This is a genomic window from Variovorax sp. UMC13, from assembly GCF_014170375.1.
GTDB lineage: Bacteria > Pseudomonadota > Gammaproteobacteria > Burkholderiales > Burkholderiaceae_C > Variovorax.
Genome location: NZ_LZZW01000016.1, coordinates 165933 through 220644, shown reverse-complemented (window position 1 = coordinate 220644; position 54712 = coordinate 165933). Strand labels below are relative to the sequence as shown.

The window sequence follows — 54712 nt, the reverse complement described above, 5'->3', positions numbered from 1 at the left end:
GCGCTGGCCGCGCGCGAGATCGGCGAACCTTCGTTCCCGGCCGACGTCTGGCAGCGCGAGCGCGAGCAGATCGTCGCCGCGCTCAAGGAGGCCAACACCAAGCCCGGCACCGTCACCGCGCGCGCCTTCGCCCAGGCGCTGTACGGCACCCATCCCTACGGCCAGGACACGACCGAGGCCACGCTCGCGACCATCGACGTGGACATGATGCGCACGCGCCAGGCGCAGCTGATCCAGCCCTGCCGCGCCAAGCTCAGCATCGTCGGCGCGGTCACGCGCGCGCAGGCCGATGCGATCGCCACGCGGCTGCTGTCGCGGCTGTCGGTGCAGGACGGCGCCTGCGCCGCGCTGCCGACGGTGCCCGAGGTCGCGGCGCTGAGCGCGCCCGCCGAAGAGCGCATTCCCTTCACCTCGGCCCAGGCCCACGTGATGATCGGCCAGCCCGGCTACCCGCGGCGCGACCCCGATCACTTCGCGCTCACCATCGGCAACTACATCCTGGGCGGCGGCGGCTTCGTCTCGCGCCTGATGAACGAGGTGCGCGAGAAGCGCGGGCTGGTCTACGGCATCTACAGCGGCTTCTCGCCCGGCCTGCACGCGGGCGCCTTCCGCGTCGGCTTCCAGACCCGGCCCGACCAGGCCGACGAGGCCGTGAAGGTGTCGCGCGAGGTGATGGCGAAGTTCGTGGCCGACGGCCCGACCGAGGCCGAGCTCAGGGCGGCCAAGGACAACCTGATCGGCGGCTTCCCGCTGCTGCTCGACAGCAACCGCAAGCTGCTGGGCAACGTGGCCAACATCGCCTGGAACGACCTGCCGCTGGACTACCTCGACACCTGGACCGCGCGCATGAACGCCGTGACCGTGGCCGACGTCAAGGCCGCCTTCGCGCGCAAGCTGCAACCGCAGCGCATGGTGACGGTGGTGGTCGGCGCCAAGCCCTGACGGATCAGTCCAGCGCGTGCGGCCCGCTGCGCGCCGCCTGGAACACCGCCTCGGCCAGCCGCTTGAGCAGCGGCGGCGCGCCGCGCGCCTGCTGCCAGTAGAGCGGCACCGACATCGGCGTGTCGGGCACCAGCTCGACCAGCGTGCCCTCGCGCAGCGCCTGCGCGATCAGGCTGCGCGGGTGCATGCCCCAGCCCATCCCCGCGCAGGCCGCCTCGGCGAAGGCCTGGGGCGAGGGCAGCCAATGGCGCGGCGCCTCGACCCCGCGCGGGCAGAGGCGGCGCATCCAGCGCGACTGCAGCCGGTCCTTGCGGTCGAAGACCAGGCTGGGCGCGCGCGCCAGCGAGCGCGCATGCACGCCGTCCGCGAAGTGCGCCTGCACGAAGGCCGGGCTGGCCGCCGCCACATAGCGCATCGATCCCAGCGCGCTGCTGTTGCAGCCGCTCACGGGCTTGGCCATGGCCGTCACGGCGGCCAGCACGTCGCCGCTGCGCAGCCGTTCGGCCGTGTGATCCTGGTCGTCGACGCCCACGTCGAGCAACACCGGCGTCTGCCCCGCGAAGGCCGCCATCGCGGGCACGAACCAGGTGGCCAGGCTGTCGGCATTGACCGCGATGCGCACCGTCATGCGTTCCGCGTCGACCGAGGGCTGGGCGGGCAGCAGCGCGCCCAGTTCGTGCTCGAGCAGCTGCACGCGCTCGGCATGGCGGCAGAGGTGACGGCCCGCCTCGGTCGCGGTGCAGGGCGTGCCGCGCAGCACCAGCGCGATGCCCAGCCGCTCCTCGAGCGCCTTCAGGCGCTGCGAGACCGCGGAGGGCGTGACGTGGAGCGTGCGCGCCGCGCGTTCGAAGCTGCCTTCGCGCACCACCGCGGCGAGCGCATGCAGGGCGGCGTAGTCGAGCATGGTATTAAGTTTCTCTAATCCAGGTGAAGCCATCTTAGTTTGCCTTCATGCGATGCCATCGAGACACTCGCAGCCCATGTCCTCTTTCGCCCTCTCCGCCCTCCCGCACGGCTTCGCCATGAGCCTGGTGCTGATCGTCGCGATCGGCGCCCAGAACGCCTTCGTGCTGCGCCAGGGCCTGCGCCGCGAGCATGTGACGGCGGTCGTGGTGTTCTGCGCGCTCGGCGACGCGCTGCTGGTCGCGCTCGGTGTGCTGGGCATGGCGCAGCTGCTGCAGGGGCGGCCCGGCCTGGCCGCGGCGATGGCCTTCGCGGGCGCGGCCTTCCTCGCGGCCTATGGCCTGCGCAGCCTGTGGCGCGCGCGCCGGGTGCAGGGCGGCCTGGTCGAGGCGGGCCGCGGCGCCGCCTCGCGCCGCGCGGTGCTGGCCCAGGCCGCTGCCTTCACGCTGCTGAACCCGCATGTCTACCTCGACACCGTGCTCTTCGTCGGCGGCACCGGCGCGCAGTACGCGGGCCCGGCGCGCGCCGGCTTCGTGGCCGGCGCGGCGCTCGCGAGCGCGCTGTGGTTCAGCGCGCTGGGCTTCGGCGCGCGGCTGCTTGCGCCCTGGTTCGAGCGGCCGCGGGCCTGGCAGTGGGTCGATGGGGCGATCGGCTGCGCCATGCTGCTGCTCGCCTGGCTGCTGCTGCGGCACGGTCTGTCGGCCGGCTGAGCGCAGGGTGCCCGGCTGCCGTTAAGCTCGCCGCATGAAGAAGAAGGTTTCCCCAGCGACATCCGCGACCCCCAAGGTCCCCAAACACGACAAGCGCCCGCACGAAGTCCGCATCATCGGCGGCCAGTGGAAGCGCACGCGCCTGGCCGTGGCTGACAAGCCCGGCCTGCGGCCCACGCCCGACCGGGTGCGCGAAACGCTGTTCAACTGGCTCGCGAGCCTGGCCGGTGCGGGCGGCGGCGAGCTGCCGGGCTGGCACTGCCTTGATGCCTTCGCGGGCACCGGCGCGCTGGGCTTCGAGGCGGCCTCGCGCGGCGCGGCCTCGGTGCTGCTGTGCGAGCAGGATCCCGAACTCGTCACCCAGCTGCAGAAGGCCAAGGCCAAGCTCTCGGCCGATGCGGTGCGCATCGAGCGCGGCCACGGCGTGACCGCGCTGGAGCGCGTGCCGGCCGGCAGCCTGACCCTGGTGCTGCTCGATCCGCCCTTCGAGAACCCCGCGCTCTACGAACCGGCGCTGCGCGCGGCCGCGCGCGCGCTGCAGCCCGGCGGCGCGGTCTACCTCGAGGCGCCGCGCCAGTGGCCCGACGAGGAGCTCGCGGCCCTGGGCCTGGCGGGCTTCCGCCATCTCAAGGCCGGGGCGGTGCATGCGCACCTGCTCCGGGCGGCCGAAGCGCCGACTGCATAATCCGCCGATTCATGCGGCAATGGCTGCACAAGGAGTTCGCACGATGTCCAGCGTGATCGCGGTCTACCCCGGCACCTTCGACCCCATGACGCTCGGCCACGAAGACGTGGTTCGGCGGGCCACCCAGCTGTTCTCGCACGTCATCGTGGCGGTGGCGGCGGGTCATCACAAGAAGACGCTGTTCTCCCTGCAGGAGCGCATCGAGATGGCGCAGGAGGCGGTGGCGCCCTACAGCGACCAGGTCAAGGTCGAGAGCTTCGCCGGCCTGCTGCGCGACTTCGTCGTGGCGCGCGGCGGCAAGGCCATGGTGCGCGGCCTGCGTGCCGTGACCGACTTCGACTACGAGTTCCAGCTGGCCGGCATGAACCGTTCGCTGATGCCCGACGTCGAGACCGTCTTCCTGACCCCGAGCGACAAGTACCAGTTCATCTCCAGCACCTTCGTGCGCGAGATCGCGATGCTGGGCGGCGAGGTCGACAAGTTCGTCTCGCCCTTCGTGCAGGACAAGCTGGTTGCCAAGGTGCGCAGTCTCGGCGGGGAATGACGCCGCCGCGGCTTCATCCCCTGGGCGATGCCGCGCTGCTGTGCGAGCTGCCGGCGCCGGCCACGCTGGCGCAGCAGCAGAAGATCTGGGCCCTGGCGCGCGAGGCGATGCAGTGGCCGGCGGTGCACGAGGTGCTGCCCGGCATGAACAACCTCACGCTGCTGTTCGACCCGCTGCAGGTCGACGCGGCCGAGCTCGAGATCCAGGTGCTGGCCGCCTGGCCGCAGCTCGATGCCGCGGCCGTCGACGGCCGCACCGTCGAGATCCCCGTGGCCTACGGCGGCGAGCACGGTCCCGACCTGGGCGAGGTCGCGGCCCACACCGGCCTCACGCCGGCCGAGGTGGTGCGCCGCCACAGCGCCGGCGAGTACGTGGTCTACCTGCTGGGTTTCCTGCCCGGCTTCGCCTTCATGGGCGGGCTGGCGCCCGAGCTCGCGACCCCGCGCCGCGCCGAGCCGCGCACGGCGGTGCCGGCGCGCTCGGTGGGCATCGGCGGCGCGCAGACCGGCATCTACCCGCTGGTGTCGCCCGGCGGCTGGCAGCTGATCGGCCGCACCTCGCTGAGCCTGTTCGATCCCGCGGCCGAGGAGCCGACGCTGCTGCGCGCGGGCGACCGCGTGCGCTTCGTGGTCGAGAGCGTGGAGCTGCCATGATCCTCGTCCTCAAGCCCGGCATGCTGGCCTCGGTGCAGGACCTGGGGCGCCATGGCCACCGCGAGCGCGGCATCTGCCCGGGCGGCGCGCTCGATGCGCTGGGGCTCACCTTGGCCAACCGGCTGGTCGGCAATGCCGACGGCGCTGCGGGCCTGGAACTCACGCTGGGCGCCTGCGAATTCCGCTTCGAGGCCGACACGCGCATCGCGCTGGCCGGCGACGATTTCGACGCCCGGCTCAACGGCCTGCCGCTGCGGCCCGGCTGGAGCACGCCGGTGGCGGCGGGCCAGCGCCTGGTGCTGGGTGGCGCCAATGCCGCCGCGGCCGGCAAGAAGGGCGTGCGCAGCTGGCTGGCCGTGGCCGGCGGCATCGACGTCGCGCCGGTGCTGGGTTCGCGCAGCACCGACCTCAAGGCCGGCTTCGGCGGCCACCAGGGCCGCGCCCTGAAGAAGGGCGACCGGCTGCCGCTGGGCCCGAGTCCGCTCGACGCGGCCCAGCGTGCGCGGCGCGCCTTCGGCGTGCGCACACCCGCCTGGACGCTCGAAGGCCAGGCCGACCTCGGCGACGCGATCGCGCTGCGCGTGATGCCCGGCCCCGAGTGCGAGCTGTTCACCGCCACCTCGGTCGCGGCGCTGTGGCGCGAGCCCTGGCGCCTCACGCCGCAGAGCAACCGCATGGGCAGCCGGCTCGACGGGCCGGTGCTGGCCCGCCGCCGCGCGGGCGACATGCTGTCCTCGGGCGTGGTGCCGGGCACGGTGCAGGTGCCGCCTTCGGGCCAGCCCATCATCCTCATGGGCGACGCCCAGACCACGGGCGGCTACCCGCGCATCGGCGTGGTGATCCGGGCCGACCTCTGGAAGCTCGCGCAGGCGCCGCTGGGCGGCACGCTGCGGCTGGTGCAGACCGACGCGGCGGAGGCGACCCAGGCCTGGGCCGCGCAGCAGCGCTACCTGGCGCAGGTGGCGCAGGGCCTGGCGGCCGGCGGATGGCCCGCAGGCCGACCGCATCCCGGCTGACGCGCGGGCCGGCCGGGCTCGGCGCAGAATCGTTTCGAAGGAGCATCCCATGCAGATCGATCTGAACGCCGACCTCGGCGAAGGCGCCGGCAGTGACGAAGAACTTCTGAAGCTCGTGAGCTCGGCCAACATCGCCTGCGGCTGGCACGCGGGCGATGCGATGACCATGCGCCAGTGCGTGCGCTGGGCCATCGACCACAAGGTGGCGATCGGCGCGCACCCGAGCTTTCCCGACCGCGCCAACTTCGGCCGCAGCGCGATGCAGCTGCCGCCCGAGGAGATCGTGGCCGGCGTGCTCTACCAGATCGGTGCGCTGGCCGCGATCGTCAAGGCCGAAGGCGGCACGCTGGCCCACGTCAAGGCCCATGGCGCGCTCTACAACCAGGCAGTCAAGGAGCCCGCGCTCGCCGACGCGCTGTGCGACGCGGTGCGCCATTTCGATCCGGCCTTGCGCTTCTTCGGCCTGGCCGGCAGCGGCATGATCCAGGCCGCCGAGCGGGCCGGCCTGCGGCCGGTGGAAGAGGTGTTCGCCGACCGCGGCTACATGCCCGACGGCAGCCTGGTGCCGCGCGGCCAGCCCGGCGCGCTGATCGAGGACGAGGCGCAGTCGCTGGCCCAGACCCTGTCGCTGGTGCGCGAACACCAGGTCCGGGCCATCGACGGCAGCCTGGTCGCCGTCAACGCCCAGAGCGTGTGCCTGCACGGCGACGGCGCGCATGCGCTGGCCTTCGCGCGGCGCATCCGCGACGCGCTCGAGCGCGAAGGCATCGCGGTCATGGCCTGCACCTGATCCCGCTCCTTGCGCGCACGGCCCTGCGGGCCCGAAGCGTGAAGGATGACCTTGATGGCGCCGCGCCCAGCGGCTAAAAAGTGCGCCACAAGAATCGACAGGGAGTTGTCAACATGGAACTGCGAGACCTCGCACTGAGCGTGCGCGAGCGGCCGGAGCACCGCTACGGCTGGGTGATCCTCCAGGGCACGGGCGAAAAAAGCGTGTTCGCCCACTACGCGCTGCTGCGCAGTGCCGAACGCGACTACGACAGCTATGGCGATGCGCTGGTGGCCGGCTTCGCGGCCTTGCGTGCGCTGGGCGGGCCCGACGGCCCGCGCGGCGTCAGCGCGGCCATCGGCTGAACGCCGGCCGACGGGGCCCGGTCAGGCGTCCGCGCTCCAGCGGCGCAGCCAGTGGAGCAGTGCCGCGTTGACCTGCGCCGGCTGCTCCATCGTGAGCATGTGGCCGGCCTGGGTGATCCACTGCAGCTCGGCCTGCGGCACCAGCCCCGCGATCTCGCTGCTGCATTCGGGCGGTGTGAGCTTGTCGCCGTCGCCACACAGCACCAGCACCGGGCAGCGCACGGCCGGCAGATGGCGGCGCGCATCGGGCCGCTGCATGGCGGCGCGGTTCTGGCGCACCAGCTGCGTCACGCCGGCGTCGAGCACCATTTCCACGTAGCGGCGCACCAGCGCCTTGTCGGCCACCTGGGCAGGATGCAGCGCGAAGTTGGCGTTGAGTTCGATCAGTTCGCGCGCCTCGCCGCGCTCGAACATCTCGATCGCCGATTCGCGCAGCTGGAACATCTCGGGCGTCTCGGGCCGCGCGCTGGTGCCCAGCAGGGCCAGGCCGACGACGCGCTCGGGCGCCTGCTGCGCGGCGGCCATCGCGACCATGCCGCCCAGCGAGGCGCCGCACAGGATCAGCGGGCCCTCGTTCTCGGCCAGCACGGCCGCGGCCATGTGTTCGATGCGTTCGTGCCGGGTATGCACATCGCTCACGCGGGCATCGAAGCGGGGCGGGAGGGCAGGGCGCTGGGCCTGCCAGAGGCGCTCGTCGCAGGCGAGGCCGGGCAAGAGGACTAGACGGGGCATCGCGCCATTGTCCGCGAAGCCGCGGGGTCTGCATGCGATGCGGAGACAATAGCCCGCAGCCATGACCACATCCACACCGCCTTCCACCCCCACCGACTTCATCCTGATCCGCCACGGCGAGACCGACTGGAACCGCGAACTGCGCTTCCAGGGCCACATCGACATCCCGCTCAACGACACCGGCCACGAGCAGGCGCGCCGGCTCGGCCTGCGGCTGGCGGGCGAGCCGGTCGACCTGCTCTTCTGCAGCGACCTGCTGCGCGCCCAGCAGACCGCCGCGCCCGCCGCGCAGCAGCTGGCGCTGCCGGTGGTGACGCAGGCCGCGCTGCGCGAGCAGCACTTCGGCGTGGTCGAGGGCCTGCGCGCCGAGGACATCCGCGAGCTGCATCCGCGCGCCTGGGAGCAATGGCTGGAGTTCCGCGAGGACCACGCCATGCCCGAGGGCGAATCGCCGCTGCAGTTCCATGCGCGCATCCTGGGCGCGCTGGGCGCGCTCGCGACCGCGCACGCGGGCCGGCGCTTGCTGGTGGTCACGCACGGCGGCGTGCTCGACATGGTGTGGCGCACCGCGCGCGGCCTGGGCCTCAACGGCCCGCGCCAGAGCGACATCCCCAACGCGGGCATCAACCGCATCCGCATCGCCGACGCGGCGAACCCGGCGCAGATCGAGGTGCTGGACTGGGCCGACACCAAGCACCTGGCCGACCTGCCGGCGCAGCCCAACTACGACCAGCGCCGGCACCTCAAGTCGACCTGATCGCGTGCCGGCCTCAGCCGCGCGCGTGATGCCGCGCGTACAGGTCGAGCACGATGTCCTTCACGCCTTCCACATGCGCGGCCACGGCCTGCGCGGCGGCTTCGGCGTCGCCGCTGCGGCAGGCCGCGAGGATCAGCCGGTGGTCCTCGTTCGAGCTGCGGTTGAAGCCCGCGAGCGAGAGCTGCATGAAGGACATGCGCTGGATGTGGCCTTGCAGCATGGCGAGGATCTGCTTGGACAGCGGCTTGTCGGCCGCGCGATAGAGCAGGTCGTGGAAGCGGCCGTTGAGTTCGCTGAAGGCCCAGGCATGGCCCGCGTCGTCCATCGCCGCGACCAGCTGTTCGGCCTCGTCGAGGTCGCCTGCGCTCAGCAGCGGCGCGGCGGTGCGCATCAGGTGCGGCTCGACCATCATGCGCAGCTCGAAGGCGTCGCGCAGCTGGTCGAGCGTGAGCGCCTTGACCACCGCGCCGCGGTTCATCAGCAGCTCGACGAAGCCGTTGGCCTCGAGCGTGCGCAGCGCCTCGCGCACCGGGATCTTGCTGACGTGGCACAGCGCGGCCAGCTCGTCCTGGCGCAGCGCCTGGCCCGGCGCGAACAGGCCGCGCACGATCGCCTCCTGCAGCAGGCGCACGATGGCGTCGGTCGACAGCCGGCCGCCGCCGGCCTCGCGGTGCGCGCGCACCAGCGCCTGCAGCGGCGTGTCGGCGGTGCGGATCGCCTCAGGCGGACGCGGGCTGACGACTGCCATGGCCTTCGTGGATCTTGTCGCGCACGAAGCCGCAGATCTCGTTGAACAGCGGTTCTTCCTGCATCTCGGCGCGGCGCGGCCGCGCGAAGGGCACGCGGATGTCGGCCACGATGCGCGAGGGCCGCGCGTTCATCACCAGCACGCGGTCTGACAGGAACACCGCCTCGCGGATGCTGTGGGTGATGAAGACCGCGGTCTTGTGCACCTGGTCCCAGAGCTGCGCGAGCGCGAGGTTCATGTCGTCGCGCGTGATCGCGTCGAGCGCCGAGAAGGGCTCGTCCATCATCAGCAGCTGCGGGTCGTTGATCAGGCCGCGGCAGATCGCCACCCGCTGGCGCATGCCGCCCGAGAGCTCGGACGGCCGCTTGTCGCGGAAGGCCCAGAGGTCGGTCAGGCGCAGCAGCCGCTCGGCCTCGGCGAGGTAGTCGGCCACCGGGCGCTTCTGCGTGCGGATCGGGAACAGCACGTTGTCGAACACCGTCTTCCAGGGCAGCAGCGTGGCGTCCTGGAACACGTAGCCGAAGTCGCGGCGCGGCGCGGTCACGGGGCTGCCGCCCACGCGGATGTGGCCGGCGCTCGGGGTCTCGAGCCCGCCGATCATCGACATCAGCGTGCTCTTGCCGCAGCCGCTGGGGCCGACCAGGCTCACGAAGTCGCCCTCGTCGATGTCGAAGTCGGCGCGTTCGACCGCGTGGACCTCGCCGTTGCGCGTGGCGTAGGTCTTGCGCGCGCCCTGCACCGAGAGGTAGCTGGCGTCGCGGTCGGCGGCGACGGAGGTGGCCTGCAGCCAGGAGGAGGAGGAAGTCATCGTCGTCATTCGCCGAACACCTTCTGGGTCCAGCGCTCGAGCAGCGCCACCGCGCCATAGAACAGCAGGCCGAAGCCGCACAGCACCACGATGGCCGCGAGGATCAGCGCCGTGTCGGCCTGCGAGGAAGCGAAAAGGATGAGGTAGCCGAGGCCGGCCTGCGAGGTGATGAACTCGCCCACGATCACGCCGATGATGGCGAAGGTGGTCGCGATCTTCATGCCGCTGAACACATAGGGCAGCGCGTGCGGCAGCCGCACCGAGCAGAACACCTGCCAGCTCGAGGCGGTGAGCGCGCGGCACAGCCGCAGCAGCGACTTGTCGACGTTGTCCAGGCCCGCCAGCGCGGCGATCACCACCGGGAAGAAGCTGATGAAGACCGAGAAGGTCAGCCTCGACTGGAAGCCGATGCCCAGCCAGACGATGAACAGCGGCGCCAGCGCGATCTTGGGGATCAGCTGGAACAGCACCACGTTCGGGTACAGCATGCTGCGCATCAGGCCCGAGGCGCTGAGCAGCGCGGCCAGCGCCACGCCCAGCACCGAGGCGATGGCGAAGCCGGCCACGCTTTCCCACACCGTGGGCCAGGCGTGCTGCATCAGCAGCGGGAAGGTCTCGACCAGCCGCGCGCCGATCGCGCTCGGCGTGGGCAGCAGCACCTCGCGGATGGCGAAGAAACGCACCGCGGCCTCCCACAGCGCGAGGGTGCCGAGGGCGAACAGCAGCGGCAGGCCGATGCGGCGGAAGGCGCTGTCTTGCGCGCTCGAATTCACGAGCCCAGCATGGCGTTGTAGGGCGCCACGTTCTTGCGGATCGCGTCCCACTCGGACGTGCTGAGCTTGATCTTGCCGACGAAGCGGTTGGTCGCCAGGTCCTCGGGGCGCAGCGGCTTGGCGTCGGCCGTGAGCGCGCCGGCCTTGGCGGCGAGCGCGATCATGCCGGCCAGCGTCGGGATGCTGCTGTAGCCCATGCCGTTCTGGATCGCCTCGGGCGCGACCATGGTGGCCTGTGCCAGGCCCTGCGCGATGGCGGCGTTCTCCTTGCCACCCTTGGCCATGGCGATCTCGGGCTGTGCCTTGTAGAGGATGTCCAGCGAGGCCTGCGGGTTCTTCAGCGTGTAGACCGCCGACTCGAGGATCGCGTCGACCATGGCCTGGCACAGGCCCGGGTCGGCGTCGATGGTCTCGCGGCGCGCGATGATCTGCGAGGCGTAGAGCTGCACGCCGGCCTTGGCCCAGGGGATGAAGCGGGTCTTCACGCCCAGCGAGTCCAGCACCGGGATGCTCGAGGAGCCGATGGCGGTGATCGCGTCGACCTGTTTCTCCATCAGCGCGCGCTCGATCAGGCGGGCGTCGAGCTGCTGGCGCGTGACCTTGGTGAGGTCGATGCCGGTCTTGGCCGCATAGGCGCTCCAGTAGGGCGATTCGGCCGAGGTGGCGACCGTGCCCACGCGCTTGCCTTCGAAGTCCTTGGGGCCGCGGATCGGCGAATCGGCCAGCACCAGGTTGCCCATCAGCGCGTCGTAACCCACCGTGGCCAGCGCCTGCAGCGGCAGGCCGCGCGCGATGTTGACCAGCGTGCCGCCGAAGAACACCACGCCGAAATCGAACTGCTTGTTGGCCACGGCCTGGGCCGCCGCCACCGAGCCGTTGCCGCGCGAAACCGTCAGGTCGATGCCGCGCTTCTTGAAGTAGCCCAGCTCCTTGCCGACCAGCGGCCAGTAGTTGGAGCCGTTCACCACCCAGGGCAGGGTGATGCTCATGGCCCGGGTCTGGGCGAAGGCCGGCGCGGCCAGCAGGCTGGCGGCCGAAGCGGCGCCCGCGGCCTGGAGCAGGCGGCGGCGCGACAGGGAAGAGGAAGCGAAGGTCGTGGGGATCGAGGACATGGGGACTCCAGAAGGGCTCGGCCACCGCGCGATGTTGCTGCGGCGCACCAAAAATGTATACGAAACGAGATACGCCCCAGGGGGCGTGTTTCGGCAAGCAGGTTGCGTACCACCTGCGCGCGTCGGACGAGGGGCGGCTAGCTGCGCTCGACCCAGCCGTCGGGCACGGCCTGCAGCAGCGGGCTGTCGAACACGCCCACCAGGCGGGCCGCGCGTTCGGGGCCCAGCGTCTGCTGCCAGCGCCGGCCCTGCAGCATGGCCACGCCGCAGGCCAGCACCTCGGCGTCGAGCGACTCGATCAGCCGCCAGGGCGCCTTCAGCGTGCTGCCGCTGCTGACCGCGTCGTCGACCAGCACCACGCGCTTGCCGCGCACCAGCGGCAGCAGGTTGGGGTCGAGGTAGACGCGCTTGCCGGCCGTGGGCGTGGTGATCGACTGCACCTCGCTCGACAGGGCCTCGTCGTACCAGAACTTGCGCGAGTAGCCCATGGGCACGTAGCGCGCATGGCCCAGGTGGCGCGCCACGATGGGCGCGAAGGTCAGGCCCAAGGTCGGGATGCCGATCACCACGTCGGGTTGCAGCGGCGCCAGCTTCTCGGCCAGCATCCGGCCCAGGGTGTCGATGACCTCGAGCGAGGCCTGGTTGCAGATCAGCGAGGCCACGGCCTGGGTCGGGTCAGCCGCCAGCTGGCGGATCGGCAGCATCAGCACGCGGCCGTCGGGCAGGCGCGCCGGGTAGCCGTGCTGCCAGGGGGCCTCGGGCCGGGCGAGCGTGCCGGCGTCGAGGAGCTGTTGCCAGTAGCCGGTGGTGGCTTCGGTGAAATGCGGGGTCATGCGAACGGTGAATGGAAGGCCGAGGGTGGCGCGCGCCAAAAGGCGGGACCCGACTTATAGCTGCTTTGCGGGCCGGATCATGCCGGCAGCGGCAGCCGCAGCCCCGCATACACCTGCGCCAGCTGCCGGCGCAGGCGCAGCGATTCGGGCTGGCCGTTGACCTGCGGCTGCAGCAAGCCCTGTGCCATGGTCAGCGAGCGCTCGCTGCCCTCGCGCATCAGCGCCGCGAGCCAGGCCTGTTCGAACAGGTCGCGCTGGGCGTGGCTGCCGCCGATCTCGATCAGCCGCGGCAGCGCCAAGCCCAGGCCCTCGATGGCGCCGGCCATGTCGCCGCGCGCGTGCGCCAGCAGGCCGCGCGCGGCCGGCACGCAGACGCGCTCCCAGGCGGCGCGCGTGGCGGGCGGTGCGGTGGGCGCGAAGGCCTCGATGCCGCGCAGCAGCGTGTCGGCCTCGGGCCGGCCCGCGCGCGCCAGGCCGTAAAGGTACTGCAGGTCGAGGAAGGGCAGCACATGGTCGTCGAGCCGCGTCTGCAGGTGCGCGGCCACGTCGTGCCAGCGCGCGCCGACGTCGATGCCGGCCAGCTCGAAGCGCGCCAGCAGCGAGACCGCGCCGATCTGGTCCTGCGTGTAGTCCTTGACCACGCCCCAGACCTGCGTGTCGTACACGTCCAGCGCCTCGGCGTCGCGGCCCAGGTCGATCAGGAACAGCGCCACGTGCCACCAGTTGTGCGTGACCATGAAGGAGTTGAGGCCGGTCCAGCTGTCGCTCACGCCGCGCATGAAGTCCAGGCCTTCGGCGAGCCGGCCTTCGGTGAGCATCACATGGCCCAGCGCATGGTGGGCCCAGGGCTCCTTGCGGCACATCGCGATGGCGCGGCGCGCGCTGGCCTCGGCCTCGCGCATCCGGTGGCACTGCTCGTGGCCGAAGGCCAGCATGCCGTGCAGGTAGGGCACGTCGGCGGCGGCCGGCAGCGCCGCCAGCGCGAGCCGCAGCATGCCCGGGCAGTCGCCGAGGTTGAAGCAGTGGTACTGGCCCAGCTTGAGCGACACCAGGTCGCGCGGGTGTTCGCGTGCCTGCTCCTCGTGCAGCGCGATCGCGCGCGCGATGTCGCCGTCGACCCAGGCGGCCACGGCGGCGATGAAGCGCTGTTCGCGCGCGCTGGCGCGCGCGGCGCCGGCCTGTGCACGGTCGAGGAAGGGGCGGGCGTTGGGCACCGCCTCGCGCGACTCGGCGAACATGTGCAGCGCGGCGCAATACGCCTGCACCAGCGGGCTGGCGTCCTGCGCCGCGGCCAGCACGTTGGCGGCGCGGGCCTCGCAGGCGATGAAGCCGCCGACGAAATCGTTCAGCGGCCCGAGGCTGGCGGGATCGTCCAGCGTGAGGGGGTTGCCGAGCAGGTCGATGCCGTGCATGGCTTTTTCCGCCGCTTCAGTCCGCCGGCGGCTGCGGCCAGGGTTTCTGCGCGCCGCGGATCTGCTCGAAAGCGCGCGACACCTGCAGCACGCCCAGGTCGTCGAAGCGCTTGCCCGCGATCTGCAGGCCGATCGGCAGGCCCGCGGCCGAGTAGCCGCAGTTGACCGAGGCGGCCGGCTGCTCCGACATGTTGTAGGGCACGGTGAAGCCGATGTGCTCCAGCGGCCGCAGTGGGTCGTTGGTGGGCGAGGGGTCCTCGGCCGGCGCCGGCATGTTGGGCGAGACCGGCGAGATCACGTAGTCGAAGCGCGCGCAGGCGTCCACCGTGGCCACGCGGGTCGCATGGAACTGGCTGAAGGCGCGGAACACGTGGTCGCCGCTGAAGTCGGAGGCGCTCTCGGCCCAGGCGCGGATGTAGGGCAGCACCTTGGCGCGCTGCGCGCCCGGCAGCGCGTTGAGATCGACGAAGGAACGCATGCGCCACAGGTGGTCCATGCCGTCGAGCATGGCCTGCGACATGAAGGGCTGCATCGGCTCGACCGTGGCACCGGCGCGCTCGAAAAGGCGCGCGGCCTCGTTCACTGCGGCCAGGATCTCCGGGTCGACCGGCAGGCCGCAGCCGGCCTCGAGCAGCAGGCCGATGCGCAGGCCGCGCAGGTGGCCGGGATCGACCTCAAAGGCCGACCAGGCGATGTCCTGCGCGGGAAGGCTCATGCTGTCGCGCGCGTCGGGTCGGGACAGCACCTGCATCATCAGCGCGGCATCGGCCACGGTGCGGGTCATCGGCCCGGCCGCGCGGCCCATGTAGGGTGGGTCGATCGGGATCCGGCCCAGGCTGGGCTTGAGCGTGAAGATGCCGCACCAGCTGGCGGGCAGGCGCAGCGAGCCGCCGATGTCGGTCCCGATGTGCAGCGGGCCGTAGCCCGCGGCGGCGGCCGCGCCCGCGCCGGCGCTCGAGCCGCCGGGCGTCTTGCGCAGGTCCCAGGGGTTGCGCGCCAGCGTGTGGAAGCTCGACAGGCCCGACGACAGCATGCCGTAGTCGGGCATGGTGGTCTTGCTCACGATCACCGCGCCGGCTTCCTTGAGCCGGGCCGCGGGCGGCGCGTCGGCCGCGGCCGGACGCAGCGTGACGGCCGCTGTGCCGGCCGGCAGCGGGTCGCCCTTGGTCGCGATATTTTCCTTGATGGTGGTCGGCACGCCGTCGAGCGGACCGCGCGCTTCGCCGCTGCGCCAGCGTGCCTCGGAGGCGCGCGCCTGCTCGAGCGCGGCGTCGGGCCGCAGCAGCCAGGTCGCGCCCAGCTGCGGCTCCCAGCGCGCCACATGGTCGAGCACCGACTGCGTCACCTCGACCGGCGACAGGCTGCCGTCGCGGTAGGCCGCGCCCAGTTCGGCGGCGCTCAGGTCGTGCAGCGGCCGGCTCATCACCAGGAGAGGGCGGACAGGTCGTTGGCGAAGATCGGCAGTTCCTTCCACAGGCCCTTGACATTCTTCTTCGCGATGGTCGGGAACTGCGGCTGGAACAGGAAGCCGTTGGCCGCGTCGGCCGCGAGCATCTTCTGCGCGTCGCCCAGCAGCTTGTTGCGCTCGCTCACGTTGCCCGTGGTCTTGATCTTGTCGAACAGCGCGACGAAGGGCTTGGACTGGTAGCCCCAGTAGTAGTCCGACTTGGCGTAGTTGCCCAGGTCGAAGGGCTCGACGTGCGAGACGATCGACAGGTCGTAGTTCTTGCTGCCGTAGGTGCCGCTGAGCCATTGCGCCCACTCGACGTTCTGCACCTTGACCACGATGCCGATCTTGGCCAGCTGGGCCACCACCATCTCGCCGCCCTGGCGCGCGTAGGGCGGCGGCGGCAGCGTCATCGTGAGTTCGAGCGGCGTCTTCACGCCGGCTTCGGCCAGCAGCTTCTTGGCCTTCTCGATGTCGAAGGGGTTGACGCCGGTGGTGTCGACATAGCCGGGTGCGCCGGGCACGTAGTGGCTGCCGATGGGCGTGCCGAAGCCGTCGGCCGCGCCTTCGATGATCGCCTTGCGGTCGAGCGCGGCCAGGATGGCGCGGCGCACGCGCACGTCGTCCAGCGGCTTCTTGGCGTTGTTGATCGCCAGAATGGTCTTGGCGCGCGAGCCGGCCAGGATGGTCTGGAACTGCGGGTTGTTCTTGAACTGCGCCACGATGCGGGTGGCCGCGCGCGGGAACGCGTCGACGTCGCCGGCCAGCAGCGACGCGGCCTGCGCGGCCGGGTCGGAGATGAAGCGGAAGGTGATCTTGTTGAGCTTGGCCTGGGCCGGGTTGCGGAAGCCGTCCCACTTGCTGAGCACCAGCGAGGCGCCCTTGTTGTAGGTGTCGAGCTTGTAGGGGCCGGTGCCGATCGGCTTGGCCGCGTTGGTGTCGGCGCTCTTGGGCTCCACGATGATGGAGGTGGCCTGGCCCAGCACGAAGGGGAAGTCGGGATCGATTTCCTTGTTGAGCAGCACCACCGTGTGCTCGTCGATCACCTGCACGCCGATGTTGGCGAAGGTGCGCTTGTCCTTGTTGGTGCTCTTCTCGTTGCCCGCGCGCTCGAAGGCGAACTTCACGGTCTGCGCGTTGAAGGGCTCGCCGTTCTGGAACTTCACGCCCTTGCGCAGGCGGAAGGTGTAGGTCTTGAGGTCGGGCGAGATGTCCCAGCTCTCGGCCAGCAGCGGCGTCACGCTGCCGTCGGGGTTGATCTTGGTCAGCGTCTCGAAGATGTTGTAGAGCACCACTTCAGAGATCGACACGGCCGCGCTGGTCGTCGGATCCAGGCCCGTGGGTTCGAGCGTCATGCCCAGCACCATCGCGTCCTTGCGGTTCTGCGCGAGCGCGAAGGTCGGCAGGGCCGAGGCCACCGCGGTCGCGGCGGAAGCGGTAAGGACGGTACGGCGTTTCAACATGGGCAGGCTCCAGGCAAAGACAGGAAGAAGGAAAGTGCAGACCTTATATCAAGCGGGCTGTGCCCGCGCGCGCACCGGGGGCTCGGCGCGCGGCACGGCCGCCAGCAGCGCCTGCGTGTAGGGGTGCTCGGCGTGGGCGAACAGCCGCAGCGGCTCGCCGCGCTCGACCACCACGCCGCGGTGCAGCACGCAGACCTCGTCGCACAGGTGGTTGACCACCGCGAGGTCGTGGCTGATCAGCAGATAGCTGATGCCGAACTGCTGTTGCAGGTCCTGCATGAGGTTGAGCACCTGCGCCTGCACCGACACGTCGAGCGCGCTCACCGGCTCGTCGGCCACGATCAGCTTGGGCCGCGTGATCAGCGCGCGCGCGATCGCGATGCGCTGGCGCTGGCCGCCGGAGAACTCGTGCGGGTACTTGCCCAGGTCGGTGCTGCGCAGACCCACGGCGGCCAGCGATTCGGCCGCGCGTTCGCGCTGCTCGCTGCGGCTGGTCTCGGCCAGGGCTTCGAGCGGCTCGGCCACGATGCGCGCCACGGTCTGGCGCGGGTCGAGCGAACCATAGGGATCCTGGAACACCATCTGCAGGTCGCGCCGCGCGGTGCGCAGTTCGGCGCGCGGCAGCCGGTGCAGGTCGCGGCCCAGCAGCTTCACGCTGCCGGAGGTGGGCTGGTCGAGTGCCATCACGAGGCGCGCGATGGTCGACTTGCCCGAGCCCGATTCGCCGACGATGCCCAGGCTGCGCCCGGCCTCGACGCGGAAGCTCACGCCGTTGAGCGCCTGCACCAGCGGCGGCGGCGCGAACAGCTTCTCGCGCGGCAGCGCGTAGTGGCGCACCAGGTCGGTGACTTCGAGCAGGGGCGTGGTTGCGGTGGGGGTCGTCATGCCGCGGCCTCCTCGGTGGCCAGCGCCTCGTCGAGCCGCAGGCAGCGCGCCAGGTGGCCGTGCGGCAGCAGCGTGGCGGGCGGGCGCGTGGTGTGGCAGGCGTCGACCGTGAGCCGGCAGCGGCCCGCGAAGGGGCAGCCACGCGGCAGGTCGACCAGTTCGGGCACGCTGCCGCGGATCGTCGCGAGCCGGGTGCCGCGCGGGGCGCCCAGCGCCGGGCGGGCCGCGAACAGGCCCTGGGTGTAGGGATGGGCGCGGGCCGCGAACAGGGTGTCGGTCGGGCCGCTCTCGACGATGCTGCCGCCGTACATCACGGCCATCTTCGAGACGCTCTGCGCGATCACGCCCAGGTCGTGCGAGATCAGGATCAGCGCCATGCCGCGCTCGGCCACCAGGCCCTGGATCAGGTCGAGGATCTGCTTCTGGATCGTCACGTCGAGCGCGGTGGTGGGCTCGTCGGCGATCAGCAGGTCGGGCCCGCAGGCCAGCGCCATCGCGATGCCGATGCGCTGGCGCTGGCCGCCGGAGAACTGGTGCGGATAGGCGTCGAGCCGCGAGGCCGGGTCGGGGATGCCGACGCGTTCGAGCAGCGCCAGCACCTCGGCGCGCGCCGCGGCGCCGGTGAGCCCGCGGTGCAGCCGCAGCGGCTCGCCGATCTGGCGCACGATGGTGTGGACCGGGTTCAGCGCCGTCATCGGCTCCTGGAAGATCATGCCGATGCGGTTGCCGCGGATCCGGCACATGGCCTTCTCGCCCAGGCCCACGAGCTCGGTGCCGTCGAACTTGATGCTGCCCGTGACCTTGGCGCTCGCGGGCAGCAGGCCCATGAGCGACATCACGGTGATCGACTTGCCGCAGCCCGATTCGCCCACGATGCCCAGCGTCTCGCCGCGCTCGAGCGTGAAATCGATGCCGCGCACGGCCTCGGCCGGGCCGCGCTGCGTCTGCAGGCCGATGTGGAGGTCTTTGACTTCGAGGAGGGCCATGGTCAGCGTGCCCGTGCGAGACGCGGGTCGAGCAGATCGCGCAATCCGTCGCCCAGAAGATTGAGGCCGAGCACCGCGAGCGCGATCGCCAGGCCGGGGAACACCGCCAGCAGCGGTGCCTGGAACATCAGGGTCTGGGCTTCGGCGAGCATGCGGCCCCACGAGGGCTGCGGCGGCTGCGTGCCCAGGCCCAGGTAGGAGAGCGCGGCCTCGGCCAGGATCGCGATCGCGAAGCGGATCGTGATCTGCACGATCAGCACCGCCGAGATGTTGGGCAGCACATGCTGCAGCGTGATCGAGAAGCCGCCCTTGCCGCAGGCGCGCGCCGCCGCGATGTACTCGCGCGACCAGATCGCATTGGCCGAGGCGCGCGTGATGCGCGCGAAGGTCGGGATGTTGTAGATGCCGATGGCGACGATCGCGTTGACGATGCCCGGGCCGAACACCGCCGTCATCATGATGGCCGACAGGATCGCGGGGAAGGCCAGCGAGAAGTCGCTGAAACGCATGATGGCTTCCTCGACCCAGCCGCGCCGCGCGGCCGCGAGCAGGCCCAGCGCCGTGCCCACCACCAGGCCGATGCCGACCGCGATCAGGCCGACCAGGATCGAGGCGCGCGCGCCCACCAGCAGCAGCGAGGCCACGTCGCGGCCGAAGGGGTCGGTGCCCAGCCAGTGCGACAGGCTCGGCCCCTGCAGCTTGCTGGCCATGTCCATCTCGTAGGGCGACCAGGGCGTCCAGACCAGCGACACGGCGGCGGCCAGCAGCAGCAGCAGCGTGAGCACCGCGCCGATGACGAAGCTGCGGTGGTGCAGCGCGCGGCGCCAGAAGCCGGGCACCTTCATGGCGGTGGGCGCCAAGGTGGGGAGGGCGCTCATAGCGGCCGCCGCCGGGCCGCCCCAAGGCGGGCCGCGCCTCCCCCTTGGGGGGTGGAGTTACACGCCGCGAAGCGGTGTGAAAAGCTGGGGGGCGTCATATGTCCGAAGCCTTGATGCGCGGGTCGATCACCGCATACAGCACGTCGACCACGAAATTGACGATCACCACCAGCGCGGCCAGCAGCATCACGCAGTTGCGCACCACGACCAGGTCGCGATTGCTGATGGCCTGGAAGATCAGGCGACCCAGGCCGGGCAGGTAGAACACGTTCTCGACCACGATGGTGCCGGCCAGCAGCTCGGAGAACTGCATGCCCATCACCGTGATCACCGGGATCATGGCGTTGCGCAGCACGTGGGTCCAGAGCACCATGCGCTGCGACACGCCCTTGGCGCGCGCGGTGCGCACGAAGTCCTCCCGCATCACCTCGAGCACGGCCGAGCGCGTGATGCGCGCCAGGATCGCGGCCTGCACCACGGCCAGCGAGAGCGCGGGCAGCAGCAGCGACTTGATGCCGGCGAACACGCCTTCGCCCCAGCCGTCGAAGCCGCCGGCCGAGAACCACTTGAGCTGCACCGAGAACACCAGGATCAGCAGGATCGCGAACCAGAAGTTCGGGATCGCGATGCCGACCTGCGTGAGGCTCATGAGCCCCACGTCGCCCAGCTTGTTGTGGCGCGCGGCCGCGGTCACGCCGACCAGCAGCGCGAGCACGGTGGTCAGCGCCATCGCCATCACCGCCAGCGGCACGGTCAGCGCGAGCCGTTCGAGGATCAGGTCGAGCACCGGCGAGCTGTAGGCGTAGCTGTTGCCGAGGTCGCCGGTCAGCAGGCCGGCGATCCAGTGCCAGTAGCGGGTCCAGGCCGGCTGGTCGAGCCCGAGCTGGGTCGCCAGGGCGGCCACGGCGTCGGGCGGCGCATCAGGGCCCAGGAGCAGCTGCGCGGCATTGCCGGGCAGGATCTCCAGGACCAGGAAGACGATGATGGAAGCACCGATCAGCGTACCGATCAGTGTCGCGAAGCGCTTGAATAGAAACAGACTCATGGGGCGGGGCGCAGCATAACCCGACTCCCGCAACAAGCATGCCCGCAGCGGATAATTCAGCCATGGCTCTGATGATCACCGACGAATGCATCAACTGCGATGTGTGCGAACCGGAGTGCCCCAACGACGCGATCTACATGGGCGAGTCGATCTACGAGATCGACCCGCACAAGTGCACCGAATGCGTGGGCCACTTCGACGAACCGCAATGCGTGCAGGTGTGCCCGGTCGCGTGCATTCCCACGAACCCCGCGCATGTCGAGGCGCGCGACACCCTCTGGATGAAGTTCGAGCGGCTCACGGCCGCCAAGGGCGCGGCCAGCGGCGCGGGCGACGCGCCGGTCGCGGCCTGAACCCGCGCGCCGGCTTCAGCCGGCGGCCTGGGCCTTCGCGGCCTTTTTCTTCCTCGGGGCTTTGGCCGTGCCGGGACCGGCCGCGGTGAAGAGATCGTCGGCCTTGCGCCCCTTGCCCTTGCGGCCCGCGATCCGGTGCGGTTCGACGGGTGCCTTGGCGGCCGAGGGCGCGGGCAGATGGACCAGGGCCGGGCGCTCCTTGTCGCGGCGCAGGCGTTCGGCCTCCATGCGTGCGGCCGCGGCCTGCATCTGGCGCGTCTGCTCGTCGGCGGCGCGCACCCGCTCGGTGCCCGGTGCCGCATCGATGGGCAGGGCCTGGCCGCCTGGGCAGGGCTGGTCGGTGTAGGTGCTGCCGCAGCGCCAGGTGCCGGCTGCTGCATGGGCCGTGGCGGCCATCGCGATGCAGGCGATGGCGATGGGGCGGTGAAGTCTCTGGACTTTCATTTTTTTGTCTCTCCCTTCCTTCTCTGTCGCTCGGTGGCGCCGCGTTCAGGGTGCGGCGGGCTCGCTCGCTCCTTCGCCTGCCGGACCCTCGCCCGGTTCGCGCCGGGGCGGTTTGGGGCGTGGGGGCTTGCTGGTGTGGATCAGCAGCGTGGCCTTCTCCATCTCGCCGGCCAGCAGCGCGGGCACCGCATGCAGCGTGCGGATGAGCGCGTCGTCGATGGCCTCGCGCTGTTCCTTCAGCGGTTTCTTGAGCACCCAGTTCACCACCTCGGACTTCACGCCCGGGTGGCCGATGCCGATGCGCAGCCGCCAGTAGTCGCCGGTGCCCAGCTGCGCATGGATGTCGCGCAGGCCGTTGTGGCCCGCGTGGCTGCCGCCGAACTTGAGCTTGACCTGGCCGGGCACGACGTCGAGTTCGTCGTGCACCACGAGGATCTCCTGGGGCTCGATCTTGAAGAAGCGCGCGAGCGCCGCCACCGACTTGCCCGAGAGGTTCATGAAGGTCTGGGGCTCGAGCAGCCAGACCGGCCGCCCGTTCACCGTCGCGCGCGCCACGAAGCCGTGGTAGCCGCGCTCGGGCACCAGCGTGACTTTCAGATCGCGCGCCAGTGCGTCGATCCACCAGAAGCCCGCGTTGTGCCGCGTGGCTTCGTACTCCGGGCCCGGGTTGCCCAGGCCGACGAACAACTTGATCATGGGGTGATTATCGTGGGCCCCCAAAGAAAACGGCCCGCACGAGGCGGGCCGTTGTCCTGCAGGGCAGAGAAGGCTTACTTCTTCGCCGGTGCCTTGGCAGCGGGGGTCTTGGCCGCGGCCTTGCCACCCTTGCCGGCCGGTGCGGCGGCGGCAGCGGCTTCGGCGCCAGCCACCGGTGCGTCGACTTCTTCGGCCGCCGGTGCGGTGGCCGAGGCCAGCACCAGGTTCGGCTTGCCGTGGCTGACCCACTTCACGCCGCGCGGCAGCTTGATGTCCTTGAGCGTGACGGTGCCGTTCTTCTTGAGGCCCGACAGGTCGACCTCGATGAATTCGGGCAGTTCGGCGGGCAGGCCGTTGACTTCGAGTTCGGTGGTCACGTGGTTGACCAGGTTCAGCTCGATCTTGACGGCTTCGGACTCTTCCTCGCCCTTGAAGTGCAGCGGCACCTTCATGGTCATGCGGGTCTTGGCATCGACGCGTTGGAAGTCGATGTGCTGAACCAGCGGACGGAAGGGGTGGTATTGCACGTCGCGCAACAGCACCTTGCTCACGGCGCCGTCCAGTTCCATCTCGAGGATGGAGGCGTGGAAGGCTTCCTTCTTCAGGGCATGCCACAGCGCGTTGTGATCGATTTCGATCAGCTGGGGCGTGGCTTCACCACCGTAGACGATGCCGGGGGTCTTGCCCGAAACGCGGAGACGGCGGCTCGCACCCGTGCCCTGCTTGGCGCGCTCAAAAGCGACGAATTTCATAGTTAACTCCTTGGAGCGAAGGCGCAATTGCCACTCGCTTCTTGAGCGCCGACCGCGACCAGTGCGGCGCCGGTTTCAAAATGGCCTCCCGAGCGGGAAGCCTGCTTTTTGCTCAGATCAGAACAGGTTGTCCTGGTCCGAGAACAAACTCATCACCGACTCGCCCTTGGAGATGCGCTGGATCGTCTCGGCGATCAGCGGCGCCACGGAGAGCTGACGGATCTTCTTGCAGCCGAGCGCGGTGTCGGAAAGGGGGATGGTGTTGGTCACGACGACTTCGTCGAGCGCCGAGCCCTGGGCGATGCGCTCGATGGCCGGACCCGAGAAGATCGGGTGCGTGCAGTAGGCGTAGACCTTCTTGGCGCCGCGCTCCTTGAGCACCTCGGCGGCTTTGACCAGCGTGCCGGCCGTGTCGATCATGTCGTCCATGATCACGCAGTTGCGGCCGTCGATCTCGCCGATCACGTTCATCACTTCGCTCACGTTCGCCTTGGGGCGACGCTTGTCGATGATGGCCAGGTCGGTGTTCAGCTGCTTGGCCAGTGCCCGTGCACGGACCACGCCGCCCACATCGGGCGAGACCACGATCAGGTCTTCGTAGTTCTTCTGGCGCAGGTCGCCCAGCAGCACCGGCGAAGCGTAGATGTTGTCGACCGGGATGTCGAAGAAGCCCTGGATCTGGTCGGCGTGCAGGTCCATCGTGAGCACGCGGGACACACCCACGGTCTGCAGCAGGTCGGCCACCACCTTGGCCGAGATCGGCACGCGGCTCGAACGCGGACGGCGGTCCTGGCGGGCGTAGCCGTAGTAGGGGATGACGGCGCTGATCCGCTCGGCCGAGGCGCGCTTGAGCGCATCGACCATCATCAGCAGTTCCATCAAGTTTTCGTTGGTCGGCGCGCAGGTCGACTGGACCACGAACACATCGCGGGCGCGGACGTTCTGGTTGATTTCGACGGTGACTTCGCCGTCGGAGAAGCGGCCCACGCGGGCAGCGCCGAGACCGGTGCCGAGATGCTGAGCGATCTCCGCGGCAAGACCCGGATTGGCATTGCCGGTGAAAACCATGAAGTCAGGATGTTGAGCCTGCATGAGCGCGTCCAGCAATGCAAATGGCTCTTCAGGGAGCCGCCAGTGTTCTCGTGGTCTCTGCAGCCGACCGGCTGCAAATCTCGTTGGCCGCGGCGGCGCCGCGGATTTCTTGCATCACGGCCTGTAGGCCGTGATTCATGTCCCACGGCCCAACGGCCGTGAGGTGTGTTTTGGCAGGGGCGGAAGGATTCGAACCTTCGCATGCTGGAATCAAAATCCAGTGCCTTAACCAGCTTGGCGACGCCCCTACACGGGTTGACGACCGAGGCCGTCAACCGATATCTCTCTTTTCAGTCCGCCCAGCCCTGGAGGGGATGAGCGGCCAGATTGTCGCATTGTCGAAGCTGCCAGCCCGAGGGCTCTTGTGGCAAATCCGCTTCATGCGACATCACTGCAAACACCGCGCTTCCGGAGCCTGTCATGCGCGCCTTCAAACCTTGGCGACCGAGCCATTCGATGGCGTCGGTGACCGCGGGACAAAGCCGCTGCGCAACCGGCTGCAAGTCGTTGTGACCGAAACCGTAGGCTTCTGATCCGCTGTGTGCAGCAAAGCCAGAGATTATAGCAACAGGATTTGAGCGATTCAAATCGGGTGCTGCAAAAATTAATGAAGTTTCCAGGCCGGCGTCCGGCTTGAGCACCGCGAAGCGTGCCGCGGGCAGGGTGATGGGGGTGATCTTCTCCCCCACGCCCTCGACCCAGGCGTTGTGGCCGCGCAGGAAGAAAGGCACGTCGGCACCCAGCCGCAGGCCGATGCCTTCGAGCGTGGCCAGCGGCAACCGCAGGTTCCACAGGCGGTTGAGCGCCAGCAGGCAGGTGGCGGCATCCGACGATCCACCGCCCATGCCGGCCTGCGCCGGCACGTGCTTGGCCACGCCGATGTGCGCGCCCTGGCCGGGCCGGGCATGCGCCTGCAGCGCGCGCGCGGCCCGCAGCACCAGGTCGTCGGCGGGCAGGGGCGTGGTCAGGTCCTCGCGGCTCAGCCCGCCGTCGCTGCGCAGCTCGACGTGCAGCGTGTCGCACCAGTCGATCAGCATGAACACCGACTGCAGCAGGTGGTAGCCGTCGTCTCGCCGGCCGGTGATGTGCAGGAAGGTGTTGAGCTTGGCCGGCGCCGGGAGGTCGTAGAGCGCTTTCATTCGCGGGCGAAGGCGATGCGCAGGTCGGCCCGCGGCAGCGGCGCGTCGCGCACGGCCTGCAGGCGGCCCGCGGCTCGTTGCGAGAGGTCGGGGCGCCAGCCGGGCACGGTCTCGTCGCGGCCGGCGAGCCAGCCGAACAGCGCGCCGACCGGGATCGAAGCGCCGGTGGCCGCTTCGATCAGCGCATCGACCGAGGCGTAGCGCCGGGTCTCGTTGCCGTTCTTCAGCAGCGCTTCGCCGGGCGACCACTGGAGCTGGGCCAGGGTGCTGCCGATCGGCGTGGTGAGCGTCAGCGTGCCGCGCTCGGGCCCGCCGCGCAGGTCGAACAGCGCGGAGAAGGTCTGGACCGGCTCGCTGTCGATGCGCAGGGACATGCGGCCGCTCCAGTTCTCGGGGCGATCGCCGTCGGGCGCCGTCGCGGTGGGGCGGCCCGGCGTCGCGCAGCCGGCGAGCAGCACGGCGGCCAGCGCCGCGCCGGTGGCCTTCAACAGGTGGCGACGGGCCTTCACAGCTTGATGCGCAGGCGCTTGAGCGTCTCCTGCAGGGTCTCGTTCTCCGCGTCGGCCTGGGCCGCTTCGCGCCAGATGCGCATCGCGCGTTCGCGCTCGCCGGCGGTCCAGAGCACCTCGCCCAGGTGGGCGCCGATCTCGGGATCGGCACGGCGCGTGTAGGCGGCCTCCAGGATGCGCCGGGACTCGGCGGTGTTGCCGAGCCGGAACTCGACCCAGCCCAGGCTGTCGGCGATGAACGGATCCTGCGGTGCGAGCTGCACCGCCTTGCGGATCAGCGTGCGCGCTTCTTCCAGGCGGATCTTGCGATCGGCGAAGGAGTAGCCCAGCGCGTTGTAGGCGTTCTGGTTGTCGGGACGCAGCTCGATCAGCCGGCGCAGCAGGCGCTCCATCTCGTCGAGCCGGTTGAGCTTCTCGGCCATCATGGCCTGGTCGTAGATCAGGTCGGCGTCCTGGGGCGAGGCGGCGCTGGCCTTGGCCAGCAGGTCGTAGGCCGGCTGGTACTGCTTGGCGTCGCGCAGCAACTGGACTTCGGCCTGCAGCTTCTGCTTGCCCTCGTCCTCGTTGCGCTCGGGCAGCCCGCGCACCAGCTCCCGCGCCTGCTGCACCTTGCCCTGGCGCGCGAGCAGGCCCGCGCGGCGCAGCTGCCAGCCGAGCGCGTCTTCCGCGCTGTCCGAGCGCGAGAGCCAGCGGTCGGCCTCGGCGAAGTCCTTGCGCCGCTCGGCCAGCTGCGACAGCAGCAGGTAGGCCTGCGTCAGGCCGCGCCGGGCCTCGTCCTCGGCCGGCAGCGCGCCGGCCAGCGCGACGTAGCGCTTGAGCGAGGTCTCGGCCGCCGCGTCCTGGCGGGCCTGCGCCTGCAGGCTGCCCAGCAGCACCCAGGGGCCGGGCAGTACGGGCTTCTCGGTGGTCAGGGCCGTGAGCTCGGTGCTCGCATCGGCGTAGCGCCGTGCTTCCATGAGCTCGCGGGCGTAGGCGATGCGCAACTCGGGCAGCGCCTTGGGGCTGGCGAGGTAGCGCTTGACCAGCGGTTCGGCCAGCGGCCGGTCGGGGTCCATCAGGTCGAGCGCCAGCAGCGGCGGGCCGTCGGAGGCCGGATCGGCCGTCTGGCCCTGGATCGCCGCCTCGAGCGCGCCGGTGCTGTCGCCGGCGAGCAGCCGCAGGCGGCCGATGGTGGTCCAGGCCAGGCCGGCCGTGGCGGGGTTCTTCACCTCGTCGACCAGCGCCTGCTCGACCACCGAGGCGGCCAGCTTCTTGTCGGTGGCGCGGCCGTAGTTGCGCGCGATGACGGCCATCAAAAGCGGGTGCTCGGGCAGCGGCGTGGCGGCGATCGCGGCGCGCAGCGGCTCGGCCGTCTCGGCGATGCGGTTGAGCGCGATCAGGATCTGCAGCTCGAAGCGGCGCGCCTCGCGGGAATTCGGCAGCGTTTCCTTCCAGGCCTGGGCCGCGGCCAGCGCGGCGTCGCCCGAGCGCGACTGCAGCGCGATCTCGACCGCGCGCTGGAACAGGGCGCCGTCGCGGGTGCGGCGGGCCGCGTCGAGCACCAGCGCATAGCCGGCCCCGGGATCGCCGCCGCGGGCGGTGATCTCGCCCACCAGCACCTCGTAGAAGAGCTCGGCCGTCAGCGCCGAGGCCTTGGCCCCGCCGTCGGCCGGGGGCTTGGCGTCGGCATCGGTCACGGGCGGGGTCCGCTCGATGATCGGCGCGGGGCTCGTCGGCGCCGCGGCCGGCGGCACGGCAGCGGGGGGCTGCTGTGCCTGGGCGGCCAAGGCGATCGAGACGAGGGAGAGGGCCGCCGCAAGGCGGAGTCGGCGGGGCGATGGGGTCATCGAACTCATAATAATCCAAGGCTTTTCCATCAGAGCGTCGGCGGGTCATCCGGTTCCCTTGGCGCTCATTCCTGTGTCACGCTCGCGCCATGCCCGAACTCCCCGAAGTCGAAGTCACACGCCGCGGTTTCGTCGACCGCATCGCCGGCGCCCGCATCGAGGCGGTGCGCATGGGCAAGCCGCTGCGCTGGGCGCTGGGCATCGACCCGCAGACGCTGGTGGGGCGCGAAGTGCGCACCGTGCGCCGGCGCGGCAAGTACCTGCTGGTCGAGCTCGACACCGGCCTGCTGCTGCTGCACCTGGGCATGTCCGGCAGCCTGCGCTTCGATGCGGTGCTGCCGCCGCCGGGCGCGCACGACCATTTCGACCTGGTCACCAGCCGCGGCATCCTGCGCCTGAACGACCCGCGCCGTTTCGGGGCGGTGGTCCATGTGGAGGGCGAGGACTCGCCGCTGGCGCTCAAGCTGCTGGGCGGTCTGGGCATGGAGCCGCTGGAGGACAGCTTCGACTTCGAGGCCTTCCATGCCGGCCTGCGCAAGCGCCGGGCCCCGATCAAGCTGGTGCTCTTGGCCGGCGACGTGGTGGTGGGTGTGGGCAACATCTATGCGTCGGAGGTGCTGTTCCTGGCGGGCATCCGGCCCACCGTGGCGGCTTCGCGCATCAGCCGGCCGCGCGCGCTGCGGCTGCACGCGGCGGTGCGCCAGGTGCTGGCGCGGGCGGTGGAGCAGGGCGGCACCACGCTGCGCGACTTCTCCAACATCGACGGCCACAGCGGCCATTTCCAGATCGAAGCCACGGTCTACGGCCGGGCCGGCGAGCCTTGCCGCGTCTGCGCCACGCCGGTGCGGCAGATGCGCCAGGGCCAGCGCTCCACCTATTTCTGCCCGAACTGCCAAAAGTACTGAGCCGCCGGCGGGCCTCGGAGGCCCGCCACAGTATCGAATGCTATATTTTGTGAGCCCACTCTCACGCCCCTCTCCTTGACACGTTCCTTCAACCAGCAATTCGACCAGCACGGCGTCTGGCGCCGCAGTTTCGCGAAGCGTCTGCAATGGTTGTCGGGCTGGCTCGCCGAGAACGAGTTGCTCGACCAGGCCGTGGCGGAGCGCCTGCGCGAACTCGAGGCGCAGATGCGCACCAGCAAGGTCATGGTGGCCTTCGTGGCGGAGTTCTCGCGCGGCAAGTCGGAACTGATCAATGCGATCTTCTTCGCCGGCTACGGCCGCCGCATCATGCCGGCCAGCGCGGGCCGCACCACGATGTGCCCGACCGAACTGGGCTACGACGCGGCCCAGCCGCCGAGCCTGCGGCTGCTGCCGATCGAGACGCGCGCCGAACCGCACTCGCTGATGCACTGGCGCGACGAGCCCTCGCACTGGGTCGACGTGCCCATCGATGTCGAGGACGCGGCGCAGCTGTCCGAAGCGATGGCCAAGGTGGCCGAGGTGCGCTGGGTGCCGCTGGCCGAGGCGCGCGCGCTCGGTTTCTGGAGCGACGACACGCCCGAGGACAACCCGCTGCCCGACGACCAGGGCCGGGTCGAGATCCCGCGCTGGCGCCATGCGGTGCTCAACATGCCGCACCCGCTGCTCGAGCAGGGTCTGGTGATCCTCGACACCCCCGGCCTCAACGCCATCGGCGCCGAACCCGAACTCACGGTGAGCCTGATCCCGCGCGCCCATGCGGTGGTGTTCATCCTCGGGGCCGACACCGGCGTGACCCGTTCCGACCTGGCCATCTGGCGCGAGCACCTGGTCACCGAGGGCGATGCGGGCGACACCCGGATCGTGGTGCTCAACAAGATCGACACCCTGTGGGACACGCTGAGCACGCCCGCGCAGATCGATGCGCAGATCGAACGCCAGCGCCAGGGCGCGGCCGAGCTGCTGGGCGTGCCGCTGCCGCAGGTGCTGCCGGTGTCGGCGCAGAAGGGCCTGCAGGCCAAGATCCGCCGCGATGCGCCGCTGCTCCAGGCCAGCCGGCTGCCGGGCCTGGAGGCCGTGCTGGGCGAAGGCCTGCTGGGCAAGCGCGAGACCATGCTGCGCCTGGCCGTCGATGCCGGCATCGTCTCGCTGCGCGCCGAGGCCTCGCGCCTCCTGCATGTGCGCCAGCGCGACCTCTCCGAGCAGGCGCTGGAACTGCAGGGCCTGCGCGGCAAGAACGCCTCGGTGATCCGCCACATGCGCGGGCGCATCGAGCAGGAACAATCCGAATTCGAGTCCAGCAACGTGCGCATCCTGGCCGTGCGCTCGGTGCAGGGCAAGCTGCTGCGCGAGGTCTATGCGGTGCTCGGCAACACGGCGCTCAAGGCCGACATGGGCCGCCTCGCCGCGGCGCTCAAGCGCCCGGGCATCAAGCTCAGCGTGCGTAAGGTGTACGGCGAGACCTTCGATGCGCTGCGCAACAACCTGCGCGAGGTGCAGGCCACGACGGGCGAGATCCAGTCGATGCTGCACGCCACCTTCCGGCAGCTCAATGCCGAGCACGGCTTCACGCTGCAGGCGCCGGCCGAGCCCGACCTCACGAGCTTCGAGCAGCAGCTCACGCAGATCGAGCGCAGCCACCTGCACTATCTCGGCGTGAGCAACCTGATCAAGCTGGCCCAGGCCGACTTCTGCGACAAGCTGGTGCGGGCGCTGGCGAGCCGGCTGCGCGTGGTCAACGAGGCCGCGATGGCCGAGGTGGAGCGCTGGAGCAAGGGCGCGGGCGCCCAGCTCGACGCCCAGCTCAAGGAGCGCCGCCGCAGCTTCGGACGGCGGCTGGAGTCGGTCGAACGCATCCAGGGCGCGGCCGGCAACCTCGAAGAGCGGCTGGCCGAGATCGCGGCGCAGGAAAGCGGTCTGGCCGACCTGCAGGGGCGCCTGGACGAGCTCACCGCGCTGCTGATCAGCAACGAGGCCTCGACGCCCGTGGCCGCCAGCCAGCACGGTACCGTCAGTGCGACGTGAGCCCGGGCCGGAGGGCCGCCCGGTGAAGGCGGAGCCTGCAACGCTCGGCTTCGCCGCGCAGGTGGTTGCCTGGCAGAAGACCCACGGCCGCAGCGAACTGCCCTGGCAGAACACCCGGGATCCCTACCGCGTCTGGCTGTCGGAGGTGATGCTGCAGCAGACCCAAGTCAGCACGGTGCTGGGCTACTTCGCGCGCTTTCTCGAACGCTTTCCCGACGTGGCCGCGCTGGCCGCGGGCAGCGAGGACGAGGTCTTCGGCCTCTGGAGCGGGCTGGGCTACTACAGCCGCGCGCGCAACATGCACCGCTGCGCGCAGGAGGTGGTGGCGCGCTTCGGCGGCGCCTTTCCGCGCAGCGCGGCCGAACTCACGACCCTGCCGGGCATCGGCCGCTCCACCGCCTCGGCCATCGCGGCCTTTTGTTTCGGCGAGCGGGTGGCGATCCTCGACGGCAACGTCAAGCGCGTGCTCACGCGGCTGCTGGGCTTCGGCGGCGACCTGTCCTCCGGCGCCCAGGAGCGCGCGCTGTGGGACCTCGCGACGCAACTGCTGCCGCCGGCCGACCAGCCGGCCGACATCGCGCGCTACACCCAGGGCGTGATGGACCTGGGCGCCACGGTCTGCCTGCCGCGCCGCCCGAGCTGCATGATCTGCCCGGTGGGCGCGCTGTGCGTGGCGCGGCGCGAGGGCGAGCCCGAGCGCTACCCGGTCAAGACGCGCAAGCTGCGCCGGACCTCGCAGTCGCTGTGGATGCTGCAGGCCAACGACGGCGCCGACCGGGTCTGGCTCGAGAAGCGCCCGGCGCGCGGCATCTGGGCCGGCCTCTACAGCCTGCCGGTGTTTGACAGCCGCGAAGCCCTGCTGGCGGCGCTGTCGCCGGCCGAGCGTGCGTCGGTGGTCGATGCGCCGGCCTTCCTCCATGTGCTGACGCACAAGGACCTGCACCTGCACCCGGTGCGGATTGCGAGCGAGGGCCGCTCGCTGGGCGACACCGGCGCCTGGTTCGCCGCCGAGGCGTGGACCGCGCTGGGCCTGCCGGCGCCGGTGCGCAAGCTGCTGGCGCAGCAGCAACCCGTATTCGACGCGAGCTAGCTAGTTCCCGTCCAGCTCGCGGTGCCGCTTGAGCGCGGCCCAGCGTGCGCTGAAGCTTCGCGCCAGCTGCTCGACCAGGAACACCGAGCGGTGTTGGCCGCCGGTGCAGCCGATGGCCACCGTGACATAGCTGCGGTGGTCTTGCGCCAGCGCGTCGAGCCAGCGTTCGAGGAATTGCGTGATGTCGCCGAACATGCGGCCGACGTCGTCGTGCTCGCGCAGCCATTCGATCACCGCGGTGTCGCGGCCGGTCAGTGGTCGCAGCGCGGGCACGTAATGCGGGTTGGGCAGCATGCGCACGTCGAACACGTAGTCGGCGTCCAGCGGCACGCCGCGCTTGAAGGCGAAGGATTCGAACACCAGCGTCAGCGTGCTCTGCGGCGCCGAGATCAGTGCCTTGACGTAGCTCTGCAGCTGGGCCGGCCGGATGATGCTGGTGTCGATCACGTCGGCGCCGTCGCGCAGGTCGGCCAGCAGCTCGCGCTCGAGGTCGATGGCCTGCACCAGCACGCGCTGCTGCTCGGGCGCGTCGCCGCGTTCCTCCTGGCGCGACAGCGGATGGCGCCGGCGCGTCTCGGAATAGCGGCGCACCAGCGCGTCGGTGGTGGCGTCGAGGAACAGCGAACGCAGGGCCACGCCGTCGTGACGCAGCCGTTCGAGCTGCTGAGGCACCTGCGGCAGCGAGACGCCGCTGCGCACGTCCATCGCGATCGCGACGTGCGTCGCGCGCTGCTGGCGCTGCAGCGCGATGAAGGGCGCCATCAGTTCCGGCGGCAGGTTGTCGACGCAGTAATAGCCCGCGTCTTCCAGCGCATGCAGCGCCACCGACTTGCCCGAGCCGGACATGCCGGTGATCAGCACCAGGTTGAATTCGGCGTCGGTGGTGTCGTCGGTCATGGAAATGGGTGTTGCCGTGCTGTCGTTCATGCCGCCCCCACGCTCTGTCGCTCGAGCATCTCGCGCGCATGGGCCAGCGAGGTCGCCGAGCTGCGTTCGCCGCCCAGCATGCGTGCGATCTCGCGCGTGCGCGCTTCGGCGGCCAGCGTGCTGACGCCGCTCTCGGTGCGCGGGCCGCCCGCGCCGTCGGCCGGGGCTGCGCGCTTGGCCACCAGCAGGTGGTGGTCGGCGCAGGCCGCGACCTGCGGCAGGTGCGTCACGGCCAGCACCTGCCGGTCGCGTCCCAGCTGCTGCATCAGGCGGCCGACCGTTTCGGCCACCGCGCCGCCAACGCCGGCATCGACCTCGTCGAAGATCAGCGTCTGCGCGGTGCCGAGCTCGCTGGTCGTGACCGCGATGGCCAGCGCCACGCGCGAGAGTTCGCCGCCCGAGGCCACCTTGCCGATCGGGCGGGGCGTGCTGCCCGGATGGCCGGCGACCAGGAAGGCCACTTCCTCGAGCCCGGCGCGGCCCGGTTGCGCGAGCGGCTGCAAGGTGACGTCGAAGCGCCCGCCCTGCATGCCCAGGCCCTGCATCGCCTGCGTCACGGCCTGCGCCAGTTTCGGCGCGGCCTGCTTGCGCGCCTTGCCCAGGGCCTTGGCTTCCTTCATGTAGACCTGCTGCGCGGCCTGCTCGGCGCGCTCGAGGCCCTCGAGGTCGCTCTGCGCGTCCAGCGCCTTCAGCTCGGTCTGCCAGCTCGCGAGCAGCCCGGGCAGTTCGACCGGCGTGCGCTTGTAGCGGCGCGCCAGCGACATCCACAGGCCCATGCGCTCGTCGAGGTCGGCCAGGTGCCGCGGGTCGGTGTCGGTGTGGCGCAGGTAGCCGTGCAGCGAATGGGCCGCGTCCGCGGCCTGGGCCACGCTCGAGGCCAGCACTTCCGCCAGGGCCTTGAATTCGGGTTCGATGTGTTCGCAGTCCTGCAGCAATGTCAGCGCGCGGTTCAGCGCCACCAGCGCGCCCTGGTCCTCGTCCTCGAGGGCCGCGCGCGCGCCGCCGGCGGCATCGATCAAGGCCTGGGCGTTCGAGGCGCGGCTGTGGCTGGCCGACAGCTCGTCCCATTCGTCGGCGCCGGGCGCCAGCTTCTGCACTTCGGCGATCTGCCATTGCAGCCGCTCGCGTTCGCGCTGCAGCGAGTCCTGCGCCGAACGGGCCGTGGCCAGCGTGCCCAGCGCCTGGCGCCAGCTTTGCCAGGCGGCGTCGAGCGCGTCGGCGCGCACGCCGGCGTAGGCGTCGAGCAGGCCGCGCACCGCGTCGGGTCGGGTCAGGCTCTGCCAGGCGTGCTGGCCGTGGATGTCGAGCAGGTGGTCGCCGAGTTCGCGCAACTGGGTCGCAGTGGCCGGGCTGCCGTTGATCCAGCCGCGGCTGCGGCCCTGCAGGTCGACCGTGCGGCGCAGCAGCAGCGCGTCGCCGGCCTCGAAGCCGCCTTCGTCGAGCCAATCGGCGAGGGCCGGGTCGGCATCGAATTCGGCGCTGACGTCGAGGCGCTCGGCGCCTTCGCGCACCGCGCCGGCATCGGCACGGTTGCCCAGCGCCAGTTGCAGCGCGTCGATCAGGATGGATTTGCCGGCGCCGGTCTCGCCGGTCAGCACGGTGAAGCCCGAGGACAGGTCGATCTCGAGGGCGCGCACGATCACGAAGTCGCGCAGCGCGATGCGTCGCAGAGCCATCAGCGGTCCAGGTGAAGCGGCGCGCGGGCGCGCGGGGTGGCGGGGGTCATCAGGAACCTCCTTCGTTCCAGTGCAGTTTCTTGCGCAGCGTGTCGAAATAGCTCCAGCCCCGGGGGTGCAGGAAGCGCACGTGGTAGTCGGAACGGCGCACCACGACCCGGTCGCCGATCTCGACCGAGGCCAGCGACTGCATGTCGAAATTGGCGCTGGCGTCGCGGCCCGAGACGAGCTCGATCGAGATCTCGTCGGCGTCGGGCAGCAGGATCGGCCGGTTCGACAGCGTGTGCGGCGCGATCGGCACCAGCACCCAGCCCGGGATCGAGGGGTGCAGCAGCGGGCCGCCGGCCGAGAGCGAGTAGGCGGTCGAGCCGGTGGGCGACGCGATGATCAGGCCGTCCGCGCGCTGGTTGGCCACGAAATGGTTGCCCACCGAGACCCGCAGCTCGACCATGCCGGAGGTGGCGCCGCGGTTGACCACCACGTCGTTCATCGCGAGCGCGTCGAACACGCAGGCGCCTTCGCGGATCACCTGGGCATGCAGCAGGCTGCGGTGGTCTTCCTCGTACTCGCCGGCCAGCATGGGCACCAGCGTGTCGCGGTAGTTGTCGAGCGGGATGTCGGTGATGAAGCCCAGCCGGCCGCGGTTGATGCCGATCAGCGGCACGCCGTAGGGCGCCAGCTGCCGCGCGATGCCGAGCATGGTGCCGTCGCCGCCGACCACCAGGCCCAGGTCGCACTGCTCGCCGATCTCCTCGACGCTCAGGGCGCTGTAGCGGCCGTGCGTGATCTCGCCGGCCGTGCAGCGCTCGACCGACACCCGGCAACCCTGCGATTCGAGGAAGGCGCCGATGTCTTCCATCACGTCGTCCGGTGCGCCGGCCGGCGTCCCGCGGCCGGGCGCCTGGTATTTGCCAATGAGGGCGACATGCCGGAAACGGGAGGTCATCAACAAATTACAACACTAAAATCAGACGATGCTGGACGACCGCGCCAAGTTGCTTCTCAAGACGCTTGTCGAGCGCTATATCTCCGACGGGCAACCCGTCGGCTCGCGCACGCTCTCGCACGCCTCGGGGCTGGAGCTGTCGCCCGCGACCATCCGCAACGTGATGTCCGACCTCGAGATGCTCGGCCTCATCACAAGCCCCCACACGTCGGCCGGTCGTATTCCCACGGCGCGTGGCTACCGGCTGTTCGTCGACACCATGCTGACCGCGCAGCGCGAGCAGCTGCCCGCCCAGAGCCTGGCGCCCGACCAGCCGCAGAAGGTGATCGCCAACGCGGCCCACCTGCTGTCGAGCCTGTCGCAGTTCGTCGGCGTGGTGCTGGCGCCGCGCCGGACCTCGGTGTTCAAGCAGATCGAATTCCTGCGCCTGTCCGACAAGCGGCTGCTGGTGATCATCGTCTCGCCCGACGGCGACGTGCAGAACCGGGTGATCTTCCCCGACACCGAGTACTCGCAGTCGCAGCTGGTCGAGGCCGCGAACTACATCAACGCGCACTATGCGGGCCTGACGATCGAGCAGGTGCGCGACCGGCTGCAGTCCGAGGTCGAGAAGCTGCGCGGCGAGATCGCCTCGCTGATGCAGGCCGCGATGCAGGCCAGTTCCGAGGTCATGACCGAGTCGCAGGACGACGTGGTGGTGTCCGGCGAGCGCAACCTGCTGGCCGTGACCGATTTCTCCAGCGATATGGGCCAGCTGCGGCGCGCCTTCGACCTGTTCGAGCAGAAGGCGCAGCTGATGCGGCTGCTCGACGTCTCGAGCAAGGCCGAGGGGGTGCGCATCTTCATCGGCGGCGAGAGCCAGGTCGTGCCCTTCGAGGAGCTGTCGGTGGTGAGCGCCAATTACGAGGTCGACGGGCAGGTGGTCGGCACGCTGGGCGTGATCGGCCCGACCCGCATGCACTACGACCGGATGATCCAGATCGTCGACATCACCTCGCGGCTGGTGAGCAATGCGCTGAGCCACCGCAAACCCTGAGCCCCGCTCCACTAGAATTCGCCCCGCGTGGGCCGTTAGCTCAGTTGGTTAGAGCAGCGGACTCATAATCCGTTGGTCGAGTGTTCAAGCCACTCACGGCCTACCATTTCTCCGCGCAGCTGTTGAACCGCGCGCTATCGAATGCGAAGCGCGCCGTGCCGCTCAGCCGGCCGGGGATTCGCCCCGGACCGCGGGCGGCACCGCACCCGCTTCCTCGTCATGGATCGGCGCATAGCCCGGCCCGAAGGACACATCGCCCAGCCGCCAGCCGGCCGGCCGGCGGAACGCCCCCCAGAAGCGCTTGAGCGTGTGCCACTGCATCGCCACCAGGCCACGCTCGTTGTCGGCGTCCACCACCGGGTCGCTCACGCCCGTGGGCCGCAGCGGCGCGCCGTAGAGGGCGGTGCCGAAGAGGCGGTCCCAGACCGACAGCACCTGGCCGAAGTTGCAGTTGTGCAGCGTCGGGCGCTCGGGGTCGCGCAGCATGTGGTGCAGCCGGTGGAAGCGCGGGCCGACCAGCAGGCGTTCGCCCAGCCAGCCGACACGGCCCAGCCGCAGGCGCACGTTGGCATGGGAGAAGTTCTGGACCAGTTCGCTCAGCAGCCCCAGCAAGGCGAACTCGGAGGGCTCCACGCCCAGCGCCAGGCCCACCGTGGCCAGCAGCACCGACTGCAGCATGCCGTCGAGGTAGCTGCCGCGGTCGTTGCTCCAGCAGCTCATCTGGCGCTGGCTGTGGTGCATGCTGTGCAGCGCCCACCACCAGGGAATGGCGTGCTGGGCCCGGTGCATCCAGTAGTAGAAGCCGTCGTAGACCACGTAGTAGACGAGGAACATCGCGATCGGATGGTCCGCGAACCACGGGAACCAGTGCTTGAGCCCGCTAGCCTCGGCCGTGGCGGGGCCGCCGCCCAGCAAGTGGGCGAAGGGCATCAGCACCAGGAAGCTGAACAGCGGGAACAGGCCCAGCAGCATCAGCAGCGTGTAGTGGCGGTCGACTGTGGTCAGGCGACGGTCCTGCCAGCGCTCGGCCGGCAGCAGGCTCTCCAGCGGACGGAAGATGCCGGCGATGATGAAGAGCTGCAGCGCCGCGATCAGCAGGGCCGCGGCGATCTCTCGCGGGTCGCCCGCCTTCTCGCCGATGTGCAGCAGCGTCAGCGCGGGGGCGACCAGATGGCTGCTGGTCCAGGAAACGGCATCCGACCAAAGCAGGGGCAGGGACAGCATGGTGGTGGAAAGACGGGACGAGCCCACCATTCTGTCACCGCCCCTGGAAATTCGAAGCAGGGCGCGGCCATTCCCGCTGCCGCCCTCCGCTCGCTCAGTTCGCCTTGGGCAGGGCGTAGGCGACGATGTAGTCGCCGCGGTCCGGCGAGCCGCGCGTGCCGCCCACCGACACCACCACGAACTGGCGCTTGCTGGCCGGCGACACGTAGGTCAGCGGCGTGGCTTGGGCACCCACGGGCAGGCGCGCCTTCCAGAGTTCGTCGCCGTTCGATGCGTCCAGCGCGCGCAGGAAGTAGTCCTGGGTGCCGGCGAAGAACACCAGGCCGCCCTCCGTGGTGGTCGGGCCGCCCAGCGTGGGCATGCCGATCGGCATCGACAGGCCGGTGCGCAGGCCCAGCGGGCCGGTGTCCTTCACCGTGCCCATGGGCACCTGCCAGACGATCTGGCGCGTGTTGAGGTCGATGGCGGTCATCGCGCCGTAGGGCGGCATGTGGCAGGGCACGCCGAGCACCGACATGAACATGTTCTTGTCGGCGCCGTAGGGCGTGCCCGTCTGGGTCGCGAGGCCGGCATGGCCGTCGGCGCCGCCCTTGCGCGCGGCGATGCGGCGCTCGGTCTCGTCGCGCGGGATCAGCTGCACCACCTGCGGCACGCGCATGTCGTTCACGATCAGCAGGCCGTTGCGTTCGTCGATGGACGAGCTGCCCCAGTTCATGCCGCCGTAGAAGCCGGGGTACTGCAGGCTCTTGGTCAGGCCGGGCGGGGTGAACTCGCCTTCGTAGCGCAGCTGCTTGAACGCGATGCGGCACAGCAGCTGGTCGAAGGGCGTGGTGCCCCACATGTCGGCTTCGGTGAGCTTGTTGGCGCCGATGGTGGGCATGCCGACCGAGTAGGGCTGCGTGGGCGACAGGTGGTCACCCTCGGCCGCGCCCTGGGGCACGGGCTTTTCCTGCACCTCGGCGATGGGCGTGCCGTCGCGGCGGTCGAGCATGAAGATCTGGCCGCGCTTGGTGGTCTGGATCAGTGCGGGCACCGTGCCGCCGTCCTTGCCGCGCACGTCGTAGAGCGCGGGTTGCGAGGGCACGTCGTAGTCCCAGAGGTCGTGGTGCGCGGTCTGGAATTTCCAGCGTTCGCGGCCGGTGCGGATGTCGAGCGCGACCACGGCCGCCGAATACTCTTCGGCGGCCTTGCTGCGCGTGCCGCCCCAGAAGTCGGGCGTGGCGTTGCCGGTGGGCAGGTAGACCAGGCCCAGCTTGTCGTCGAAGGCCGGGGTGGACCAGACGTTCGGCGTGCCGCGGGTGTAGCTCTCGCCGGCCGGCGGTTCACCGGTGAGGGCCGGGTTGCCCATGTCCCAGGCCCAAACCAATGCGCCGGTGTGGGCGCTGAAGGCGCGCACCACACCCGAGGGCTCGCCGAGCGCGACGTTGTCCCAGACCCAGCCGCCGACGATCACCAGGTCGCGCATCACGGTGGGCGCGGAGGTCTGGAAGTAGAAGCCCGGATCGACCTGGCCCATGCCGGCCTTGAGGTCGACCGAGCCGTTGGTGCCGAAGCCCGCGCAGGGCGTGCCGGTCTTGGCATCGACCTGCATCAGCCGGCTGTCGATGGTGGTCATCACGATGCGCTGGGCGCAGCTGCCGTCGGCCGGTGGCGCGACAGGCGCGGGCGCGGTGTTGCCGGCCGCGGGCACGGCCGTCGCGGGCGTGGCGGCGGCATCGAAGTAGCTCACGCCGCGGCAGCGCTGCCACAGCGGCGACTTGGCCTGCGGGTCGAACTTCCAGCGCTGCGCGCCGGTGTCGGCGTCGAGCGCGAACACCACGTTGTGCGGCGTGCAGGCGTAGACCGTGTCGCCGATCTGGATCGGCGTGTTCTGGTCTTCGCTCGAGCCCTTGGTGTCGCGGCCGGTGCGGAAGGTCCAGGCGACCTGCAGTTGCTGCACGTTGCTCTTGTTGATCTGGTCGAAGGGCGCGAAGCGGGTGCCGTTGGGCGTGCGGCCGTAGTACTGCCAGTCCGCCACGGGCGCGGCGTCGGTGGCCGCGGCGGGCGCCGCTGCCGCGATGCCGCTCGAAGGCCGCGTCACGCCATGCGGCACGAAGGCCAGGCCCAGCGTGCCCAGCAGCGCCACGAACAGCAGGCCGGCCGCGCCGTAGGCGGGCTTGGCGCCGAGCGCGCCGATGCGCGGCGCCAGCAGCAGGCCGAACATGGTCAGCGCGGCGATCACCACCAGGCGCGGGAACAGCTGCCAGTAGTCGAAGCCGACTTCCGCCAGTGCCCAGATCACCGTGGCGATGAACACCAGGCCCAGCCAGGCCAGCGCGGAAGGGCGGCGGCGCGCGTACTGCACACCCGCGAGCAGCAGCAGCACGCCGGCGCCCAGGTAGTACCACGAGCCGCCCAGCGAGGCCAGGCGCGCACCGCCGGCTGCAAAGGCGGCGCCGCACAGCAGCAGCGCGATCCCGAATAGCACGAGCAGCCATCGCGGGCTGCCGGTACGGCGTGAGACAGGGTCATTCATGTTGTTTTCCTATTCGGATGGCAAGAAGCGGCGGCTCTTGCGGGCCACCGCACGGCAGGCAGTCGTCGTTGTGGGGCATGACGCTGCCTTTTGTCCGTGCCGGCACGCAAGGGGCCGGCACGCGGTTTTCGGGTCGACCGTGGAAGGCCCGCATTCAGCCCACAGGGTCCTGCGCCGATGGCGCGCGCATGCCGTTGCGCAGCAGCTGCAGTGAACGGCGCGCGAGCGAGCGGCGTTCGGCCGGCGTGCCGCCACGCAAGCTGGCACCCAGCATCTGGGTGATCAGCTGGATGTCCTGCGGCCGGAAGTCCGCGCGGCACAGGCCGCTGTCGATGGCCCGCTGCAGCGGTGCCTTGAAGATCTGCGCGATGCGCTTGCGGGCCACCAGCACGACTTCGTCGTCGCGGTCCACCACGCGCCAGAAGTCGACCAGCGGCGCCGAGTCCGCGATGTCCATGCCGAAGCGTTCGAGCAGCAGGTACAGCGCGTCGTCCTCGTGCGTCACCGTGGCGGCATGCGCTTCGAGCATGGCCAGCGCCCGGTCGAGCAGCGCGGCCATCAGGGCCGTGCGGTTGGCGAAGTTGCGGTAGAGCGTGGCGCGGCCCAGGCCCGCGCGGGCCACGACTAGATCGAGGGAGGCCGTGACGCCGTGCTCGGAGAACACGGCATCGGCCGCGCTAAGAAGGAGATGCCGGTGCGTGGATGCATCGGCGCGGGGCTTTCGCATGAAGCCCATTATCGGACAGAAGCGTCCGTTTATCTGCTGCGTGGGGGACAGCGATCGATGGGGTGGCGGCCCGTTGCCGGGGCGGGACCTTCGGCGCGCACCGACGGTCCCGGGCCCCGGTCTTCATTCAGTGCGTCGCCGCTTCGACGATGAGTTTCGCGACCGCGTCGGGCTGCGACACCATCACGACGTGCGACGCGCCCTTGATCGCCACCGTCTTCAACGACCCGGCACGTTGGGCCATGAAGGCCTGGGCCGCGGGCGGAATGTTCTTGTCCTGGTCGCCATAGATGAACCACGACGGCACCGACTTCCAGGCTGGCGTGCCCGCGGCTTCGCCCAAGGCGGCCTCGGCGATCGGCCGCTGCGTGGCGGCCATCACCCGGGCCGTGGCGGCGGGCACGTCGGCGGCGAACTGCGTGCGGAACTTGTCCTGCCGGATGTAGAGGTCCTTGCCGCCATCCGCCAGTTCCACCGGCGCTGCCAGCGTCGGGCCGAGCGTGCTGCCGGGGAAGCGACCCGAGAGTTCGATCGGGGTCTCGCCGACGTCGGGAGCGAAGGCCGCGACGAAGACCAGCGCCTTCACGTTGGCCTTGCCATTCGCCGAGGCGGAAATCACGGCGCCCCCGTACGAGTGGCCGACCAGGACCACGGGCCCCTTCACGGCATCCACGATGCCGGCGACGTAGTTCGCGTCGAAGGTCACGCCACGCAGCGGATTGGCGGCGGCGATGACCGGGTAGTGCTGGGCCTGCAGCTTGCGGGTCACGCCGTCCCAGCTTGCCGATTCGGCGAAGGCGCCGTGCACGAGCACGATCGTGGGCTTGGCGGTGGCGGACGCCGGCTGTGCGACCGCGGGGAGGGCGGTCGCCGTCAGTGCGACGATGCCGAGGGCCATGGCGGTGCTGGCGACGCGGCGAGTGAAGGGTCTGATCATGTCGAAATCCTGGGTCGATGAGGGAGGGGGCGCCTTGCCGGGCATGGGCACATGCGCGACGCGACCGGTGGGTTATAGGTTTGCGACACGGCACGTCGCGGGCGCGTGTACATGCGTGTATCCGGCGCTGCCTGGAACACACTAAATTTCATGCGATGCGCGGACGCATCCGCGCCGCCGCGCTCGGCTTCGGCACCGAGCGCAAGAAAAAGTTGATGAGCCGAGGCCCGCCGCCCGAATCGGGCCTGTTTTGCCCCGATAATTCACGCTGTCGTTGGTTGAGTCGTTCAGACGCTTTCAACGATTTCTTGCAAGGTGTCCGGGAGAGAGCAAAAACGGATGCTATAATTGCAAGCTGTGCGGCTGTAGCTCAGTTGGATAGAGTACTTGGCTACGAACCAAGGGGTCGTGGGTTCAATTCCTGCCAGCCGCACCACTCTTCATGATGGCCTAGAAGGTTTTCCTTCTAGGCCATTTTCTTTTGGCGGATCCAGCGCCGCTCCGCTTCCCCCTCGATACCGTTCAGCGCACCGTCGGCGCCAGCACATAGCTGCCGCGGCCGTTCTGCTTGGCCTGGTACATCGCCTTGTCGGCCGCGGCCAGCAGGTCTTCGGGCGTGGCGCCGCCATCGGTGAGCACGATGCCAATCGACACGCCCATGGCCATGTCGGCGTGCCGCAACTGCAGCGGCAGTGCCACCGCATCGATGCATTGCTGGGCCAGCGCGAGCACGGCGTGCTCGGCCGGCTCCGCGAAGTTGGCCGCGATCAGCACGAACTCGTCGCCGCCGATGCGGGCCACCGTGTCGTTGTTCCGCACCAGGCCCATGAGACGGCGCGCCGTCTCGCGCAGCGCCTTGTCGCCGGCCTCGTGGCCGAAGGTGTCGTTGAGCCGCTTGAAGCCGTCGAGGTCGAGGTAGAGCACGGCCACGAGATTGGCCTCGCGTTTCGCGCGGGCCAGCATCTGGTGCAGCCGGTCGTCGAGCAGCTTGCGGTTGGGCAGGCCGGTGAGGGTGTCGTGGTGGGCCAGGCGCCTGAGTTCGGCCTGGTGCTCGACCAGCTTGGCGAGCAAGCGGTTGAAGGCGGTCGTGAGATGGCCGATCTCGTCGTTGCGCACCACCCGCAGCGGTGCCAGTTCGATCTCGCCGCGGGTCATTCGGTCGGCCTGGTGGGCGGCACGCATCAGCGGGCGCAGCAGCCAGGCCATCGCCAGGCCGATGAGCACCAGCACGGTCGCCACCGCCGGCGTGCGCTGTTCGAGGATGAAGCGCTGCATGCGCGCCACCGGTGCCAGCGCCTCGGCCACGGGCAGGCGCGCCACGATGAACCAGCCGCTGCTGGGCACGGACGCGATGGCCGAGAACTCCTCGATGCCCTTGGCGTTGATGGTCCGGCCGCTGCCGCGAAAGCCGTTCATGGCCCGGTCGTGCAGCAGGTTCACGCCCATGGGCGGCGTCGGCGTGAGCGACATGGCGGCATCGGTCGACGCGACGAAGAGCCGCTCGTCCGGCGCGACCACGAGGATGCCGCCGGTCTTGCCCACGCGCCCGGACTGCAGGTGGTCCAGCAGCCCATCGGCCGACATGTCGGCCGTGCCGCGCAGCACGGCCACCACCTGGCCCGCGCGGTCGCGGACGGGCGTGGCCATGGGCAGCGCCGAATGCCGGGTGGCCGGCACCGACCGGGCCCGCCCCAGGGTGGTCTTGCCGGCGCTCGCGCCCTTGAATTCCGCGTCGTCGATGGCGGCCCGGCCGCTCTCGTCGAGCGGCTCGCCCGCCAGGTCGCTGACCGTCAGGCCCAGCGAGAACACCGGGTTGAGGCTGCCGCGCTCGTCGAGCCAGGCGCGCAATTGCCGGGGCTGCGCCAGCAGTTCCGGCGGCACGCTGGCCGCCAGGCGTTCCAGGAAGGACAGCCGTTCGCGCAGGTAGTTGTCGACGTCGCGCGCCACGTAGTCGGCCAGTGCGGTCTGCTGGATCGCGATCGATTCCGCCAGATCCTTGCGCAGGAAGCGGCTGAGCTGGAAGTAGCTGGCGGCGGTGCCCACGGTGGCCATCAGCAGGCCCATCACGACCAGGCGGGTGATCAGGCTGCTGGTTATCTGTTGGAGTTTCACTCGGGCGGCGCGTCGGGGGAACGGGTGAAGGAGGAGCAGGGGCTGTGCGGCGCCCCCTTCCCGAGGCGTCGCGGGTCAGGTCAGGGGGGCGGGTGAAGATACCCCGAAGACGCAAAGATTGCTTGCAGTTTCGGCGCGATCGCGAACGAAGTCCGGCGGCCCGCGACCGGGAGCGCCGGCGAAAGGCGGCACAATCATCGAAACCGCCGCCCGGGGGCGCCCTCCCGGAAGGCGCGGGCCGCTCCGGGCCCGGCGCCACAGCAGCAAGCAAGAAAAGCCCGCAGCGCGCGTTGCGGGCTTTGTCATCTGGAAGCTTCTTCATCGATGAGCAAGGCATTCACCAAGGAATCGGAGTCCGAGGACGACGACGCGGGCGAGACCGGCGGCGTCGCGCCGTTGCCGGCCGGGTCCAAGAACTACATGACGCCTGGCGGCTATGCCCGGTTGCGGGACGAACTGCTGGCGCTGATGGACGTCGAGCGACCCAAGGTGGTGGAGGCCGTGCATTGGGCGGCCAAGAACGGCGACCGGTCCGAGAACGGCGACTACCTCTACGGCAAGAAGCGCCTGCGCGAGATCGACCGCCGGATCCGTTTCCTGACCAAGCGCCTCGAGGTGGCGGAGGTCACCGAACCTTCGGTGCACCATGGCAGCGACCAGGTCTTCTTCGGCGCCACCGTGCGCTACGCCGACGAGGCCTCGGGCGAGGAGCACCGCGTGACCATCCTGGGCATCGACGAGGCCGACAGCGCGCAGTCGCAGGTGAGCTGGATCTCGCCGATCGCGCGCGCGCTGCTGCGCTCGCGCGAGGGCGACGTGGTCAAGCTGGCCACGCCGGGCGGGATGCGGGAACTGGAGATCCTCAGCGTGAGCTACCCGCCGCCGCCCGCCCCGGCGGCCTGAGCAGGCCGCGCCTGACTCAGGTCGCGGGGACCGTGCGCTCGGCGCTCAGCACCGAGGCGCCGCGCCGGACGGTGCGCAGCACCGCCTCGAGGTGCATGCGGTCGCGCACCGAGATCACGAAACGCAGGTCGGTCGAGTCCTGCGGGGTCTCGTCGGCCATCTCGACGTGGGTGATGTCGGCTTCGGCATCGGCCAGCGTGGAGGCCACGCGTGCCAGCACGCCCTTGTCGTTGCGCACGGTGATCACCACGCCGGTCTCGAAGGTGCGCACCGGTTCGTCGGCCCACTCGACCGCGAAGAAGCGCTCGCTGTCCTTGTAGTGCAGGCGCTGGCCGACGCCGCAGTTCTCGGTGTGCACCACCAGCCCTTCGCCATGGCCCAGGTAGCCGACGATCGGGTCGCCCGGGATCGGCCGGCAGCACAGCGCGAAGCGCACCGAGGAGTTCTCGCTGCCGTCGAGCGTGACCGCACCCTGCGACACGCTCTCGTGCGCGGTGAAGCGCTCGCGGCTCAGCATCAGCGCATCGGGTTTCTCGCCGCGCTCGGCCATCAGCGCCATCAGCCGCTTGGCGACGATGCTGGCGATGCGCTTGCCCAGGCCGATGTCGGTCAGCAGTTCGGCGCGGCTGCGGTTGCCGGTGAAGCGCAGCAGCCGCTCCCACAGCGCCTGGTGCTCCGTATCGTCCGCGGGCATCTTGCCCAGGCCCTCGGCGCGCAGCGCCTGCGCCAGCAGTTTCTCGCCCAGGCCCTCGGACTCGGCATGCGCCAGCGTCTTGAGGTAGTGCCGGATCTTCGAGCGCGCGCGCCCGGTGCGCACGAAGCCCAGCCAGGCCGGATTGGGCGTGGAGACCGGTGCCGTGATGACTTCCACCACGTCGCCGTTCTTCAATTCGGTGCGCAGCGGCACCTGGTCGCCGTTGATGCGCGCGGCCGAGGTGTGGTCGCCGATGTTGCTGTGGATCGCATAGGCGAAGTCCACCACCGTGGCGCCGCGCGGCAGCGCCATGATCTGGCTCTTGGGCGTGAACACGTAGACCGCGTCGGGGAACAGGTCGACCTTGACGTGGTCCCAGAACTCGGCCGCGTCGCGGGTCTCGTCCTGGATGTCGAGCAGCGACTGCAGCCACTTGGCGCCGAGCCGGTCGCTGGGCGCGGTGCTGGGTTCGGCCGCCTTGTAGAGCCAGTGCGCGGCCACGCCGGACTCGGCCACCACGTTCATGGCCTCGGTGCGCAGCTGGAACTCGACGTTGACGCTGGCCGGGCCCACCAGCGTGGTGTGCAGCGACTGGTAGCCGTTGAGCTTGGCGATCGCGATGTGATCCTTGAACTTGCCCGGCAGCGGCTTGTACATCTGGTGCAGGATGCCCAGGCCGGTGTAGCAGGCGATCACGTTCGGCAAAATCAGCCGGAAGCCGTAGATGTCGGTGACCTGGGCGAAGCTCAGGTGCTTGTCTTCCATCTTGCGGTAGATGGAATAGAGCGTCTTCTCGCGGCCCGCGAGGCGCAGGCTCATCCCGGCTTCGCCGAAGGCCGCCTCGACCTCCTTCTGCACCTTCTGGATCAGGTCGCGCCGTCGGCCGCGGGCCTTGGCCACCGCCTTGGACAGGATCGCGTAGCGCCACGGCCGCAGGTGGCGGAAGGACAGTTCCTGCAACTCGCGATAGGTCTGGTTCAGGCCCAGCCGGTAGGCGATGGGCGCGTAGATCTCCAGCGTCTCGTTGGAGATGCGGGCCCACTTCTCGCGCGGCGCATCGTCCAGCGTGCGCATGTTGTGCGTGCGGTCGGCCAGCTTGACGAGGATGACGCGCACGTCGCGCGCCATCGCCAGCAGCATCTTGCGGAAGGACTCGGCCTGGTTCTCTTCGCGGGTGTTGAACTGCAGCTTGTCGAGCTTGGTCAGGCCGTCGACCAGTTCGGCCACCGGCGCGCCGAAGCGCTCGATCAGCTCGGACTTGGTGACGCCGCAGTCCTCGATCGCGTCGTGCAGCAGCGCGGCCATGAGCGCCTGGGCGTCGAGCTTCCACTCGGCGCACTGCGCGGCCACCGCGATGGGGTGCGTGATGTAGGGCTCGCCGCTGTTGCGCAGCTGGCCCAGGTGGGCCTCGTCGGCGAAACGGTAGGCGCGCCGGACCAGGTCCGTGTCTTCGGCGTTCAGGTAGTCGAGCCGTGCCGTCAGGGCGGCAAAGCTGGCGGCGGCTGCGTTCAGCGCAGCCGGACTCGGCCGCGGTGTGCTCCGAGGTGCATTGGGTTGGGGCTTGACGACCGCGCTCATTGACAACACTGTAGCGCGCGGTCTGTAACGGCGCGCCCGGGCATAAAAAAAGCACCGCGCGGCGGTGCTTTTCTGTTGCAGGACGGCGTCAAGCTCAGCCCGGCACCTTCTTGAGCATTTCGATACCGATCTTGCCTTCGGCGATCTCGCGCAGCGCGGTCACGGCCGGCTTGTTCTTGCTCTCGATCTTCGGGGCATGGCCCTGGCTCAGCATGCGCGCGCGGTAGGTCGCGGCGAGCACGAGCTGGAAACGGTTGGGGATCTGCAGCAGGCAGTCTTCGACGGTGATGCGGGCCATGAGGATCTTTCGTTGCGGACGGTGGTCGAGATTCAGGGAATGTTGAGCGCGGAAAAGGTGTCTGCACGGGCACGGCGCTGGGCGGAGTAGCGCAGCCGCTGCGCGTGGACGATGGCTTTCAGGTCGAAAAGCGCGCGCTCAAATAACTCGTTGATTATAACGAAATCGAATTCCCGGGTGCGCGCCATCTCTTCGGCGGCGTTCTTCAGCCGCAGTTCGATGACCTCGGCGCTGTCCTCGCCGCGGCGTTCGAGCCGCGAGCGCAGCTCTTCCCAGCTCGGCGGCAGGATGAAGATCAGCACCGCGTTGGCGAAGGTCTTGCGGATCTGCAGCGCGCCCTGGAAGTCGATTTCGAGGATCACGTCGGCCCCTTGGGCGACGCGGTCTTCGATCGCCTTTTTCGAGGTGCCGTAGCGCTGGCCGTGCACGTGGGCCCACTCGACGAAGCCATCGCTCTCGACCATCGCGTCGAATTCCGAGGGCGAGGCGAAGAAGTATTCGCGGCCGTGCTTTTCCTGCCCGCGCGGCGGCCGCGTGGTGTGCGAGACCGACGGTTGCACCGCCGAGTCGAGTTCCATCAGGGCCTTGACCAGGCTCGATTTGCCTGCGCCGCTCGGCGCGGCCACGACGAAGATATTGCCGGGGTAATCCATAAAGTCGTCTGCTTATTCGATGTTCTGAACCTGCTCGCGCATCTGCTCGATCAGCACCTTCATGTCGACGCCGATGCGCGTCAGTTCGAGCGCGGCCGACTTGGAGCCCAGGGTGTTGGCCTCGCGGTGCAGTTCCTGGATCAGGAAGTCCAGCCGCTTGCCGACCTCGCCACCCTTCTTGAGCAGGCGCTCGATCTCGTCGAGGTGCGAGCTCAGCCGGGTGAGTTCCTCGGCCACGTCGATGCGGATGGCGAAGGCGGTGGCCTCGGTCAGCGCGCGGTCCTGGGCGGCTTCGGGCAGGGTGCCGCCCGTGAGGCCCATGGCGTCCTGCCAGCGCTCGAGGAAGCGCGCGCGCTGCTGCTCGACCAGTTGCGGAATCAGCGGCACCGCCTGGGCCGCCAGCTTGCGCAGCTGGCCCAGGTGGTCCTTGAGCATCGCGGCCAGGCGGGCGCCTTCGCGTTCGCGGGCGGCCATCAGGCTCTCGAGCGCCTTCTGCGTGACCTCGAGCAGGTCGGGGCCCCAGTCGCCGCGGGCTGCGGAGTCGCCCGAGGCGAGCCGGATCACATCGGCCACGCTGAGCTCGCGCGCGCTCGGCAGCCAGGCGCGGATGCCGTCCTGCACGCCGTTGAGGCGCTGCAGCAGGCGGGTGGAGGGTTCGGCGATGCCGGCCTGGGCGGTGCTTTCGACCGCGGCGCGCACTTCGACCTTGCCGCGCTTGAGCTTGCCCGTGAGCAGCTCGCGCAGCGCGGTTTCATGCTGGCGCAGCTCTTCCGGCAGCTTGAAGCTGAGGTCCAGGAAACGGCTGTTGACCGAGCGGATTTCGACCCCGAGCCGACCCGCGGCCGGGGGGCGCGCGTCGGTTTCGGGCTGGGTGCCTACCGGGCCGTTCTGGCCGTTGGCATAGCCGGTCATGCTGTAAACTGACATTGCGCCTCACTGTGTTTGTTGCTTGCTCCGAGGCGACGGCATCGCGTTCGCTTGCCGCACCATTGCCTTCGGGCGAAACTCCCGGATTATGTCAAAGGTCAAACCTTCGCCGCTGTTGCCGGACACCGTCATCGGAGGCTATCGCGTCGTGCGCCGTCTTTCGGCCGGCGGTTTCGGGGTGGTTTACCTGGCGGTCGATACCAGCGGCCAGCAGGTGGCGATCAAGGAATACCTGCCCTCGTCCCTGGCCACGCGCGGCACCGGCGAGCTCGCGCCCCAGGTGGCGCCCGACAAGCTCTCGCTCTACCGGCTCGGCCTCAAGAGCTTCTTCGAGGAAGGCCGCTCGCTGGCGCAGATCTCGCACGCCTCGGTGGTGAGCGTGCTCAATTTCTTCCGCGAGAACGAGACCGTCTACATGGTGATGAACTACCTGGAGGGCGCGACCCTGCAGGACTTCATCGTCACGGCGCGCGACCTGAAGAAGCAGAAGGTGTTCCGCGAATCCACGATCCGCTCGCTGTTCGACGAGATCCTGCGCGGCCTGCGCATCGTGCACCAGCACAAGATGCTGCACCTGGACATCAAGCCCGCCAACATCTTCGTGACCGACGACGACCGCGCCGTGATGATCGACTTCGGCGCCGCGCGCGAGGTGCTGTCCAAGGAAGGCAACTTCATCCGCCCGATGTACACGCCCGGCTTCGCGGCGCCCGAGATGTACCGCCGCGATTCGTCGATGGGCCCCTGGACCGACATCTACGCCATCGGCGCCTGCATCTACGCCTGCATGCAGGGCTACCCGCCCAACGACGCGCCGCAGCGCATCGAGAAGGACCGCCTGGGCCTGTCGCTGTCGCGGCTGCGCGGCATCTATTCCGACAACCTGATCGAGGTGGTCGAATGGTGCATGTCGCTCGACCCGCTGTCGCGCCCGCAGTCGGTGTTCGCGCTGCAGAAGGAGCTCAGCCGCGAGGGCGAGCGCCGCTACACCAAGCTCACGGTCAGCGAGAAGGTGCGGCTGTCGATCGACAACATGCGTTCCTCCGACAAGAAGTCGCTGCCCAAGGCCGCGGCACCCACCACGCGGCCGGCATGACGCACACCACGGCATCGCGGGCATGAAGTTCTCCGTCTTCCAGGTCAGCCGCAAGGGCGGCCGCCTCAAGAACGAAGACCGCATGGGCTATTGCTACACGCGCGAATCGGGCCTGTTCGTGCTGGCCGACGGCATGGGCGGCCATCCCGAGGGCGAAGTGGCGGCGCAGATGGCGCTGCAGACCATCGCCGCGCTCTACCAGCGCGAGGCACGGCCGCTGCTCAAGGACGTCAAGGCCTTCCTCAACGCCTCGGTCATGGCCGCGCACCGGCAGATCATGCGTTACGCCGGCACCAAGGCCATGCTCGACACGCCGCGCACGACCGTCGTCGCGGCGGTGCTCCAGGGCAGCACCGCCCATTGGGTGCATTGCGGCGATTCGCGGCTTTATGTGGTGCGCGACGGCATGCTGCTGACCCGCACCCGCGACCATTCGCATGCCGAGCGCCCGCGCCCGGGCGGCGGCCCCGAGCCTGCCAACCGCAACCTGCTGCTGACCTGCCTGGGCTCGCCCACGCCGCCGCTGATCGACGCGGCGCCGCCGCTGCAGCTGCGGCGCGGCGACCGCATCATGCTGTGCTCCGACGGCGTCTGGGGCGTGCTCGACGATGCGACCATCGTGCACATCCTGTCCTCGGGCCGGCCGGTGTCCGATGCCGCCCCCGACCTGGCCGAGATGGCCTTGCGCAAGGGCGGCTCCCACAGCGACAACGTGACGCTGATCGCGCTCGAATGGGAGACCCCGGATTCGCCCGGTGGCGAGCGCGGCGTGTCGACCGACAGCATCAGCGACGGCGTCTTCGCCTCCACCATCCAGGCGGGCATGCCGTCGGACAACGAACTCGACGATCTCGACGAAGACGCGATCGAGCGTTCGATCGCCGAGATCAACGAAGCCATCCGCCGCTCGGCTGCACGAAAGAGCTGATCCGGCGGGCCGACATGAATCCGCCGCGGCCTGCGGCGTCCTTATTTTTTCTTTTTCTTCCGAGTTGAACCACCCATGACTGCTTTCACACGAAGCGGCGGCCGTGCCGCCGACCAGCTGCGCCCGGTGCGCATCACCCGCGGCTTCACCATCCATGCCGAAGGCTCGGTGCTGATCGAGTTCGGCCAGACGCGCGTGCTGTGCACCGCCTCGGTCGAAGAGAAGGTGCCGCCGCACAAGAAGGGCAGCGGCGAAGGCTGGGTCACGGCCGAATACGGCATGCTGCCGCGCGCCACCCACACCCGCAGCAGCCGCGAAGCCGCCAAGGGCAAGCAGACCGGCCGCACGCAGGAGATCCAGCGCCTCATCGGCCGCTCGATGCGCGCGGTGTTCGACCTGGCCGCGCTGGGCGAACGCACCATCCACCTCGACTGCGACGTGCTGCAGGCCGACGGCGGCACCCGCACTGCGGCCATCACCGGCGCCTTCGTGGCCGCGCAGGATGCGGTCAACCAGCTGCTGGCCGCGGGCAAGATCGCCGCCTCGCCGATCCGCGGCCACGTGGCCGCCATCTCGGTGGGCATCGTGCAGGGCACGCCGCTGCTCGACCTCGAGTACACCGAGGACTCGGCCTGCGACACCGACATGAACGTCGTGATGACCGGCGCCGGCCACTTCGTCGAAGTGCAGGGCACGGCCGAGGGCGCGGCCTTCTCGCGCGCCGAGATGGGCCAGCTGCTCGACCTGGCCGAGAAGGGCATCACCGAGCTGGTGGCGCTGCAGCAGCAGGCGCTGGCCACCGCGGCCTGATGCCGTCGACGGTCGCCCCCTCATGAAACTCGTCCTGGCATCGAACAACGCGGGCAAGCTGGCCGAACTGCAGCAGCTGTTCGCACCCCTGAGCGTGCAGCTGGTGCGCCAGTCGGAACTCGGCGTGAGCGAGGCCGAGGAGCCCTTCCGCACCTTCGTCGAGAACGCGCTGGCCAAGGCACGCCATGCGGCGGCCGCCACCGGCCTGCCCGCGATCGCCGACGACGCCGGCCTGTGCGTCAACGCCTTCGGCGGCCTGCCGGGCGTGGACACCGCCTACTACGCGACGCAATTCGGCTACGCCAAGGGCGATGCGAACAACGTGCGCGCGCTGCTCGAGCAGATGGCCACGGTCGACGATCGCCGCGCCGCGCTGGTCAGCACCCTGGTGGCGCTGCGCAGCGCCGACGACCCCGAGCCGCTGATCGCCGTCGGCCGCGCGCCCGGCGAGATCACGCGCGAGCCCATCGGCGACAACGGCTTCGGCTTCGACCCCGTGATGTTCCTGCCGGCCTTCGGCAAGACCTTCGCCCAGCTCACGCCCGAACTCAAGAACGCCAACAGCCACCGCGGCCAGGCCGCGCGCGCGATGCTGGCGCTGATGCGCGAGCGCTGGTCGTGAGCATCCACCTGCCCATCGGCATCGCGACCGAGGACGGCGCGCCGCATGCCAACGACGTGCTGCACCTGATGCGGCCCGGCACGCTGCAGCTGGCCGCGCTGCCGCCGCTGTCGCTGTACGTGCACCTGCCCTGGTGCCTGCGCAAATGCCCTTATTGCGACTTCAACTCGCACGAATGGCGCGCCGGCGGCGAGGCGCTGCCCGAGCTGCGCTACATCGATGCGGTGGTGGCCGACCTCGACGCGGCGCTGCCCCTGATCTGGGGCCGCACGGTCCACACCATCTTCATCGGCGGCGGCACGCCCAGCCTGTTCTCGCCCGAGGCCGTCGACCGGCTGATCGGCGACCTGCGCGCGCGCCTCAAGCTCGCCCCCGATTGCGAGATCACGCTCGAGGCCAACCCCGGCACCTTCGAGCGCGACCGCTTCCGCGCCTACCGCGCGGCCGGCGTCACGCGCCTGTCGGTCGGCGTGCAGAGCTTCAACGACCAGCACCTGCAGGCGCTGGGCCGCGTGCACGACGCGGCCCAGGCCATCGCCGCGGTCGAGGAGGCCGCGAGCGCCTTCGACACCTTCAACCTCGACCTGATGTACGCGCTGCCCGGCCAGAGCCCGGCGCAGTTCGAGGCCGACCTCGAGCAGGCGCTGGCGCTGAACCCGCCGCACCTGTCGGTCTACCACCTGACCATCGAACCCAACACCTACTTCGCGAAGTTCCCGCCGGTGGTGCCCGAGGACGACGCGGCCTACGCGATGCTCGACCGCATCACCGAACGCACCGGCGCGCAGGGCATGACGCGCTACGAGGTCTCGGCCTATGCGCGCGACGGCCACCGTTGCGCGCACAACCTCAACTACTGGCAGTTCGGCGACTACCTGGGCATCGGCGCCGGCGCTCACAGCAAGCTGAGCTTCGCGCACCGTTTGGTGCGCCAGGTGCGCTACCGCGAGCCGCAGCGCTACATGAACCAGGCCCTGGCCGGCGCGGCCGTGGCGCAGAGCGAAGAGGTCGCGATCGCCGACCTGCCCTTCGAGTTCATGCTCAACGCCTTCCGGCTGAAGGAAGGCTTCACGCTGGCGCAGTTCGGCGAACGCACAGGGCTGTCGATCACCAGCATCCAGAAGGGGCTGGAGGAGGCCGAGAAGAAGGGGCTGCTGCAGCGTGACCTGTGGCATGTCTGGCCGACGGAGCGCGGGCTCGATTTCCTCAGCGACCTGCAGAGCATCTTCCTGCCCGACGCCTAGATTTCCGCCGAGTGCCCGGGGCGGGCTTCACGTCAGCATAAAATCGCGGCCTGCCTTCGCCACCCGGAGGCGGCTTCGGAGAGTTGGGTGAGTGGTTTAAACCAGCAGTCTTGAAAACTGCCGACGTGAAAGCGTCCGTGAGTTCGAATCTCACACTCTCCGCCGGAACGGCATCTTTTACGGTCCGTTCTCGTCCTCTAGAAGGTTCTTTTCAGAGGAGAAACCCTTCAAACGTTGTCTTCAGCCGTCGGTTACCATCTGTCTAAGTCGCGCAGTTTTTGGCGGCAAGGATGATGGAAAGCACAGCATGCCCAAAAAAGCAGCAGAGCTCGGACCGCTTCAGGTCAGCAGGCTCACGAAGCCCGGCGCGCATGCTGTCGGCGGCGTTGCCGGCCTGCAGCTCAAGATCAACGATGCCGGCGCCCGTTCGTGGGTGCTTCGCACGATGGTGGCCGGCAAGCGCCGTGACATGGGCCTGGGTGGCTTCCCTGACGTGACGCTCGCGCAGGCCCGGGAGAAGGCTCGTGCAGCACGCGCACAGGTAGGTGAGGGCGTTGACCCCATCCAGGCACGCCAGGCCGCCCGTAGCGCCTCTGCGGCGGCGCTTGCCAAGGCCAAGACGTTCGACCAGTGCGCGGCCGCCTTCATCAAAGCGAAGTCGGGCGAATGGGCGAACGCGAAGCACCGCGCGCAATGGGATTCGACGCTCGAGACTTTCGCGTCTCCGGTGATCGGTGGCTTGCTGGTGCAGGACGTGGCGGTGTCCAACGTGCTCGACGTGCTGGAGCCGATCTGGAAGACCAAGACCGAGACGGCATCGCGGCTGCGCGGTCGCATCGAGACGATCCTCGACTGGGCCACGGCGCGCGGCTACCGCACCGGAGAGAACCCGGCGCGCTGGCGCGGGCACCTGGATCAGCTGCTGGCCAGGCCTAAGAAGATCGCGAAGACCAAGCACCACGAGGCGCTGCCCTTCGACGCCGTCGGTGCCTTTATGGTCGACCTGCGTGCGGTGGAAGGGTCGAGCGCGCGGGCACTGGAGTTCGTTGTGCTGACAGCTGGCCGTTCGGGCGAGATCCGCGGCGCGCGCTGGTCGGAGATCGACGTGCACGGCAAGGTGTGGACGGTGCCGGCCGAGCGCATGAAAGGGAAGAAGGAGCATCGCGTGCCGCTGTCGAGTCAGGCGCTACGGCTGCTGGCGGCGCTGCCGCTCTTCGAGGACCACGACCTGCTCTTTCCAGGCCGAAGCAACGCGCCGCTTTCCGATATGTCGCTCACTGCGTGCATGCGGCGCATGAAGCTGACGGCGGTGCCGCATGGCTTCCGGTCGACCTTCCGGGACTGGGCCGCGGAGCGAACGAACTTCCCGCGCGACCTGGCCGAGATGGCGCTGGCTCACGCGATCGAGAGCGACGTGGAGGCCGCTTACCGCCGCGGCGACATGCTGGCCAAGCGCGCCAAGATGATGCAGGCTTGGGCGGATTTCTGCGGCAAGCCCGCTATCGTGCCAGCACGATAACCCTGCGCCCGACAGAGCACACGCT

The 54712-nt window shown here is 69.9% G+C and carries 54 protein-coding genes and 4 tRNA genes (1 of these 58 running past the window's edge); 24 read left to right on the top strand and 34 right to left on the bottom strand.

Features of this window, described 5'->3' with window-relative positions:
- A protein-coding gene (locus A9977_RS14295) for a pitrilysin family protein (RefSeq protein WP_183025503.1) crosses the window boundary here: on the top strand, nt 1–942 show its 3' portion. It extends 414 nt beyond the left edge of the window; the window shows 942 of its 1356 coding nt (coding positions 415–1356); its start codon lies beyond the left edge, outside the window; it ends in the stop codon at nt 940–942.
- A 4-nt stretch (nt 943–946) separates the two neighbouring features.
- Here A9977_RS14295 and A9977_RS14290 read toward each other — a convergent pair whose 3' ends face one another.
- Complete coding sequence (locus A9977_RS14290; RefSeq protein ID WP_183025502.1) at nt 947–1846, bottom strand: LysR family transcriptional regulator ArgP; 900 nt, start codon at nt 1844–1846, stop codon at nt 947–949.
- A 76-nt stretch (nt 1847–1922) separates the two neighbouring features.
- On the opposite strand from A9977_RS14290, the gene A9977_RS14285 reads away from it, so the two are divergent.
- From A9977_RS14285 to A9977_RS14255, 7 genes are all read left to right on the top strand, one after another.
- Nucleotides 1923–2555, top strand: coding sequence for a LysE/ArgO family amino acid transporter (locus tag A9977_RS14285; protein WP_183025501.1), 633 nt, complete (start codon nt 1923–1925; stop codon nt 2553–2555).
- A 34-nt stretch (nt 2556–2589) separates the two neighbouring features.
- Entirely contained in the window at nt 2590–3240 is a 651-nt protein-coding gene (locus A9977_RS14280) for an RsmD family RNA methyltransferase (protein WP_183025500.1), read from the top strand.
- 43 nt (nt 3241–3283) lie between these two features.
- Nucleotides 3284–3784: a pantetheine-phosphate adenylyltransferase gene (gene coaD, locus A9977_RS14275; protein ID WP_183025499.1), complete on the top strand. Its 501-nt coding sequence runs from the start codon at nt 3284–3286 to the stop codon at nt 3782–3784.
- A complete protein-coding gene (gene pxpB, locus A9977_RS14270) occupies nt 3781–4437 on the top strand; it encodes a 5-oxoprolinase subunit PxpB (RefSeq protein WP_183025498.1) in 657 nt (218 codons plus the stop codon). The genes coaD and pxpB overlap by 4 nt, the downstream gene beginning before the upstream one ends.
- Nucleotides 4434–5453 carry a biotin-dependent carboxyltransferase family protein gene (locus A9977_RS14265; protein WP_183025497.1) on the top strand — a complete coding sequence of 340 codons (1020 nt, stop codon included), beginning with the start codon at nt 4434–4436 and terminating at the stop codon, nt 5451–5453. The genes pxpB and A9977_RS14265 overlap by 4 nt, the downstream gene beginning before the upstream one ends.
- Nucleotides 5454–5502: 49 nt before the next feature.
- Entirely contained in the window at nt 5503–6243 is a 741-nt protein-coding gene (pxpA, locus tag A9977_RS14260) for a 5-oxoprolinase subunit PxpA (RefSeq protein WP_183025496.1), read from the top strand.
- Nucleotides 6244–6356: 113 nt separating this feature from the next.
- Complete coding sequence (locus A9977_RS14255) at nt 6357–6587, top strand: hypothetical protein (RefSeq protein WP_183025495.1); 231 nt, start codon at nt 6357–6359, stop codon at nt 6585–6587.
- Between the two features lie 21 nt (nt 6588–6608).
- On the opposite strand, the gene A9977_RS14250 is transcribed toward A9977_RS14255, so the two are convergent.
- Nucleotides 6609–7319, bottom strand: a complete 711-nt coding sequence (locus A9977_RS14250; RefSeq protein ID WP_183025494.1) for an alpha/beta fold hydrolase — start codon at nt 7317–7319, stop codon at nt 6609–6611.
- A 61-nt stretch (nt 7320–7380) separates the two neighbouring features.
- On the opposite strand from A9977_RS14250, the gene A9977_RS14245 reads away from it, so the two are divergent.
- Nucleotides 7381–8076: a histidine phosphatase family protein gene (locus tag A9977_RS14245; protein WP_183025493.1), complete on the top strand. Its 696-nt coding sequence runs from the start codon at nt 7381–7383 to the stop codon at nt 8074–8076.
- A 13-nt stretch (nt 8077–8089) separates the two neighbouring features.
- Here the strand turns inward: A9977_RS14245 and A9977_RS14240 are convergent, their stop codons facing one another.
- The 12 genes from A9977_RS14240 to A9977_RS14185 all read right to left on the bottom strand — a co-directional run bounded on the left by A9977_RS14240 (nt 8090) and on the right by A9977_RS14185 (nt 20466).
- The gene (locus A9977_RS14240; RefSeq protein ID WP_183025492.1) at nt 8090–8824 is read right to left on the bottom strand and encodes a GntR family transcriptional regulator; all 735 of its coding nucleotides are present in this window, start codon (nt 8822–8824) and stop codon (nt 8090–8092) included.
- On the bottom strand, nt 8796–9632 hold the full coding sequence (locus tag A9977_RS14235) for an ABC transporter ATP-binding protein (protein ID WP_183025491.1): 837 nt from the start codon (nt 9630–9632) through the stop codon (nt 8796–8798). Before A9977_RS14235 ends, A9977_RS14240 begins: the two co-directional genes overlap by 29 nt.
- 5 nt (nt 9633–9637) lie before the next feature.
- Nucleotides 9638–10405, bottom strand: a complete 768-nt coding sequence (locus A9977_RS14230) for an ABC transporter permease (protein ID WP_183025490.1) — start codon at nt 10403–10405, stop codon at nt 9638–9640.
- Nucleotides 10402–11517 carry an ABC transporter substrate-binding protein gene (locus tag A9977_RS14225; protein ID WP_183025489.1) on the bottom strand — a complete coding sequence of 372 codons (1116 nt, stop codon included), beginning with the start codon at nt 11515–11517 and terminating at the stop codon, nt 10402–10404. The genes A9977_RS14230 and A9977_RS14225 overlap by 4 nt, the downstream gene beginning before the upstream one ends.
- Nucleotides 11518–11654: 137 nt before the next feature.
- Complete coding sequence (locus A9977_RS14220; RefSeq protein ID WP_183025488.1) at nt 11655–12350, bottom strand: phosphoribosyltransferase; 696 nt, start codon at nt 12348–12350, stop codon at nt 11655–11657.
- 77 nt (nt 12351–12427) lie between these two features.
- The gene (locus tag A9977_RS14215) at nt 12428–13762 is read right to left on the bottom strand and encodes a tetratricopeptide repeat protein (protein WP_183025487.1); all 1335 of its coding nucleotides are present in this window, start codon (nt 13760–13762) and stop codon (nt 12428–12430) included.
- A gap of 16 nt (nt 13763–13778) precedes the next feature.
- Entirely contained in the window at nt 13779–15185 is a 1407-nt protein-coding gene (locus A9977_RS14210; protein WP_183025486.1) for an amidase, read from the bottom strand.
- The gene (locus A9977_RS14205) at nt 15185–16672 is read right to left on the bottom strand and encodes an ABC transporter substrate-binding protein (protein ID WP_183025485.1); all 1488 of its coding nucleotides are present in this window, start codon (nt 16670–16672) and stop codon (nt 15185–15187) included. The genes A9977_RS14210 and A9977_RS14205 overlap by 1 nt, the downstream gene beginning before the upstream one ends.
- A gap of 48 nt (nt 16673–16720) precedes the next feature.
- Nucleotides 16721–17557, bottom strand: coding sequence for an ATP-binding cassette domain-containing protein (locus A9977_RS14200; RefSeq protein WP_183025484.1), 837 nt, complete (start codon nt 17555–17557; stop codon nt 16721–16723).
- The gene (locus tag A9977_RS14195; protein WP_183025483.1) at nt 17554–18543 is read right to left on the bottom strand and encodes an ABC transporter ATP-binding protein; all 990 of its coding nucleotides are present in this window, start codon (nt 18541–18543) and stop codon (nt 17554–17556) included. The genes A9977_RS14200 and A9977_RS14195 overlap by 4 nt, the downstream gene beginning before the upstream one ends.
- Nucleotides 18544–18545: 2 nt before the next feature.
- Nucleotides 18546–19421 (bottom strand): ABC transporter permease, encoded by an 876-nt coding sequence (locus A9977_RS14190; protein ID WP_183025482.1) that lies wholly within the window; start codon nt 19419–19421, stop codon nt 18546–18548.
- Nucleotides 19422–19515: 94 nt separating this feature from the next.
- On the bottom strand, nt 19516–20466 hold the full coding sequence (locus A9977_RS14185) for an ABC transporter permease (protein WP_183025481.1): 951 nt from the start codon (nt 20464–20466) through the stop codon (nt 19516–19518).
- A gap of 62 nt (nt 20467–20528) precedes the next feature.
- Between A9977_RS14185 and A9977_RS14180 the strand changes: the two genes are divergently transcribed.
- A complete protein-coding gene (locus tag A9977_RS14180; RefSeq protein ID WP_183025480.1) occupies nt 20529–20819 on the top strand; it encodes a YfhL family 4Fe-4S dicluster ferredoxin in 291 nt (96 codons plus the stop codon).
- Between the two features lie 15 nt (nt 20820–20834).
- Here the strand turns inward: A9977_RS14180 and A9977_RS14175 are convergent, their stop codons facing one another.
- The 8 genes from A9977_RS14175 to A9977_RS14140 all read right to left on the bottom strand — a co-directional run bounded on the left by A9977_RS14175 (nt 20835) and on the right by A9977_RS14140 (nt 27277).
- Nucleotides 20835–21263 carry a hypothetical protein gene (locus A9977_RS14175; protein ID WP_183025479.1) on the bottom strand — a complete coding sequence of 143 codons (429 nt, stop codon included), beginning with the start codon at nt 21261–21263 and terminating at the stop codon, nt 20835–20837.
- 45 nt (nt 21264–21308) lie between these two features.
- Nucleotides 21309–21959 (bottom strand): aminoacyl-tRNA hydrolase, encoded by a 651-nt coding sequence (pth, locus tag A9977_RS14170; protein WP_183025478.1) that lies wholly within the window; start codon nt 21957–21959, stop codon nt 21309–21311.
- A gap of 74 nt (nt 21960–22033) precedes the next feature.
- Nucleotides 22034–22711 (bottom strand): 50S ribosomal protein L25/general stress protein Ctc, encoded by a 678-nt coding sequence (locus A9977_RS14165; RefSeq protein ID WP_183025477.1) that lies wholly within the window; start codon nt 22709–22711, stop codon nt 22034–22036.
- 117 nt (nt 22712–22828) lie between these two features.
- Complete coding sequence (locus A9977_RS14160) at nt 22829–23803, bottom strand: ribose-phosphate pyrophosphokinase (RefSeq protein ID WP_183025476.1); 975 nt, start codon at nt 23801–23803, stop codon at nt 22829–22831.
- A 171-nt stretch (nt 23804–23974) separates the two neighbouring features.
- Nucleotides 23975–24051 (bottom strand) — tRNA-Gln (locus tag A9977_RS14155).
- Between the two features lie 42 nt (nt 24052–24093).
- A complete protein-coding gene (ispE, locus tag A9977_RS14150) occupies nt 24094–24942 on the bottom strand; it encodes a 4-(cytidine 5'-diphospho)-2-C-methyl-D-erythritol kinase (RefSeq protein WP_183025475.1) in 849 nt (282 codons plus the stop codon).
- On the bottom strand, nt 24939–25451 hold the full coding sequence (locus tag A9977_RS14145; protein WP_183025474.1) for a lipoprotein insertase outer membrane protein LolB: 513 nt from the start codon (nt 25449–25451) through the stop codon (nt 24939–24941). Before A9977_RS14145 ends, ispE begins: the two co-directional genes overlap by 4 nt.
- Nucleotides 25448–27277 carry a hypothetical protein gene (locus tag A9977_RS14140; protein WP_183025473.1) on the bottom strand — a complete coding sequence of 610 codons (1830 nt, stop codon included), beginning with the start codon at nt 27275–27277 and terminating at the stop codon, nt 25448–25450. The genes A9977_RS14145 and A9977_RS14140 overlap by 4 nt, the downstream gene beginning before the upstream one ends.
- 89 nt (nt 27278–27366) lie before the next feature.
- Here A9977_RS14140 and mutM point away from each other — a divergent pair, with 89 nt between their 5' ends.
- The 3 genes from mutM to mutY all read left to right on the top strand — a co-directional run bounded on the left by mutM (nt 27367) and on the right by mutY (nt 31315).
- On the top strand, nt 27367–28182 hold the full coding sequence (gene mutM, locus A9977_RS14135) for a bifunctional DNA-formamidopyrimidine glycosylase/DNA-(apurinic or apyrimidinic site) lyase (RefSeq protein ID WP_183025472.1): 816 nt from the start codon (nt 27367–27369) through the stop codon (nt 28180–28182).
- Between the two features lie 75 nt (nt 28183–28257).
- Nucleotides 28258–30225 carry a dynamin family protein gene (locus tag A9977_RS14130; RefSeq protein ID WP_183025471.1) on the top strand — a complete coding sequence of 656 codons (1968 nt, stop codon included), beginning with the start codon at nt 28258–28260 and terminating at the stop codon, nt 30223–30225.
- A gap of 22 nt (nt 30226–30247) precedes the next feature.
- Nucleotides 30248–31315 carry an A/G-specific adenine glycosylase gene (gene mutY, locus A9977_RS14125; protein ID WP_310936134.1) on the top strand — a complete coding sequence of 356 codons (1068 nt, stop codon included), beginning with the start codon at nt 30248–30250 and terminating at the stop codon, nt 31313–31315.
- Here the strand turns inward: mutY and rapZ are convergent, their stop codons facing one another.
- The 3 genes from rapZ to A9977_RS14110 are packed head-to-tail and all read right to left on the bottom strand — an operon-like array spanning nt 31316 to nt 34864.
- Entirely contained in the window at nt 31316–32212 is an 897-nt protein-coding gene (rapZ, locus tag A9977_RS14120) for an RNase adapter RapZ (protein WP_183025470.1), read from the bottom strand.
- Nucleotides 32213–32238: 26 nt separating this feature from the next.
- Entirely contained in the window at nt 32239–33918 is a 1680-nt protein-coding gene (recN, locus tag A9977_RS14115) for a DNA repair protein RecN (RefSeq protein ID WP_183025469.1), read from the bottom strand.
- 49 nt (nt 33919–33967) lie between these two features.
- On the bottom strand, nt 33968–34864 hold the full coding sequence (locus tag A9977_RS14110) for an NAD kinase (protein ID WP_183025468.1): 897 nt from the start codon (nt 34862–34864) through the stop codon (nt 33968–33970).
- Between the two features lie 28 nt (nt 34865–34892).
- On the opposite strand from A9977_RS14110, the gene hrcA reads away from it, so the two are divergent.
- Entirely contained in the window at nt 34893–35900 is a 1008-nt protein-coding gene (gene hrcA, locus A9977_RS14105; RefSeq protein ID WP_183025467.1) for a heat-inducible transcriptional repressor HrcA, read from the top strand.
- A gap of 29 nt (nt 35901–35929) precedes the next feature.
- Nucleotides 35930–36006 (top strand) — tRNA-Ile (locus A9977_RS14100).
- Between the two features lie 56 nt (nt 36007–36062).
- Here the strand turns inward: A9977_RS14100 and A9977_RS14095 are convergent.
- The 4 genes from A9977_RS14095 to A9977_RS14080 all read right to left on the bottom strand — a co-directional run bounded on the left by A9977_RS14095 (nt 36063) and on the right by A9977_RS14080 (nt 41303).
- Nucleotides 36063–37124, bottom strand: coding sequence for a sterol desaturase family protein (locus A9977_RS14095; RefSeq protein WP_183025466.1), 1062 nt, complete (start codon nt 37122–37124; stop codon nt 36063–36065).
- 94 nt (nt 37125–37218) lie between these two features.
- A complete protein-coding gene (locus A9977_RS14090; RefSeq protein ID WP_183025465.1) occupies nt 37219–39639 on the bottom strand; it encodes a membrane-bound PQQ-dependent dehydrogenase, glucose/quinate/shikimate family in 2421 nt (806 codons plus the stop codon).
- A gap of 154 nt (nt 39640–39793) precedes the next feature.
- Nucleotides 39794–40366, bottom strand: a complete 573-nt coding sequence (locus tag A9977_RS14085) for a TetR/AcrR family transcriptional regulator (protein WP_183025464.1) — start codon at nt 40364–40366, stop codon at nt 39794–39796.
- A gap of 127 nt (nt 40367–40493) precedes the next feature.
- The gene (locus tag A9977_RS14080) at nt 40494–41303 is read right to left on the bottom strand and encodes an alpha/beta fold hydrolase (RefSeq protein WP_183025463.1); all 810 of its coding nucleotides are present in this window, start codon (nt 41301–41303) and stop codon (nt 40494–40496) included.
- Between the two features lie 359 nt (nt 41304–41662).
- Between A9977_RS14080 and A9977_RS14075 the strand changes: the two genes are divergently transcribed.
- A tRNA-Arg gene (locus A9977_RS14075) sits at nt 41663–41739 on the top strand.
- An 86-nt stretch (nt 41740–41825) separates the two neighbouring features.
- On the opposite strand, the gene A9977_RS14070 is transcribed toward A9977_RS14075, so the two are convergent.
- Nucleotides 41826–43415: a diguanylate cyclase domain-containing protein gene (locus A9977_RS14070; protein WP_310936133.1), complete on the bottom strand. Its 1590-nt coding sequence runs from the start codon at nt 43413–43415 to the stop codon at nt 41826–41828.
- 324 nt (nt 43416–43739) lie between these two features.
- Here A9977_RS14070 and greB point away from each other — a divergent pair, with 324 nt between their 5' ends.
- Nucleotides 43740–44318, top strand: a complete 579-nt coding sequence (gene greB, locus A9977_RS14065; protein ID WP_183025462.1) for a transcription elongation factor GreB — start codon at nt 43740–43742, stop codon at nt 44316–44318.
- Between the two features lie 16 nt (nt 44319–44334).
- Here the strand turns inward: greB and A9977_RS14060 are convergent, their stop codons facing one another.
- The 4 genes from A9977_RS14060 to A9977_RS14045 all read right to left on the bottom strand — a co-directional run bounded on the left by A9977_RS14060 (nt 44335) and on the right by A9977_RS14045 (nt 48468).
- Nucleotides 44335–46590, bottom strand: coding sequence for a bifunctional (p)ppGpp synthetase/guanosine-3',5'-bis(diphosphate) 3'-pyrophosphohydrolase (locus A9977_RS14060; protein ID WP_183025461.1), 2256 nt, complete (start codon nt 46588–46590; stop codon nt 44335–44337).
- 94 nt (nt 46591–46684) lie between these two features.
- Entirely contained in the window at nt 46685–46888 is a 204-nt protein-coding gene (gene rpoZ, locus A9977_RS14055; protein ID WP_021009011.1) for a DNA-directed RNA polymerase subunit omega, read from the bottom strand.
- 32 nt (nt 46889–46920) lie between these two features.
- A complete protein-coding gene (gmk, locus tag A9977_RS14050) occupies nt 46921–47541 on the bottom strand; it encodes a guanylate kinase (protein WP_183025460.1) in 621 nt (206 codons plus the stop codon).
- A gap of 12 nt (nt 47542–47553) precedes the next feature.
- Nucleotides 47554–48468, bottom strand: a complete 915-nt coding sequence (locus A9977_RS14045; protein ID WP_183025459.1) for a YicC/YloC family endoribonuclease — start codon at nt 48466–48468, stop codon at nt 47554–47556.
- 88 nt (nt 48469–48556) lie between these two features.
- Between A9977_RS14045 and A9977_RS14040 the strand changes: the two genes are divergently transcribed.
- The 7 genes from A9977_RS14040 (at nt 48557) to A9977_RS14010 (ending at nt 54687) form a co-directional block, all read left to right on the top strand.
- Complete coding sequence (locus A9977_RS14040; RefSeq protein WP_183025458.1) at nt 48557–49564, top strand: serine/threonine-protein kinase; 1008 nt, start codon at nt 48557–48559, stop codon at nt 49562–49564.
- A gap of 22 nt (nt 49565–49586) precedes the next feature.
- A complete protein-coding gene (locus A9977_RS14035) occupies nt 49587–50492 on the top strand; it encodes a PP2C family serine/threonine-protein phosphatase (RefSeq protein WP_183025457.1) in 906 nt (301 codons plus the stop codon).
- Nucleotides 50493–50567: 75 nt separating this feature from the next.
- Nucleotides 50568–51302: a ribonuclease PH gene (gene rph / locus A9977_RS14030; protein WP_183025456.1), complete on the top strand. Its 735-nt coding sequence runs from the start codon at nt 50568–50570 to the stop codon at nt 51300–51302.
- A 22-nt stretch (nt 51303–51324) separates the two neighbouring features.
- The gene (gene rdgB, locus A9977_RS14025; RefSeq protein WP_183025455.1) at nt 51325–51924 is read left to right on the top strand and encodes an RdgB/HAM1 family non-canonical purine NTP pyrophosphatase; all 600 of its coding nucleotides are present in this window, start codon (nt 51325–51327) and stop codon (nt 51922–51924) included.
- 2 nt (nt 51925–51926) lie between these two features.
- Nucleotides 51927–53168 (top strand): radical SAM family heme chaperone HemW, encoded by a 1242-nt coding sequence (hemW, locus tag A9977_RS14020; protein WP_310936135.1) that lies wholly within the window; start codon nt 51927–51929, stop codon nt 53166–53168.
- A gap of 77 nt (nt 53169–53245) precedes the next feature.
- Nucleotides 53246–53330, top strand: a tRNA-Ser gene (locus A9977_RS14015).
- A gap of 145 nt (nt 53331–53475) precedes the next feature.
- The gene (locus tag A9977_RS14010) at nt 53476–54687 is read left to right on the top strand and encodes a site-specific integrase (protein WP_183025454.1); all 1212 of its coding nucleotides are present in this window, start codon (nt 53476–53478) and stop codon (nt 54685–54687) included.
- Nucleotides 54688–54712 lie beyond the last annotated feature (25 nt).

What these genes read in the sequence shown, in the direction of transcription:
- A9977_RS14290 (WP_183025502.1), bottom strand. Translation starts at nt 1,846, where the DNA reads ATGCTCGACTACGCCGCCCTGCATGCGCTCGCCGCGGTGGTGCGCGAA.
- A9977_RS14285 (WP_183025501.1), top strand. Translation starts at nt 1,923, where the DNA reads ATGTCCTCTTTCGCCCTCTCCGCCCTCCCGCACGGCTTCGCCATGAGC.
- A9977_RS14280 (WP_183025500.1), top strand. Translation starts at nt 2,590, where the DNA reads ATGAAGAAGAAGGTTTCCCCAGCGACATCCGCGACCCCCAAGGTCCCC.
- coaD (WP_183025499.1), top strand. Translation starts at nt 3,284, where the DNA reads ATGTCCAGCGTGATCGCGGTCTACCCCGGCACCTTCGACCCCATGACG.
- pxpB (WP_183025498.1), top strand. Translation starts at nt 3,781, where the DNA reads ATGACGCCGCCGCGGCTTCATCCCCTGGGCGATGCCGCGCTGCTGTGC.
- A9977_RS14265 (WP_183025497.1), top strand. Translation starts at nt 4,434, where the DNA reads ATGATCCTCGTCCTCAAGCCCGGCATGCTGGCCTCGGTGCAGGACCTG.
- pxpA (WP_183025496.1), top strand. Translation starts at nt 5,503, where the DNA reads ATGCAGATCGATCTGAACGCCGACCTCGGCGAAGGCGCCGGCAGTGAC.
- A9977_RS14255 (WP_183025495.1), top strand. Translation starts at nt 6,357, where the DNA reads ATGGAACTGCGAGACCTCGCACTGAGCGTGCGCGAGCGGCCGGAGCAC.
- A9977_RS14250 (WP_183025494.1), bottom strand. Translation starts at nt 7,319, where the DNA reads ATGCCCCGTCTAGTCCTCTTGCCCGGCCTCGCCTGCGACGAGCGCCTC.
- A9977_RS14245 (WP_183025493.1), top strand. Translation starts at nt 7,381, where the DNA reads ATGACCACATCCACACCGCCTTCCACCCCCACCGACTTCATCCTGATC.
- A9977_RS14240 (WP_183025492.1), bottom strand. Translation starts at nt 8,824, where the DNA reads ATGGCAGTCGTCAGCCCGCGTCCGCCTGAGGCGATCCGCACCGCCGAC.
- A9977_RS14235 (WP_183025491.1), bottom strand. Translation starts at nt 9,632, where the DNA reads ATGACTTCCTCCTCCTCCTGGCTGCAGGCCACCTCCGTCGCCGCCGAC.
- A9977_RS14225 (WP_183025489.1), bottom strand. Translation starts at nt 11,517, where the DNA reads ATGTCCTCGATCCCCACGACCTTCGCTTCCTCTTCCCTGTCGCGCCGC.
- A9977_RS14220 (WP_183025488.1), bottom strand. Translation starts at nt 12,350, where the DNA reads ATGACCCCGCATTTCACCGAAGCCACCACCGGCTACTGGCAACAGCTC.
- A9977_RS14215 (WP_183025487.1), bottom strand. Translation starts at nt 13,762, where the DNA reads ATGCACGGCATCGACCTGCTCGGCAACCCCCTCACGCTGGACGATCCC.
- A9977_RS14210 (WP_183025486.1), bottom strand. Translation starts at nt 15,185, where the DNA reads ATGAGCCGGCCGCTGCACGACCTGAGCGCCGCCGAACTGGGCGCGGCC.
- A9977_RS14205 (WP_183025485.1), bottom strand. Translation starts at nt 16,672, where the DNA reads ATGTTGAAACGCCGTACCGTCCTTACCGCTTCCGCCGCGACCGCGGTG.
- A9977_RS14200 (WP_183025484.1), bottom strand. Translation starts at nt 17,557, where the DNA reads ATGACGACCCCCACCGCAACCACGCCCCTGCTCGAAGTCACCGACCTG.
- A9977_RS14195 (WP_183025483.1), bottom strand. Translation starts at nt 18,543, where the DNA reads ATGGCCCTCCTCGAAGTCAAAGACCTCCACATCGGCCTGCAGACGCAG.
- A9977_RS14190 (WP_183025482.1), bottom strand. Translation starts at nt 19,421, where the DNA reads ATGAGCGCCCTCCCCACCTTGGCGCCCACCGCCATGAAGGTGCCCGGC.
- A9977_RS14185 (WP_183025481.1), bottom strand. Translation starts at nt 20,466, where the DNA reads ATGAGTCTGTTTCTATTCAAGCGCTTCGCGACACTGATCGGTACGCTG.
- A9977_RS14180 (WP_183025480.1), top strand. Translation starts at nt 20,529, where the DNA reads ATGGCTCTGATGATCACCGACGAATGCATCAACTGCGATGTGTGCGAA.
- A9977_RS14175 (WP_183025479.1), bottom strand. Translation starts at nt 21,263, where the DNA reads ATGAAAGTCCAGAGACTTCACCGCCCCATCGCCATCGCCTGCATCGCG.
- pth (WP_183025478.1), bottom strand. Translation starts at nt 21,959, where the DNA reads ATGATCAAGTTGTTCGTCGGCCTGGGCAACCCGGGCCCGGAGTACGAA.
- A9977_RS14165 (WP_183025477.1), bottom strand. Translation starts at nt 22,711, where the DNA reads ATGAAATTCGTCGCTTTTGAGCGCGCCAAGCAGGGCACGGGTGCGAGC.
- A9977_RS14160 (WP_183025476.1), bottom strand. Translation starts at nt 23,803, where the DNA reads ATGCAGGCTCAACATCCTGACTTCATGGTTTTCACCGGCAATGCCAAT.
- ispE (WP_183025475.1), bottom strand. Translation starts at nt 24,942, where the DNA reads ATGAAAGCGCTCTACGACCTCCCGGCGCCGGCCAAGCTCAACACCTTC.
- A9977_RS14140 (WP_183025473.1), bottom strand. Translation starts at nt 27,277, where the DNA reads ATGACCCCATCGCCCCGCCGACTCCGCCTTGCGGCGGCCCTCTCCCTC.
- mutM (WP_183025472.1), top strand. Translation starts at nt 27,367, where the DNA reads ATGCCCGAACTCCCCGAAGTCGAAGTCACACGCCGCGGTTTCGTCGAC.
- rapZ (WP_183025470.1), bottom strand. Translation starts at nt 32,212, where the DNA reads ATGACCGACGACACCACCGACGCCGAATTCAACCTGGTGCTGATCACC.
- recN (WP_183025469.1), bottom strand. Translation starts at nt 33,918, where the DNA reads ATGGCTCTGCGACGCATCGCGCTGCGCGACTTCGTGATCGTGCGCGCC.
- A9977_RS14110 (WP_183025468.1), bottom strand. Translation starts at nt 34,864, where the DNA reads ATGACCTCCCGTTTCCGGCATGTCGCCCTCATTGGCAAATACCAGGCG.
- hrcA (WP_183025467.1), top strand. Translation starts at nt 34,893, where the DNA reads ATGCTGGACGACCGCGCCAAGTTGCTTCTCAAGACGCTTGTCGAGCGC.
- A9977_RS14095 (WP_183025466.1), bottom strand. Translation starts at nt 37,124, where the DNA reads ATGCTGTCCCTGCCCCTGCTTTGGTCGGATGCCGTTTCCTGGACCAGC.
- A9977_RS14090 (WP_183025465.1), bottom strand. Translation starts at nt 39,639, where the DNA reads ATGAATGACCCTGTCTCACGCCGTACCGGCAGCCCGCGATGGCTGCTC.
- A9977_RS14085 (WP_183025464.1), bottom strand. Translation starts at nt 40,366, where the DNA reads ATGCGAAAGCCCCGCGCCGATGCATCCACGCACCGGCATCTCCTTCTT.
- A9977_RS14080 (WP_183025463.1), bottom strand. Translation starts at nt 41,303, where the DNA reads ATGATCAGACCCTTCACTCGCCGCGTCGCCAGCACCGCCATGGCCCTC.
- greB (WP_183025462.1), top strand. Translation starts at nt 43,740, where the DNA reads ATGAGCAAGGCATTCACCAAGGAATCGGAGTCCGAGGACGACGACGCG.
- A9977_RS14060 (WP_183025461.1), bottom strand. Translation starts at nt 46,590, where the DNA reads ATGAGCGCGGTCGTCAAGCCCCAACCCAATGCACCTCGGAGCACACCG.
- rpoZ (WP_021009011.1), bottom strand. Translation starts at nt 46,888, where the DNA reads ATGGCCCGCATCACCGTCGAAGACTGCCTGCTGCAGATCCCCAACCGT.
- gmk (WP_183025460.1), bottom strand. Translation starts at nt 47,541, where the DNA reads ATGGATTACCCCGGCAATATCTTCGTCGTGGCCGCGCCGAGCGGCGCA.
- A9977_RS14045 (WP_183025459.1), bottom strand. Translation starts at nt 48,468, where the DNA reads ATGTCAGTTTACAGCATGACCGGCTATGCCAACGGCCAGAACGGCCCG.
- A9977_RS14040 (WP_183025458.1), top strand. Translation starts at nt 48,557, where the DNA reads ATGTCAAAGGTCAAACCTTCGCCGCTGTTGCCGGACACCGTCATCGGA.
- A9977_RS14035 (WP_183025457.1), top strand. Translation starts at nt 49,587, where the DNA reads ATGAAGTTCTCCGTCTTCCAGGTCAGCCGCAAGGGCGGCCGCCTCAAG.
- rph (WP_183025456.1), top strand. Translation starts at nt 50,568, where the DNA reads ATGACTGCTTTCACACGAAGCGGCGGCCGTGCCGCCGACCAGCTGCGC.
- rdgB (WP_183025455.1), top strand. Translation starts at nt 51,325, where the DNA reads ATGAAACTCGTCCTGGCATCGAACAACGCGGGCAAGCTGGCCGAACTG.
- A9977_RS14010 (WP_183025454.1), top strand. Translation starts at nt 53,476, where the DNA reads ATGCCCAAAAAAGCAGCAGAGCTCGGACCGCTTCAGGTCAGCAGGCTC.